Annotated in this window: 58 protein-coding genes, 1 tRNA gene and 2 pseudogenes (1 of these 61 cut by a window edge); 32 read left to right on the top strand and 29 right to left on the bottom strand. The window is 63.1% G+C overall.

Annotated features, from left to right (window positions below):
- Positions 1-239 precede the first annotated feature (239 nt).
- The 3 genes from NKI10_RS22955 (at position 240) to NKI10_RS22945 (ending at position 2,527) form a co-directional block, all read left to right on the top strand.
- A complete protein-coding gene (locus NKI10_RS22955; protein WP_352862073.1) occupies positions 240-818 on the top strand; it encodes a cytochrome b in 579 nt (192 codons plus the stop codon).
- A 68-nt stretch (positions 819-886) separates the two neighbouring features.
- Positions 887-1,462 (top strand): YceI family protein, encoded by a 576-nt coding sequence (locus NKI10_RS22950; protein ID WP_352625077.1) that lies wholly within the window; start codon positions 887-889, stop codon positions 1,460-1,462.
- Positions 1,463-1,540: 78 nt separating this feature from the next.
- Positions 1,541-2,527 (top strand): Gfo/Idh/MocA family protein, encoded by a 987-nt coding sequence (locus NKI10_RS22945; protein ID WP_023681380.1) that lies wholly within the window; start codon positions 1,541-1,543, stop codon positions 2,525-2,527.
- A gap of 85 nt (positions 2,528-2,612) precedes the next feature.
- On the opposite strand, the gene NKI10_RS22940 is transcribed toward NKI10_RS22945, so the two are convergent.
- Together NKI10_RS22940 and NKI10_RS22935 are read right to left on the bottom strand one after the other, a co-directional pair.
- Positions 2,613-3,461 (bottom strand): alpha/beta hydrolase, encoded by an 849-nt coding sequence (locus NKI10_RS22940; protein ID WP_245261692.1) that lies wholly within the window; start codon positions 3,459-3,461, stop codon positions 2,613-2,615.
- 53 nt (positions 3,462-3,514) lie between these two features.
- Entirely contained in the window at positions 3,515-3,880 is a 366-nt protein-coding gene (locus tag NKI10_RS22935) for a VOC family protein (RefSeq protein WP_023672270.1), read from the bottom strand.
- A gap of 147 nt (positions 3,881-4,027) precedes the next feature.
- Between NKI10_RS22935 and NKI10_RS22930 the strand changes: the two genes are divergently transcribed.
- Entirely contained in the window at positions 4,028-4,336 is a 309-nt protein-coding gene (locus NKI10_RS22930; protein WP_023681378.1) for a hypothetical protein, read from the top strand.
- Between the two features lie 32 nt (positions 4,337-4,368).
- On the top strand, positions 4,369-5,259 hold the full coding sequence (locus NKI10_RS22925; protein WP_023672268.1) for a sigma-70 family RNA polymerase sigma factor: 891 nt from the start codon (positions 4,369-4,371) through the stop codon (positions 5,257-5,259).
- Positions 5,260-5,289: 30 nt separating this feature from the next.
- Here the strand turns inward: NKI10_RS22925 and NKI10_RS22920 are convergent, their stop codons facing one another.
- Complete coding sequence (locus NKI10_RS22920) at positions 5,290-6,018, bottom strand: GntR family transcriptional regulator (protein ID WP_023672267.1); 729 nt, start codon at positions 6,016-6,018, stop codon at positions 5,290-5,292.
- Between the two features lie 160 nt (positions 6,019-6,178).
- On the opposite strand from NKI10_RS22920, the gene NKI10_RS22915 reads away from it, so the two are divergent.
- On the top strand, positions 6,179-6,721 hold the full coding sequence (locus tag NKI10_RS22915; RefSeq protein ID WP_023672266.1) for an autotransporter: 543 nt from the start codon (positions 6,179-6,181) through the stop codon (positions 6,719-6,721).
- 100 nt (positions 6,722-6,821) lie between these two features.
- Here the strand turns inward: NKI10_RS22915 and NKI10_RS22910 are convergent.
- The 3 genes and pseudogenes from NKI10_RS22910 to NKI10_RS22900 all read right to left on the bottom strand — a co-directional run.
- Positions 6,822-6,986 (bottom strand): annotated as a pseudogene (locus NKI10_RS22910) (LysR family transcriptional regulator); the annotation flags it as partial.
- A 32-nt stretch (positions 6,987-7,018) separates the two neighbouring features.
- Positions 7,019-7,095 (bottom strand) — tRNA-Arg (locus NKI10_RS22905).
- 195 nt (positions 7,096-7,290) lie between these two features.
- Positions 7,291-8,823, bottom strand: a complete 1,533-nt coding sequence (locus tag NKI10_RS22900) for an ATP-binding protein (RefSeq protein WP_023672265.1) — start codon at positions 8,821-8,823, stop codon at positions 7,291-7,293.
- A gap of 301 nt (positions 8,824-9,124) precedes the next feature.
- Here NKI10_RS22900 and rpmH point away from each other — a divergent pair, with 301 nt between their 5' ends.
- The 6 genes from rpmH to yihA all read left to right on the top strand — a co-directional run bounded on the left by rpmH (position 9,125) and on the right by yihA (position 13,979).
- Positions 9,125-9,259 carry a 50S ribosomal protein L34 gene (gene rpmH, locus NKI10_RS22895; protein WP_008833937.1) on the top strand — a complete coding sequence of 45 codons (135 nt, stop codon included), beginning with the start codon at positions 9,125-9,127 and terminating at the stop codon, positions 9,257-9,259.
- A 16-nt stretch (positions 9,260-9,275) separates the two neighbouring features.
- Positions 9,276-9,629 (top strand): ribonuclease P protein component, encoded by a 354-nt coding sequence (gene rnpA, locus NKI10_RS22890; RefSeq protein ID WP_023672264.1) that lies wholly within the window; start codon positions 9,276-9,278, stop codon positions 9,627-9,629.
- A gap of 14 nt (positions 9,630-9,643) precedes the next feature.
- Complete coding sequence (gene yidC / locus NKI10_RS22885) at positions 9,644-11,458, top strand: membrane protein insertase YidC (RefSeq protein ID WP_352862071.1); 1,815 nt, start codon at positions 9,644-9,646, stop codon at positions 11,456-11,458.
- 340 nt (positions 11,459-11,798) lie between these two features.
- Positions 11,799-12,365, top strand: coding sequence for a fasciclin domain-containing protein (locus tag NKI10_RS22880; protein WP_023696020.1), 567 nt, complete (start codon positions 11,799-11,801; stop codon positions 12,363-12,365).
- A 319-nt stretch (positions 12,366-12,684) separates the two neighbouring features.
- Positions 12,685-13,323, top strand: a complete 639-nt coding sequence (locus tag NKI10_RS22875; protein ID WP_023673243.1) for a CatB-related O-acetyltransferase — start codon at positions 12,685-12,687, stop codon at positions 13,321-13,323.
- Complete coding sequence (gene yihA, locus NKI10_RS22870) at positions 13,320-13,979, top strand: ribosome biogenesis GTP-binding protein YihA/YsxC (protein WP_023673242.1); 660 nt, start codon at positions 13,320-13,322, stop codon at positions 13,977-13,979. The genes NKI10_RS22875 and yihA overlap by 4 nt, the downstream gene beginning before the upstream one ends.
- 66 nt (positions 13,980-14,045) lie before the next feature.
- Here yihA and NKI10_RS22865 read toward each other — a convergent pair whose 3' ends face one another.
- Positions 14,046-14,789 carry a TetR/AcrR family transcriptional regulator gene (locus NKI10_RS22865; RefSeq protein WP_352862069.1) on the bottom strand — a complete coding sequence of 248 codons (744 nt, stop codon included), beginning with the start codon at positions 14,787-14,789 and terminating at the stop codon, positions 14,046-14,048.
- Between the two features lie 146 nt (positions 14,790-14,935).
- Between NKI10_RS22865 and NKI10_RS22860 the strand changes: the two genes are divergently transcribed.
- On the top strand, positions 14,936-16,117 hold the full coding sequence (locus NKI10_RS22860) for an HlyD family secretion protein (protein WP_352862067.1): 1,182 nt from the start codon (positions 14,936-14,938) through the stop codon (positions 16,115-16,117).
- A gap of 21 nt (positions 16,118-16,138) precedes the next feature.
- Positions 16,139-17,740: a DHA2 family efflux MFS transporter permease subunit gene (locus NKI10_RS22855; protein ID WP_023755369.1), complete on the top strand. Its 1,602-nt coding sequence runs from the start codon at positions 16,139-16,141 to the stop codon at positions 17,738-17,740.
- Between the two features lie 117 nt (positions 17,741-17,857).
- On the opposite strand, the gene NKI10_RS22850 is transcribed toward NKI10_RS22855, so the two are convergent.
- The 5 genes from NKI10_RS22850 to NKI10_RS22830 form a co-directional block, all read right to left on the bottom strand.
- Positions 17,858-19,405 (bottom strand): FAD-dependent monooxygenase, encoded by a 1,548-nt coding sequence (locus NKI10_RS22850; protein ID WP_352862065.1) that lies wholly within the window; start codon positions 19,403-19,405, stop codon positions 17,858-17,860.
- A 153-nt stretch (positions 19,406-19,558) separates the two neighbouring features.
- A complete protein-coding gene (gene msrB, locus NKI10_RS22845) occupies positions 19,559-20,053 on the bottom strand; it encodes a peptide-methionine (R)-S-oxide reductase MsrB (RefSeq protein ID WP_023739777.1) in 495 nt (164 codons plus the stop codon).
- A gap of 210 nt (positions 20,054-20,263) precedes the next feature.
- A complete protein-coding gene (locus tag NKI10_RS22840) occupies positions 20,264-20,821 on the bottom strand; it encodes a fasciclin domain-containing protein (protein ID WP_023739778.1) in 558 nt (185 codons plus the stop codon).
- Between the two features lie 224 nt (positions 20,822-21,045).
- A complete protein-coding gene (locus tag NKI10_RS22835) occupies positions 21,046-21,768 on the bottom strand; it encodes an anti-sigma factor (RefSeq protein WP_023732751.1) in 723 nt (240 codons plus the stop codon).
- The gene (locus NKI10_RS22830) at positions 21,765-22,304 is read right to left on the bottom strand and encodes a sigma-70 family RNA polymerase sigma factor (RefSeq protein ID WP_023673234.1); all 540 of its coding nucleotides are present in this window, start codon (positions 22,302-22,304) and stop codon (positions 21,765-21,767) included. Before NKI10_RS22830 ends, NKI10_RS22835 begins: the two co-directional genes overlap by 4 nt.
- A gap of 148 nt (positions 22,305-22,452) precedes the next feature.
- On the opposite strand from NKI10_RS22830, the gene NKI10_RS22825 reads away from it, so the two are divergent.
- Both NKI10_RS22825 and argB read left to right on the top strand, forming a co-directional pair.
- Positions 22,453-22,896, top strand: a complete 444-nt coding sequence (locus NKI10_RS22825; protein WP_352862062.1) for a hypothetical protein — start codon at positions 22,453-22,455, stop codon at positions 22,894-22,896.
- A 77-nt stretch (positions 22,897-22,973) separates the two neighbouring features.
- Entirely contained in the window at positions 22,974-23,867 is an 894-nt protein-coding gene (argB, locus tag NKI10_RS22820) for an acetylglutamate kinase (RefSeq protein WP_013528489.1), read from the top strand.
- A gap of 42 nt (positions 23,868-23,909) precedes the next feature.
- Here argB and NKI10_RS22815 read toward each other — a convergent pair whose 3' ends face one another.
- The 3 genes and pseudogenes from NKI10_RS22815 to NKI10_RS22805 all read right to left on the bottom strand — a co-directional run bounded on the left by NKI10_RS22815 (position 23,910) and on the right by NKI10_RS22805 (position 26,551).
- Positions 23,910-24,308 (bottom strand): RidA family protein, encoded by a 399-nt coding sequence (locus NKI10_RS22815; protein ID WP_023687463.1) that lies wholly within the window; start codon positions 24,306-24,308, stop codon positions 23,910-23,912.
- Between the two features lie 108 nt (positions 24,309-24,416).
- Positions 24,417-25,963 (bottom strand): annotated as a pseudogene (bchE, locus tag NKI10_RS22810) (magnesium-protoporphyrin IX monomethyl ester anaerobic oxidative cyclase).
- A 111-nt stretch (positions 25,964-26,074) separates the two neighbouring features.
- Positions 26,075-26,551: an Lrp/AsnC family transcriptional regulator gene (locus tag NKI10_RS22805; protein WP_352862060.1), complete on the bottom strand. Its 477-nt coding sequence runs from the start codon at positions 26,549-26,551 to the stop codon at positions 26,075-26,077.
- Between the two features lie 139 nt (positions 26,552-26,690).
- Between NKI10_RS22805 and phhA the strand changes: the two genes are divergently transcribed.
- A complete protein-coding gene (gene phhA / locus NKI10_RS22800; RefSeq protein ID WP_352655428.1) occupies positions 26,691-27,527 on the top strand; it encodes a phenylalanine 4-monooxygenase in 837 nt (278 codons plus the stop codon).
- A gap of 196 nt (positions 27,528-27,723) precedes the next feature.
- On the opposite strand, the gene NKI10_RS22795 is transcribed toward phhA, so the two are convergent.
- From NKI10_RS22795 to NKI10_RS22785, 3 genes are all read right to left on the bottom strand, one after another.
- Positions 27,724-29,163, bottom strand: coding sequence for a GMC oxidoreductase (locus tag NKI10_RS22795; protein ID WP_023819247.1), 1,440 nt, complete (start codon positions 29,161-29,163; stop codon positions 27,724-27,726).
- A complete protein-coding gene (locus NKI10_RS22790) occupies positions 29,160-29,330 on the bottom strand; it encodes a hypothetical protein (RefSeq protein WP_023819248.1) in 171 nt (56 codons plus the stop codon). Before NKI10_RS22790 ends, NKI10_RS22795 begins: the two co-directional genes overlap by 4 nt.
- Positions 29,331-29,508: 178 nt before the next feature.
- A complete protein-coding gene (locus tag NKI10_RS22785; RefSeq protein ID WP_023681345.1) occupies positions 29,509-30,270 on the bottom strand; it encodes a GGDEF domain-containing protein in 762 nt (253 codons plus the stop codon).
- Between the two features lie 175 nt (positions 30,271-30,445).
- Between NKI10_RS22785 and NKI10_RS22780 the strand changes: the two genes are divergently transcribed.
- Positions 30,446-31,165 carry a pyrimidine 5'-nucleotidase gene (locus NKI10_RS22780; protein ID WP_023687469.1) on the top strand — a complete coding sequence of 240 codons (720 nt, stop codon included), beginning with the start codon at positions 30,446-30,448 and terminating at the stop codon, positions 31,163-31,165.
- Between the two features lie 80 nt (positions 31,166-31,245).
- On the opposite strand, the gene NKI10_RS22775 is transcribed toward NKI10_RS22780, so the two are convergent.
- Positions 31,246-32,091 (bottom strand): LOG family protein, encoded by an 846-nt coding sequence (locus tag NKI10_RS22775; RefSeq protein WP_023681343.1) that lies wholly within the window; start codon positions 32,089-32,091, stop codon positions 31,246-31,248.
- Positions 32,092-32,239: 148 nt separating this feature from the next.
- Between NKI10_RS22775 and dapD the strand changes: the two genes are divergently transcribed.
- Genes dapD through NKI10_RS22760 form a run of 3 tightly spaced genes read left to right on the top strand, consistent with a single transcriptional unit; the run spans position 32,240 to position 34,287 of the window.
- Positions 32,240-33,094, top strand: a complete 855-nt coding sequence (gene dapD / locus NKI10_RS22770) for a 2,3,4,5-tetrahydropyridine-2,6-dicarboxylate N-succinyltransferase (RefSeq protein WP_023673222.1) — start codon at positions 32,240-32,242, stop codon at positions 33,092-33,094.
- Positions 33,091-33,495, top strand: coding sequence for a DUF805 domain-containing protein (locus NKI10_RS22765; protein ID WP_081725464.1), 405 nt, complete (start codon positions 33,091-33,093; stop codon positions 33,493-33,495). The genes dapD and NKI10_RS22765 overlap by 4 nt, the downstream gene beginning before the upstream one ends.
- 21 nt (positions 33,496-33,516) lie before the next feature.
- Positions 33,517-34,287 carry a hypothetical protein gene (locus NKI10_RS22760; RefSeq protein WP_023732758.1) on the top strand — a complete coding sequence of 257 codons (771 nt, stop codon included), beginning with the start codon at positions 33,517-33,519 and terminating at the stop codon, positions 34,285-34,287.
- 58 nt (positions 34,288-34,345) lie between these two features.
- Here NKI10_RS22760 and NKI10_RS22755 read toward each other — a convergent pair whose 3' ends face one another.
- The gene (locus NKI10_RS22755) at positions 34,346-35,359 is read right to left on the bottom strand and encodes a 2-dehydropantoate 2-reductase (protein ID WP_023693000.1); all 1,014 of its coding nucleotides are present in this window, start codon (positions 35,357-35,359) and stop codon (positions 34,346-34,348) included.
- Between the two features lie 115 nt (positions 35,360-35,474).
- On the opposite strand from NKI10_RS22755, the gene dapE reads away from it, so the two are divergent.
- On the top strand, positions 35,475-36,665 hold the full coding sequence (gene dapE / locus NKI10_RS22750; protein WP_352862057.1) for a succinyl-diaminopimelate desuccinylase: 1,191 nt from the start codon (positions 35,475-35,477) through the stop codon (positions 36,663-36,665).
- Between the two features lie 2 nt (positions 36,666-36,667).
- On the top strand, positions 36,668-37,273 hold the full coding sequence (locus NKI10_RS22745; RefSeq protein WP_023687473.1) for a hypothetical protein: 606 nt from the start codon (positions 36,668-36,670) through the stop codon (positions 37,271-37,273).
- On the opposite strand, the gene truA is transcribed toward NKI10_RS22745, so the two are convergent.
- Genes truA through def form a run of 4 tightly spaced genes read right to left on the bottom strand, consistent with a single transcriptional unit; the run spans position 37,270 to position 40,026 of the window.
- The gene (truA, locus tag NKI10_RS22740; RefSeq protein ID WP_023681338.1) at positions 37,270-38,025 is read right to left on the bottom strand and encodes a tRNA pseudouridine(38-40) synthase TruA; all 756 of its coding nucleotides are present in this window, start codon (positions 38,023-38,025) and stop codon (positions 37,270-37,272) included. The two genes, NKI10_RS22745 and truA, sit on opposite strands and share 4 nt — an antisense overlap.
- An 11-nt stretch (positions 38,026-38,036) precedes the next feature.
- Entirely contained in the window at positions 38,037-38,543 is a 507-nt protein-coding gene (locus NKI10_RS22735; protein ID WP_023673215.1) for a GNAT family N-acetyltransferase, read from the bottom strand.
- The gene (gene fmt / locus NKI10_RS22730) at positions 38,540-39,490 is read right to left on the bottom strand and encodes a methionyl-tRNA formyltransferase (RefSeq protein ID WP_352862054.1); all 951 of its coding nucleotides are present in this window, start codon (positions 39,488-39,490) and stop codon (positions 38,540-38,542) included. The genes NKI10_RS22735 and fmt overlap by 4 nt, the downstream gene beginning before the upstream one ends.
- Positions 39,491-39,495: 5 nt before the next feature.
- Positions 39,496-40,026 carry a peptide deformylase gene (def, locus tag NKI10_RS22725; RefSeq protein ID WP_023673213.1) on the bottom strand — a complete coding sequence of 177 codons (531 nt, stop codon included), beginning with the start codon at positions 40,024-40,026 and terminating at the stop codon, positions 39,496-39,498.
- Positions 40,027-40,129: 103 nt separating this feature from the next.
- On the opposite strand from def, the gene NKI10_RS22720 reads away from it, so the two are divergent.
- A complete protein-coding gene (locus tag NKI10_RS22720; protein ID WP_023673212.1) occupies positions 40,130-41,383 on the top strand; it encodes a DNA recombination protein RmuC in 1,254 nt (417 codons plus the stop codon).
- 101 nt (positions 41,384-41,484) lie between these two features.
- On the opposite strand, the gene NKI10_RS22715 is transcribed toward NKI10_RS22720, so the two are convergent.
- The 4 genes from NKI10_RS22715 to NKI10_RS22700 all read right to left on the bottom strand — a co-directional run bounded on the left by NKI10_RS22715 (position 41,485) and on the right by NKI10_RS22700 (position 44,732).
- The gene (locus tag NKI10_RS22715) at positions 41,485-42,291 is read right to left on the bottom strand and encodes a class I SAM-dependent methyltransferase (RefSeq protein WP_023703801.1); all 807 of its coding nucleotides are present in this window, start codon (positions 42,289-42,291) and stop codon (positions 41,485-41,487) included.
- Positions 42,292-42,371: 80 nt separating this feature from the next.
- Positions 42,372-42,776 carry a GFA family protein gene (locus NKI10_RS22710; RefSeq protein ID WP_023703802.1) on the bottom strand — a complete coding sequence of 135 codons (405 nt, stop codon included), beginning with the start codon at positions 42,774-42,776 and terminating at the stop codon, positions 42,372-42,374.
- Positions 42,777-42,853: 77 nt separating this feature from the next.
- Positions 42,854-43,807, bottom strand: coding sequence for a cation diffusion facilitator family transporter (locus tag NKI10_RS22705; RefSeq protein WP_023703803.1), 954 nt, complete (start codon positions 43,805-43,807; stop codon positions 42,854-42,856).
- A 115-nt stretch (positions 43,808-43,922) separates the two neighbouring features.
- Complete coding sequence (locus NKI10_RS22700) at positions 43,923-44,732, bottom strand: transglutaminase-like domain-containing protein (RefSeq protein WP_027049053.1); 810 nt, start codon at positions 44,730-44,732, stop codon at positions 43,923-43,925.
- A 214-nt stretch (positions 44,733-44,946) separates the two neighbouring features.
- On the opposite strand from NKI10_RS22700, the gene NKI10_RS22695 reads away from it, so the two are divergent.
- Both NKI10_RS22695 and sugE read left to right on the top strand, forming a co-directional pair.
- A complete protein-coding gene (locus NKI10_RS22695) occupies positions 44,947-45,072 on the top strand; it encodes a hypothetical protein (RefSeq protein WP_006200611.1) in 126 nt (41 codons plus the stop codon).
- A gap of 213 nt (positions 45,073-45,285) precedes the next feature.
- Complete coding sequence (sugE, locus tag NKI10_RS22690) at positions 45,286-45,600, top strand: quaternary ammonium compound efflux SMR transporter SugE (RefSeq protein ID WP_023681326.1); 315 nt, start codon at positions 45,286-45,288, stop codon at positions 45,598-45,600.
- Positions 45,601-45,685: 85 nt separating this feature from the next.
- Here the strand turns inward: sugE and NKI10_RS22685 are convergent, their stop codons facing one another.
- Complete coding sequence (locus NKI10_RS22685; RefSeq protein WP_023673205.1) at positions 45,686-46,114, bottom strand: DUF6481 family protein; 429 nt, start codon at positions 46,112-46,114, stop codon at positions 45,686-45,688.
- A 234-nt stretch (positions 46,115-46,348) separates the two neighbouring features.
- On the opposite strand from NKI10_RS22685, the gene NKI10_RS22680 reads away from it, so the two are divergent.
- From NKI10_RS22680 to dnaJ, 6 genes are all read left to right on the top strand, one after another.
- Positions 46,349-47,410, top strand: a complete 1,062-nt coding sequence (locus tag NKI10_RS22680) for an LLM class flavin-dependent oxidoreductase (protein WP_352862052.1) — start codon at positions 46,349-46,351, stop codon at positions 47,408-47,410.
- A gap of 110 nt (positions 47,411-47,520) precedes the next feature.
- Complete coding sequence (locus tag NKI10_RS22675) at positions 47,521-48,690, top strand: AI-2E family transporter (protein WP_352862050.1); 1,170 nt, start codon at positions 47,521-47,523, stop codon at positions 48,688-48,690.
- An 82-nt stretch (positions 48,691-48,772) separates the two neighbouring features.
- A complete protein-coding gene (locus NKI10_RS22670) occupies positions 48,773-48,976 on the top strand; it encodes an arylamine N-acetyltransferase (protein WP_023714466.1) in 204 nt (67 codons plus the stop codon).
- 22 nt (positions 48,977-48,998) lie between these two features.
- A complete protein-coding gene (locus NKI10_RS22665) occupies positions 48,999-49,997 on the top strand; it encodes an LLM class flavin-dependent oxidoreductase (RefSeq protein WP_023673201.1) in 999 nt (332 codons plus the stop codon).
- A gap of 371 nt (positions 49,998-50,368) precedes the next feature.
- On the top strand, positions 50,369-52,285 hold the full coding sequence (gene dnaK, locus NKI10_RS22660; RefSeq protein WP_023673200.1) for a molecular chaperone DnaK: 1,917 nt from the start codon (positions 50,369-50,371) through the stop codon (positions 52,283-52,285).
- Between the two features lie 219 nt (positions 52,286-52,504).
- Positions 52,505-52,604: the 5' portion of a molecular chaperone DnaJ gene (dnaJ, locus tag NKI10_RS22655; protein WP_023681322.1), read on the top strand. The gene runs 1,031 nt beyond the window's last position; only the first 100 of its 1,131 coding nucleotides appear in the window; its start codon is at positions 52,505-52,507; the stop codon falls past the right edge of the window.

The following is a 52,604-nucleotide window of genomic DNA, read 5'->3' as shown; positions in this document are numbered from 1 at the left end:
AACCATCGCCGGTCCTCCGGCGGACAAGAAAACTGTCACCCATGCTATCGGTCCATTCTGTTACCTATCTATCCGGTTCGGACAGTTAGCCACCCTCCCCCTTGTGGGGAGGGCCGATCCGCGTAGCGGATCGGGGTGGGGGTCTTCGTAGGGCGACACCCCCACCCCGTCGCTTCGCGCCGACCCTCCCCACAAGGGGGAGGGTGGAAGAAAGCCCATCTGCCATTCGTTCACCAACCATGCCGGCATCCATCACCAACAACTCAACCCGCTACGGCTGGGCGGCGATCGTCCTCCACTGGCTGATCGGCATCCTGTTCATCGGCCAGTTCATGCTCGGCTTCATCATGGTGCGGTTGACCAGCCAGCGCACCGCCTTCGAGCTGATCCAGCTGCACAAATCCTTCGGCTTCCTGCTGCTCGGCCTCCTTATCCTGCGCATTGCCTGGCGGCTCGGCAATGCGGCCCCGGCCTTGCCGGCCTCGGTCGGAGGCCTGGAGCGTCGGACGGCGCCGCTGGCGCATCTGGCGCTTTATGGCTTCCAGCTCGCGCTGCCGCTGTCCGGCTGGGCACTGGTTTCGGTGTCGATGCTGGAGATCCCCAGCATGCCGTTCAACCTTTTCGTGATGCCGAACCTGCCGCTCGGCGTGTCCGACGAGGCGGAAAACTTCTGGGCGGTAGCACACTGGTATCTCGCCTATGCCGGCATTGCCTTGGTTGCGCTGCATGCGCTGGCGGCGCTGCGGCATCATTTCTGGCTGCGCGACAGCGTGCTCACGCGCATGATCACGCCTTCGTCAGATCAGGACATGGAATAGCGCGCGCCGCGCATTCGTTCATTGGAGTGAGGGCGCAACACTTCGCCTGCCCCAGAAGGACAAAACCCATGTATGCGCGCATCTTCGGATTGGCGGCTGTTGCCGCTTGCCTTGCCATGCCTGTCTCCGCCGCTGTGGACCTCGGCGACGCCGCCGGCAGCTACACGGTCAACCGGGCCAGCTCCAGCATTCGCTTCTCCATCGGCAAGGTCGGTGGCGGCGGCCTCGACGGCGCCTTTGGCCGCTTCAAGGGCTCCATCCGCATCGACAACAGCGATGTCGGCCGTTCCGCGGTCAACTTCACCATCTATCCCGAAAGCGTCGGCACCGGCCAGGGCCGCATCGACGCCTTCCTGCGCTCCGATGCGGTGTTCGACGTCGCCAACAGCCCCGAAATCCAGTTCCGCTCGACCAGCGTAACCCGAACCAGCGACACCACGGCGCTGGTCAGCGGCCGGCTGACGGCGCGCGGCAAGACGTTTGCGGAAAAGTTCACTGCCGAGCTCGGCGGGCTGAAGGGCGGCGTCATTAAATTCCACGTCACCGGCAAGGTGCTGCGCTCCCGGTACGGCATGGATGTCGGCACGCCGATCTATTCGAATATCGTCAATTTCGACATGACGCTAACGGGCAAGCGAGGCTAGCAGGACCAGCGATCCGCATTGGCTTTTCCTGCAATTTCGGGCAAACCTCCTCGCCTGTAAATCGATAGGAGAAGCCTGATGTTCCGATGGGGTGTTTTGTCGACGGCCAAGATCGGCCGCGAGCAATTGTTGCCGGCAATCGTCGAGGCCGAGAATGGCGTTTTGTCCGCGATCGCCAGCCGCGACCTGTCGAAGGCCGAGGCCCTGGGCGAGCGGTTCGGCGCCAGGCATGCCTTTGGTTCGTATGAGGAGCTGCTCGCTTCGAAAGACGTCGACGGCGTCTACATCCCGCTGCCGACCTCGCAGCATGTCGAGTGGACGGCCAAGGCCATCGAAGCGGGCAAGCATGTGCTGGTGGAAAAGCCGCTGGCGCTCGACGCCAAGAATATCGCACCGCTGATCAAGCTGCGCGACCAGAAGAAGGTGCTGGTCTGCGAGGCCTTCATGGTCATCTACCACCCGCAATGGATCAAGGTGCGCGATCTCATCGCCGATGGCGCCATCGGCCGGCTGCGCCATGTGCAGGGCGCCTTCTCCTATTACAATGTCGATCCCACCAACATGCGCAACCAGCTCGATCTCGGCGGCGGCGCGCTGCCTGATATCGGCGTCTATCCGACGGTGTCGACGCGGTTTTCGAGCGGCAAGGAGCCACTGCGCGTGCAGGCGACGATCGAGCGCGACAAGAAATTCGGCACCGACATCTATTCCTCGATCCGCGCCGATTTCGGCGATTTCGAACTGTCCTTCTATCTGTCGACGCAGATGGCGGCGCGGCAGGTGATGGTGTTCCACGGCGAGAAGGGTTTCATCGAGGTGTTCTCGCCGTTCAATGCCGGGCTCTACGACCATCACCGCATCGAATTGCACAACCAGAACCATACGGAGGCGCAGGTGTTCCGCTTTCCCGGCACGCAGCAATACCGGCGCGAGGTCGAGACGTTTGCCAGGGCGGCACAGGGTGGCAAGGAGCGTGTCTTCACGCTGGAGGAGTCCGTGCTCAACCAGAAGGTCATCGACGCCATCTTCCGCGCCGGCGGCAAGGAAGGCTGGGAGGCCGTCTGATACAGCAATCTTAGCGGGTAATTTCATGGGAGAAGGGCGTCCGCATTGTGCATGCGGACGCTCCTTTCCTGTTGAACTGACGATCTCACGCGCCTCTGAGCGTCAGGTGCAAGGTCTCGGCGAAGCGGTCGGGATAGGGCGCAAAGCCCATGTGGTCGCCGGGGAAGGCGGCGCGCTTGCTGCCGAGCCCGTCGGCCAGCGCCTTGCCCATGCCGTCGATCGGCTGGCCGATGGACTCTTCGCCGATGCCGACCACGACCGGGCGGCCGCGCAGCGCCTCGATATCAGGACGGTAGAGCGACAGCGGCATGACGCCATGCGCCAGCCAGTATTCGAAATTGCCGCTGACCCTGGCAAAGGTCTCGGCCTCCTCGGGCGACGGTTCGAACGAAGGCGGTCCGTCCTGCGGCCCGGCTTCATCCTGACCCGGCCCTTCCGACAGGCTGTTCTCGCTGAAGAATTTCTGCATCGCCGCCTCGACACCCTGGCTGCGATAGGTGTCGTGCAGGTCGCGCATGCCGGCCAGTGACGGCGACGGGTCGTCGAGCAGCATCATGCTGGGCGGCTCATGCGCCACCAGTGCACGAACCCGGCCGGGATGGCGGGCGGCGAGGTTGAGCCCGATCTGGGCGCCGCCGCTGGTGCCGAACACATAGGCCGGTCCGGCGCCAAGCGCCTCGATCAATCGCGCGGCATCGTCGCCATGGACATCGAGGTCCTGCTCTTGCGGCTCTCCGTCGAAGGTGCTGCGCGAATTGCCGCGCGGATCATAGGCGACCACCGTGTAGCGGTCGGCGAGGTGGCCCGCGACATCGGCGAAGACGCCGGCGTCCTGCGGTCCGCCGGGGATTATCAACAGTACGGGGCCGGAACCGCGCATCTCATAATAGAGGCTGGCGCCCGGTACTTTCAGCGTCGACGTTTGGGGGGTCATGTCCATCTCTCCTGTTGTTCTCATGTCAAAGTTCGGCTTTGCGCCGGGTCCGATCATTTGCTGGCGACAACCATGCGGTTGCCCTCGCTGTCGCGGAATTCGGCGACTGTGCGGCCCGGCTGCCAAGGCGCTTCCTGCGGCTCGGTGATGATTTCGACGCCGCGCGCCTTCAGGCCCGCGACCGTTGCCTCGACATCGCCATCAACGAGCACCAGCACGGGCTCAGTGCCCGGCGTGTCATCGGGGCGTTTGACGAAATGCAAATTGGTGACGGCGCCGGGAAATGTCAGCTCGATCCAGCGCCAGCCGCTGTCGCCCATCAGCTGGTCCTCCGCCACTTGGCAAGCAAGATGTCCGGTGTAGAAGGCCTTGGCGCGGTCCTGGTCGAACACCGGCAATTCGGCAAACTGGATGTGCATGATGGGTCTCTCCTGCTCCTGGACGGCTGCCGCGCAGCCGTCGACGGGAAAGACGATCCGGACGATCGAAAAGATTCGCCGGGCGACGAATCTTTTCGAGGCCGCGAAACGTCTTCTCTGTGCAGAGTTGAAAAACAGGAGACGACAATGGGCTACAATCTCATCCGCTACGGCGTGAAGGACGAAAGCATCGCCGAGAACCGTATGCTGGTTGCACAGGTGTTCGAGGCACTCGACGACACGAAGCCGCAATCCGTGCGCTACCTCGTCCTGGAACTGGAGAATGGCGAGTTCATCCATCTTGTCAGCCAGGATGGCGACGGCCTGACGGGGCTCGCAGCCTTCAAGGCCTTCAGCGCCGATCATGCCGGGCGCCGCTCGACGCCGCTTGCCAGATCGCCGGCAAAGATCGTCGGCAATTATCGTATGCTGGCCGGCGAGGTCGTGCCGGCTTGAATGCAAAGACCGGCATTTTGGGAACGGACAGGATGAACACAGCAAAACTCGACCGCGTTGCCCTGGAGGCGATGCTCGGCGCCTTGCGACCGAAGCTGCACCGCTACTGCGCCCGCATGGCCGGCTCGGTGATCGATGGCGAGGACATCGTCCAGGAGACACTGATCAAGGCACTGCAGGCCATCGACGGCGACGCCACCGTTGGGCGTCCGGAGCAATGGCTGTTCCGCATAGCCCACAATGCCGCGCAGGATCATCTGCGCCGGCGCCAGCGGGAGCAGGCGCGCATGAGCGAGACCGACATGACGACGATCGAAGACCCCTCCGCAAGCGCCGATGCGAGGCTCGCCACCGCCGCCAGCCTGCGAAGCTTCATGCAGCTGGCAACAGTGCAGCGCAGCGCCGTGATCCTTGTCGACGTGCTTGGCCTCAGCCTGCACGAAACCTGCGAAGTGTCCGGCGCGACGCTGGCCGCGACCAAGGCAGCGCTGCATCGCGGGCGGTCGCAGCTGCGCCTGCTGGCGTCACAGGACGAGCAGGCGCCTGCCCCAAAGCTCGACGCCGACGACGAGCGGCGCCTGCGCCGCTATGTCGACCTGTTCAACGCGCGCGACTTCGACGCCGTGCGCGCGTTGATCGCCGAGGATATCCAGCTTGAAGTCGTCAACCGCACCCGCATGCGCGGCAAGGCGCAGGTTTCCAACTATTTCGGCAATTACGACCGTGTCCAGGACTGGGCGCTGTCGCTCGGCTTCGTCGACCGCAGGCCGGCCATCCTGATCCGCAACCCGCAAACGGGAGATGACGCCGTGCGCGGCTTCATGCTGGTCGACTGGCAGGATGGAAAGGTCAGCCATATTCGCGATTTCCGCTACGCGCCCTATTGCCTTGCCGATGCGGACATCCGCTTCATCGACGAGTAAGCATCGGCCAGAGAGCGCGGACTTCGCGCCTCAGGCGAAGCTTTGCAAATTGGCGTCCTGCAGCTTGGAGCCGGCGAGCAAGGCCTCGAGCACCTGCTTCTTGAGCGACAGGCACTGCGAGCGGGCAAGCTTTGCGATGGCCGAGACTTCGGCCAGCTCGCAGGCAAGCACCAACTCCTTCTGCTGGCCGATGATCGCTTGCGTGAAGTCGCGCGATTTGAAGCCGAGATGGAGGACACGCTCCGACTGGTCGAGCGTTTGGTCGAGCAGGCGAACCAGCCGCAGATTGCCGGAGAGTTCAGCCAGGGCCAGGCGAAAGGCGCGGTCGGCCGCCAGAAAGGCGACATGGCTGCGCAGCGTCTCCGGCTTCAGCACCTTCTGCGCCGCCAGCCTGATGTCGTCGAGCCCGCGTTCGGTGAGGTTTGCCGCGGCCACCCGGAACACTTCCGGTTCGATCAGGCTGCGGAGGTCGAAGATCTCGTTGACATCGCGCAGGCTAAGCGGTGCGATGACATAACCGCGGCGCGGCTCGCTCTTGATCAGCCCTTCCTGCGTCAGGCGGGCCAAAGCCGAGCGGATCGTCGCCTTCCTGATCTGGTAGCGGTCGCCGATCTGCTTTTCGGTCAGGCTTTCGCCGGGTTGCAGGACGCAGGCGACGATGTCGCTCTTCAGCTGCTCATAAGCTTCCTCGCTGCGCAATATGTCGGCGGTCGACGGCGCCTTGACGGCGGACGGTGACACTGATTTCGGAAGAGCCATATCTGCCTGCCCGTGTGGTCTGCCCGCGTGGTCTGCCCGCGTAGTCTGCCCGCGTAGTCTGCTTGCCCGTTTCGACCATCCGGTTGACGGGTCTGTCGGCATTCGCTAGCCTGAGCATCTCAGCTGTATTGGTTGAGCTTCCCAATGGAGATGACGACAAATGTCTCTTGCCGCCAACTCGCCTCTCTACGCCGTAACCGCCGGTATCGTCAACGCAGCCAAAGGTGCTCATGCCATCGAACGGGTCAAGGCGGTGCTGCGCGAACACACCGACCGCTTCCATGCATCAGGCGTGCTCGCGCATGAGGAAGACGACGATGAGGTGCTGCTGCATGCCAGCCCTGACTTGACCATCTACCACATCACGCTGTCGCCCGGCCTGCGGTACCCGCCGCACAACCATCTGATGGATGCGCTGATCGGCATCTACAAGGGCAGCGAGACCAACTTCATCTATCCCGTCGACGGCAGCGAGATCGATGCGCCGGAACGCCACGACATCGCGGCGCCCGCGGTGGTGCACATGACCCCTGATACCGTGCACGCGGTGGCCAACACCGGCATCGCCCGCTCAGGCGCGCTGCATGTCTATCTCGGCAATCTGACCGAGACCCACCGCCACATGTGGAGCCCGGGCAGCACCCACGCCGAGCCGTTTGACAATGAGCGGTATCTGGCTGGAGCGAGGCCTATTGGGCCCTGATCCGGGAAAGGCGGAAGAAAAGTGAGCGTGCTGCGCGGCGGCGTGAATGAGCATTCAGCGTCGCTGCGCCCAGATAACGGTCGCCGCGTACTCTCCCGTTTCAAGAACATCGCAGCGCGTTTATAGCGCAGTCAGGCTGACGACTGGGGTAATAAATGAAGAAGCCCGGAATAGGCGGCGTCCAGTTCTCCAGCACTCGGATGAGGCGGTGCTCGGCAACGTGTTCCGCGACCTGCTCTTCATATGCGAGCCCAAGACCGGCTAGCGGATCGCAGGAAATCGCAGATTCGGCGGAAATGGCGCGCCCGAAGAGATTCGAACTCCTGACCCCCAGATTCGTAGTCTGGTGCTCTATCCAGCTGAGCTACGGGCGCGCAACAGGCCATGCTTTACATAGCCCCGCTAACCGATCCTGACGACCGGCCGCGACAAGACGTGTTCCCTAGCGACTGAATTTCCGAAAAGCAAGCCAATCCGGCAAAAGTTTTGTCGCAGCTGCTTTCGACGGTGCCGATCAAAGGGGTGCTGAGATTCAGCTCAGTCCGGCTTCGGCTGAATATCAATACAGCTCAGGCAGGGCGGCGCAGGCCGTTGCGGGCCTGGTCGAGGCGGACCGGCTGGTCGGGGATGGTGACGGCGAAGGTGGTGCGTCCGCCGATCGATTCGACCAGCTCCACCGTGCCGCCATGGGCGCGGATCAGTTCGTGCGCGATGGCCAGGCCAAGGCCGGTGCCGCCGCTGCGGGCCGAGCCGCGAAACGCCGCGAACAGGTTTTCTCGCGCCTTCGCCGGCAGGCCGGGACCGGTGTCGGTGACAATGATGCGGCTTACGCTGCCTATGCGCTCGGCCGATACGGCGAGCCGGCGCACCAGCGCGCTCTCGGCGTCGGCCGCCATCGCCTGGACCGCGTTGCGACAGAGATTGGTGAGCACGCGAAACAGCTGGTCGGAATCGGCATCGACCTCGAAGGCGAGCTCGACGGCATTGACGAATTCGATGCCGTCCTCGATGTCGAGCAGGCCGTGGACGTCGTCGACCAGCTGGCGCAGCCGCAAGCGGCGGCGTGAGGGCGCCGGCTCCTGCGTGCGGCCATAGTGGAGCACGCCTTCGGAATAGGAGACGGCGCGGTCGAGCGCGCGCAACAGCTTTGGCGCGAAGGCCTGCACCGTCGGGTCCTTGACCAGGCGCAGGCGGTCCGACATCAGTTGCGCCGAGGCCAGGATGTTGCGCATATCATGGTTGATCTTGGAGACGGCGAGGCCAAGATCGGCAAGATGCTTCTGCTCCGACAGCATCTTTTGCAGCCGTTCCTGCATCTGCGACAGTTCGCGCTCGGCAACGCCGATCTCGTCGGCACGGGCGGCCGGGTGGATGATGCGCCCTGGATCGTCGGGCGCCTCGGAAAAGGACAGCATCGAGCGCGTCATGGTGCGGATCGGGCCGATCATGATCAGGTCGATCGCGGCATAGACCAGCATTGCGGTGAACAGCGAGATCAGCAGCGAGACGAAGGCGACGTTGCGCGAATAGCGCAGCATGGCGTTGCGCAGGGAATAGTCGGGCATGATCAGCTCGAATTCCTTGTCGCTGTCGCCGACCGGGCCGAACACCCGCAGCATGCGCTTGCCGCCGAAGAACAGCGTATCCAGCGCCCCGGTCATGCCCTTGATCATGCCGACATTGGCGATGTCGATATGCTCGTCGACCTGCGGCGGCATCTCGGCCACCACCAGCAGGCGCGATACGCCGCCGTCGCGCACCGCGATCGCCTTGGCGCCGATTGCCATCAGCACGTCGTTCTGGGCGGCGCGGGAGAGCGAATTGGGCTCGCCCTGCACCAGCACGATCGACACCGCGGCAGCGGTGCTTAGCCGCTCCTTCAGCCAGGCCAGGCGGTAGCTGGCGATCCAGGGCAGGAAAATGAGGACTTCGGCCAGGAGCACGAAGACAATGGTGAGCAAGAGCAGCTTGGTCGACAGGCCGCGCGCCAAGGGCACTGAACGATTGGGCACCGAACGGCTCGCAACCGGGCGAACGGTCGCCGGGCTGGCATCGGCTGTCGCCGGGCCGCTCCCTTCATCCGCTGATGCAACTTCGCTCATTAAGGCCTGTCTTCACAAACGCTTGATCGGTTGAGATTAGGCGATTGCGGCTTTTTTGCCAATTTCATCCTTCGTTGGACGATGGTGCCAGCAATAAAAGACCGCCTCGAACTGGGTGTTCGCGCTGCGACGAACTCATAGTTCGCGCTGGATTGACTCCCAAAACCCTTCTTTCTATAAGCCGCTCACGCTCGGGCCATTCGTCCCGGCGCGGTTTCGATCGCGCCAATGCCGGCCCGGCAAAGCTCCTGTTACACAGTGACAGAATCAAGAAGGGCCGCACCCCGCGGTATTAAAACAAATGAAGCGTACCTACCAACCGTCCAAACTCGTCCGCAAGCGCCGGCACGGTTTCCGTGCTCGCATGGCCACCAAGGGTGGTCGCGGCGTCGTCGCAGCTCGCCGCAACCGCGGCCGCAAGCGGCTCAGCGCCTGAACGGAAGACGAGATCGTTGCCCGCAACCGGCAAGCCAGTGGGACCAAACCCCAAGCGGCTTCTGAAACGTGCGGAATTCCTGGCCGTCCGCCGCGGTGAAAAGCGGCGCGGGCGGCTTTTTCTCGTCGAAGTTCTCGACCGCAATGACGGCCTGCCGCCGCGCGTCGGCTTCACCGTCACCAAGAAGGTCGGCAATGCGGTTGTCCGCAACCGCGTCAGGCGGCGGCTGAAAGAAGCCGTGCGCACCCATGCCGCAAGTGACATGGCGCCCGGCAATGACTATGTCATCGTCGGGCGTGAAGACGTGCTCACCATTCCGTTCGGCCAGTTGAAGGCCGAACTCTCCCGCCGTCTCAGCGGAACACGATAGGCCAAGGGCTTTCGATGGAAAACAACCGGAACTTCTACATCACCATCGTCTTGTCGGTGCTGATCCTCGGGCTGTGGCAATATTTCTATGTGCTGCCGCGCAGCGAACAGCAGCGCGAGGCGGCCCGCATCGAAGAGCAGCGGGCGGCGGAGCAGAAGAAGGCGGCCGAGGCCGCCAACCCCGGCGGCACGCCGGCGCCCGCAGCGCCCGGCGCCATTCCAAACGCGCCCGGCACCTATGTCACGACGCCGGAAGGCCGCGCGCAGGAAGTGGCCAAGACGGCCCGCGTCAACATCGACACGCCGAGCCTGTCGGGCTCGATCAACCTCACCGGCGCCCGCCTCGACGACCTAAAGCTCAAGCACTACACCGAGACGGTCGACAAGACATCGCCGCAGATCCAGCTGCTCAATCCGCAGGCGCTGCCCACCGGCTATTATGCCGAGATCGGCTTTGTCGGCAGTGACACGACCGGCACGGTGCCAGGCCCGGAAACGGTCTGGAGCGTCGACGGCAATGCGACTCTGACGCCGGCGACGCCAGTGACGCTGACCTTCACCAACGACAAGGGCCTGACCTTCAAGCGCACGATCTCCGTCGACGGCGACTACATGTTCACCGTTTCCGATGCGGTGCAGAATTCAGGCTCGGCCCCGGTCACGCTGTCCAATTACGGCCGGGTCATCCGTTTCGACAAGCCGGCCGTCGCCAGCTCCTATGTGCTGCATGAAGGGCTGATCGGCGTCACCGGCACGGAAGGCCTGCAGGAGCACAAATACGCCGACATCGAGAAGAACAAGCTCTATACGCCGAGCAAATCGACCGATGGCTGGCTTGGCATCACCGACAAATATTGGGCGGTTACCCTGGTGCCGACCGAGAAGCAGCCGTTCCAGCCGCACTATGCCTATTACGACAATGGCCGCGCGCGCTACCAGTCGGACTTCCTCACCGACCCGATCACCATTGCCGCCGGGCAGTCGGCGACGGTCGAGACCGAGATCTTCGCCGGCGCCAAGGAAGTCAACAAGATCAACGCCTACGCCCAGGACCGCCAGATCAGGCTGTTCGACCGGCTGATCGATTGGGGATGGTTCATCTGGATCACCAAGCCGATGTTCTACCTGATCGACACGCTGTACAAATTCTTCGGCAATTTCGGTCTGGCCATCCTTGCCACCACCGTCGTCGTCAAAACCCTCTTCTTCCCGCTCGCCAACAAATCCTATGCGTCGATGGCGAACATGAAGAAGGTGCAGCCCAAGATGCTCGAGATCCGCGAGAAATACGCGGACGACAAGATGAAGCAGCAACAGGCGATGATGGAGCTGTACAAGACCGAGAAGATCAATCCGCTCGCCGGCTGCTGGCCGGTGGCGCTGCAGATCCCGGTGTTCTTCTCGCTCTACAAGGTGCTCTACATCACCATCGAGATGCGGCACGCGCCGTTCTTCGGCTGGGTCCAGGATCTGGCCGCGCCCGATCCGACCTCGGTCTTCAACCTGTTCGGCCTGCTGCCCTTCGCGCCGCCGGCATTCCTGCCGCATATGGGCGCCTGGGCGGTGGTCATGGGCATCACCATGTTCCTGCAGATGCGCATGAACCCGACGCCGCCGGATCCGACGCAGGCGCAGATCTTCACCTGGATGCCGGTGATCTTCACCTTCATGATGGGCAGCTTCCCGGCCGGTCTCGTCATCTACTGGGCCTGGAACAACACGCTGTCGATCCTGCAGCAGGGCGTGATCATGAAGCGCCAGGGCGCCAAGATCGAATTGTGGGACAATCTGACGGCATTGTTCCGAAAGAAACCCTCGCCGGCTGAATAAACGGCGTGGCAATCAAAGCCCCGGCTCGTCCGGTGTTTTTTGTGGACGAGGCGCTCATCACGTTCCCGTGAGGCGCGAAACTTGCGGCGTGCAACCGGCGTGGCTGCTGCTTGTACCGCCAAGGCCGATCAACACCGATCAGCCCTAATCCGAAGACCGTTGTTTTTGATCCGTGACCCCGTCATGTCCATCGCGGGGATGCGGCGCGTGGAATGGGCATTCGCCTTTAAGTATTTGTTATCATTATCATTTTTTACGCTGCACCGAAACTTTCCCGCAATCGCCGCGTAACTCTTCCCGACAATCGAATCAACAATTGTCGCACCAGAAGGGTTCTCCAATGGCAAAGTCCATCCTCAAGGCATTATGCTTTTCCGCCGGCCTGGCTCTATCGGGCCTCGCAGCGACGACGGCCTATACGCTCGCCAATCCCGCCGTTGGCGGCGCTGCGATGCTGACCTCCAAGAACATCGTCGAGAACGCCCTCAACTCGCCGATCCACAAGACGCTGGTTGCCGCCGTCAAGGCCGCCGGCCTGGTCGACACGCTGGAAAGCGCGGGACCCTTCACGGTGTTTGCGCCGACCGATTCCGCCTTCAAGAAACTTCCGGCCGGCACCGTCGCCACGCTGGTGAAGCCCGAAAACAAGGACAAGCTGACCAAGATCCTGACCGCCCATGTCGTGGCCGGAAAGATCTCGGCCAAGGAGATGATGACCAAGGCCAAGGCGATGGGCGGCAAGTATGAGATGAAGACCGTTAGCGGCGACACGCTGATCGCCGAGGTCAAGGGCGGCTCGCTCTACATCGTCGACGAGTCCGGCGGCGCCGCCAAGGTGACGGTCGCCGACGTCAACCAGTCGAACGGCGTCATCCACGTCGTCAACAAGGTGCTGTTGCCGAAGTAACGGCTTTACGCAACGGGGAATGACGGCGGGCTGCGACGGGCTTTCTCGGTCTGCCTTCCCCACCTCACGAGGAGGTGCCATTCTTTTGAAGCCGTCTTCGACACCACCGGGGTCCTGCTTGTCCTTCGCAGGGCCCCGTTTTTTTGGGTTTCAGGGCGCCTTAGCCGACGGCGGCGGTCGACCTGATCGTGATCTGCCGCGGCACGAACTGAACATCGAAGCCCAGCAGGGCTCGCTCATCGGGCGATTGGTGCTATAGGGCGGATCACGCCATCTAGAATGGCGGCTTTAATTTGCGCCACTCTCGACGGATCTCGCCATGGACGGACCCAACCCAGACATCAAACACCCCATCCCGATGCACACCCGCGTCGGCTTCCTCAAGCCCCTGGTCACCGCGCCGAATATCGAGATCGGCGAGTTCACCTACTATGACGATCCTGACGGACCGGACAAATTCGCCGAGCGATGCGTGCTGCATCATTATCCCTTCATCGGCGACAAGCTGATCATCGGCAAGTTCTGCGCCATCGCGGAGGGCGCGCGCTTCATCATGAACGGCGCCAACCATGCCATGTCCGGCTTTTCCACCTATCCGTTCAACATTTTCGGTCATGGCTGGGAGCAAGGCTTCGACCCGAAGACGTGGTCACAGGAAGTGCGCGGCGACACGGTGGTCGGCAATGATGTATGGATCGGCATGGATGCGGTGATCATGCCCGGCGTGTCGGTCGGCAATGGCGCCATCGTGGCGGCGAAATCGGTGGTGACGCATGACGTGCCGGCCTATGCGATCGTCGCCGGCAATGCGGCAAAGGTGGTGAAGATGCGTTTCGACGACAGGACGGTGCGGCGGTTGCTGGCTGTGGCGTGGTGGAATTGGCCGGTGGACAAGATCGGCCGCAACCTCAACGCCATCCGGGGCGCCGATATTTCGAGGCTGGAGGCAGCAATTTGAACGCGCTGGGCAACACCGTCATCGGCACCGACCTGTTCACCAAGGGGTGGATCTTCATCCGCGGCGTGCCGGCGATGAAGTTCCTGCCGCCGGAGGGGCCGCCTGAGATCGCCTTTGCCGGCCGCTCCAATGTCGGCAAGTCGTCGCTGATCAATGCGCTCGTCGGCCATAACGGGCTGGCGCGCACCTCCAACACGCCGGGCCGCACGCAGGAGCTCAACTATTTCGTGCCGGGCGGGTTTTCCGGCGAAGGCACCGACCTGCCGCCAATGGCGCTGGTCGACATGCCGGGCTACGGCTATGCCAGCGCGCCGAAGGAAAAGGTGGACGACTGGACCAAGCTGGTCTTCGACTATCTCAAGGGCCGCGTGACGCTGAAGCGGGTCTATGTGCTGATCGATTCCCGCCATGGCATCAAAGCCAAGGACGACGAAGTGCTGTCGCTGCTCGACAAGGCGGCGGTGTCCTACCAGATCGTGCTGACCAAGACCGACAAGATCAAGGCCGCCGGCGTGCCGCAGCTGATCGAAGAGACATTACTGAAGATCAAGAAGCGGCCGGCGGCGTTTCCGTTCGTGCTCGCCACGTCGTCGGAAAAGGGCGAGGGTCTGGACGAACTGCGCGCGGCGATCGTGCTGGCGGCCAATGGCGGTTAAAAGCAACTCCGGGAAAAGTGTGAAGCGGTTTTCCGTCCGGAGTTGCGAAAAAAGACCTTTGGCTAACTAGGCCTTTGCCTTGGACTTCGCCTCGAGCGCGATCATCTGGTGGCTTTCTTCCTCGGCAAGCTTTTCAGTGCCGTAGGACTTCAGGAACAGGCTGACGCCCGACCGCACGATGTGGTCGATTTCATCCTGGCCCGGCGCCTTGGTGCGGTAGGCGAAGATGCACTGGCGAAACAGGCCGGCGAGGCACAGTTCGGTGAATTGATAGGCGGCAAGATCGACATCATCGATCTTGAGCAGGCCGCGTTCTATGGCTGCATTGAGGAACTTGACCACTTTGTCGTGGCCGCGTTTGGGGCCGCGTTCGTAAAACCGCGCGCCCATGTCCGGTATCCTGTCGGAGGCGCCGATCACGGTGCGTTGCGCCTGGATGACCTTGGCCGAGGTGATCTTCATCGACAGCACCTTGCCGAACTTCACCAGCGTCTGGCGCAGATCGTCGGCGCGGTCGAGCATGTCGTACATGTTCTTGAAGATGGTGCCGCGCTCTTCCTCGATCAGCGCCTCGAACAGCTCTTCCTTGTTGGCGAAGTAGACATAGATCGTGCCCTTGGAGACGCCGGCCTCGCGGGTAATGTCGTTCATCGACGCCGCTTCGAAGCCCTTGTCGATGAACACGCGCCGCGCGCCCTCGATAATCTGGCTGCGCTTGACCGGATCCTGGCCCGCCGCCGGGCGGCCGCGACGCGCACTATCCAGCACATCGCACGGATCATTTTCGACGTCGGGTAACGTGTCGGCCATTAAAGTCACACCTCGCGAAATAATTCGAACCGAGCGGTTCGATTGCTCTTGATATGGGCCTGCTTTAGCGCTATGTCAACGTTCGCATCGAACCGAACGGTTCAGTATAACACATTTTCCTTATGTAGCTACGGTAGCGAGATATCATGTCCTCGAACACGCCAACCACCGCCGAAGTCCGCCCCTTTCCCAACGCCAAGGTCTCGCCGGTTATCGAAGCGCCGGACGCGCCCATCAAGCCTGCCGCCGAAGTTTTGGCCGAGGTGCCGGCCAAGAAAAAGCGGTCGGCTCGCTCGTTCATGCTGCCGATCATCGGCCTCGCTCTGCTCAGCGCCGGCGCCTGGTATGGCTATGATTACTGGACCGACGGCCGGTTCCTGATCTCGACCGACGATGCCTATGTCCAGGCCGACATGTCGTTCGTCTCGCCGAAGATTTCCGGCTATGTCGATCAAGTCAAGGTCTCGGAGAACCAGCAGGTCAAGGCCGGCGATCCGCTGCTGACGATCGACGACGGCGACTACAGAATAGCCGTTGCCCAGGCGGAGGCGCAGATCGCCACGCTGGCCAAGACGCTCGACCGTATCGACGCGCAGACCAAGGCGGCGCAAGCTTCGCTGCAACAGGCGCAGGCGCAGAAGGTCGCCGACCAGGCGGCAGCCGACAACGCCGCTCGCGCCCAGCAGCGCGCCGCGCAACTGGTCAAGACGCATGTCGGCACGCAGGCGCAACTGGACGATGCCCAGACCGCTCTCGACCAGGCCAATGCGGCCCTTGTCGGCGCCGACGCGCAGATTGCAGCCGCACAGGCCAATATCGGCGTGTTCGAAGCGCAGCGCGCCGAATCGGCCAGCACGCTGGCTTCGCTGCGGCTGAACCGCGACAAGGCCGCGCGCGATCTTTCCTTCACCGTGCTCAAGGCGCCTTATGACGGCGTGGTCGGCAACCGCTCGGTCGAGCAGGGCGACCTCGTCAGCCCCGGCCAGAAGCTCGCCGTCGTGGTGCCGCTGGACAAGCTCTACATCGTTGCCAACTTCAAGGAGACGCAGCTGGCCAAGCTGGTGCCCGGCGAGAAGGTGCGGGTCTCGGTCGACGCCACGGACGGCCATGATTTCGAAGGCACGGTGTCGTCGCTGGCGCCGGCTTCGGGTGCGGTGTTCTCGCTGCTGCCGCCGGAAAATGCCACCGGCAACTTCACCAAGGTGGTGCAGCGCATCCCGGTTCGCATCGACGTGCCGGCCGATGTGCTGAAGGCAGGCAGGCTGCGCGCCGGCCTGAGCGTCGTCGTCGCCGTCGACAGCCGCACGGCTCCGGCCGCGGCGAACTGAGCGAAAGCCGGGAGCAACGCCATGGCAACCGCAACCATAACTGCAGGAGCGGCGCCGGCGCCTGCCATGCCGGCGGTACCGACGACCATCTCGACGCGCCGCCTCATCGCCTTCCTGGCGATGGTGTTCGGCATGTTCATGGCGATCCTCGACATCCAGATCGTCTCAGCCTCGCTGGCCGAGATCCAGGCCGGCCTCAGCGCCAGTTCCGATGAAATCCCATGGGTGCAGACCGCCTATCTGATCGCCGAAGTGGTGATGATCCCGCTGTCGGGCTTCCTCAGCCGGATGCTGTCGACGCGCGTGCTGTTTGCAGGCGCCGCGGCCGGCTTCACGGCGGCCAGCGCGCTGGCCGCGACCGCCACCAACATCGACCAGATGATCGTCTACCGCGCCATCCAGGGCTTTATCGGCGGCGGCATGATCCCGAGCGTTTTCGCCGCCGCCTTCACCATCTTCCCGCCGTCGCGCCGCGCCATGGTGTCGCCGATGATCGGCCTGGTGGCGACGCTGGCGCCGACCATCGGCCCGACCGTCGGCGGCTATATCAGCCATGCCATGTCGTGGCACTGGCTGTTCCTCATCAATGTCATTCCAGGCATTCTGGTGACGGTTACGACCTGGACCCTGATCGATTTTGACAAGCCCAATCTCGGCCTGTTCAGCAAGTTCGACTGGTGGGGCCTTGCCGGTATGGCGGCGTTTCTCGGCTGCATGGAATATGTGCTCGAGGAAGGTCCGAACCATGACTGGCTGCAGGAACAGGCCGTGTTCATCTGCGCCATCATCATGGTTGTCGGTGCGGCGCTGTTCTTCTGGCGTGCCTTCACCGCCGAGGAGCCTATCGTCGATCTCAGGGCCTTCACCAACGTCAATTTCGCCTTCGGTTCGCTGTTCTCCTTCGTCATCGGAATCGGCCTGTACGGTCTGACCTATCTCTATCCAGTGTTCCTCGGACGCATCCGCGGCTACGATTCCTTGATGATCGGCGAAGCCCTGTTCGTCAGCGGCCTGGCGATGTTCGTCACTGCGCCGATTTCCGGCATCCTGTCGAGCAAGATGGATTTGCGCATCATGATGATGATCGGGCTGTTCGGTTTCGCTGCCGGCACATGGTGGATGACGCATCTGACCGCCGACTGGGATTTCTGGGAATTGCTGATCCCGCAGATCCTGCGCGGCAGCTCGATGATGCTGTGCATGGTGCCGATCAACAACATTGCGCTCGGCACCTTGCCGCCGGACCGGCTGAAGAACGCGTCGGGCCTGTTCAACCTGACCCGCAACCTCGGCGGTGCGGTCGGCCTTGCCGTCATCAACACCGTGCTGATCGATCGCAGCGCCTTCCACTACGCCAGGCTGGCCGAGCATGTGGAATGGGGCAGTGCGGCGGCGCAGACCAAGCTGCAGAACATGACGCTCGACTTCCAGCAGACGCCTGGTCTCGACGCCACCAAGGCGGCGATCTCCAAACTGTCGGGCATGGTCCAGCAGCAGGCGTCGCTGCTGTCGTTCATGGATGTGTTCACCATGCTGACCGTGCTGTTCGCGACCATGGCGGTTTTCACCCTGGTCATCGCCAAGCCGGCGCCGCCCGCGGGCAGCGGTGGCGGAGGCCATTGAGCGCGCCGGACCCCCCGCCTGGCGCCCTCATGTGTGACCCCGGAAATCACCCCCGATTTCCGGGGTCACGCTTAAGCATCGATCGTTATCAAGCTCCTTGGTCGAACACCCGGCGCGCTATGCTGCGGCAGGCGGCCCAAACCATTTGGTCAGCGAGTCGGTTAGCCCGGCTGCTTCAGGGCCGCCGACCCAGGCCACATAACCGTCAGGCCGGACCAGCACTGCGCGTGGGGCTTCGACTGCCCCCAGCACCGGAAGCTCCCATGCGCCATCGTAGCTGGCGTCGACCAGCTGAATCCGCTCCACCCACTGGCCGATACCAAAAGCGCCGGGCTCACCAAGATTAAGCAGCAGCGGCCGAGCGTCATGCAGCAGGGCGAAAACCGGCAGCGGACCGGCAGAGGTGACGAGGTCGAGATCCGGCATGCGACGCCCCAGCAGCGGATGCCCCTCGCCAAGATCGTAGTGGATGTCCAGGCCGGACAACATGCCGGCAAAACGCTTGCGCGGTTCTTCCATGCCGAGAAGTTCCGACACTGTATCGCGCAGCGCCTTGGTGCGCTCGTCTTCGCGACGGAGCACGACCGACGCCATGGTGTTTTTCATCACACGCGCGGCAATCGGGTGGCGCTCTGCCTGGTAGCTGTCGAGCAGGCTTTCGGGCGCAGTTTTCCTGACCACCTGGGCAAGTTTCCAGCCCAGATTGACCGCGTCCTGCACGCCGGTCTGCAGCCCCTGTCCACCGTCCGGTGGATGCACGTGCGCGGCGTCGCCTGCCAGCAGCACCCGCCCCTTGCGGTATGAGGCTGCCTGCCGGGTCATGTCGGTGAAGCGGGCCAGCGATGTTGGATTGTGGACGCCGTAATCGGTGCCGTAGACGGCAATGAGCGCCTCGCTGAGCTCATGCAATGTGGGCACGCCGCCGGCCCCGACCTCGCGTTCGGTCACCAGCACCCGCACCGTACCGTCTTCCAGTCTGCTGAGGCCGTGAATTCCGATGGCATCGCGGTGGATACCCCATTGCGGCTCTTCCGTTACCTCGATCTCGGCGATCAAATTGCTGGTTGTCGGCTCGGAACCGGGGAACTCTATGCCAACCGCCTTGCGCACGAGACTTCTGCCGCCGTCACAGCCGACGAGATAATCGGCACGAAGCGACCCGCCATCGCTCAGCGCGACATCGACGCCGCCGCCATCCTGCACCAAGCCTGTCACCTCGCGGCCACGGTAGAACGTGACGCCAAGCTCCTCGACCCAGTCAGCAAGGATGCGCTCTATGTGCTTTTGCCACAGCGCCAGCCCGTAATTGTGGCGGGTGGGGAAGTCGCTGATGTCAAGGGAAGCGCCGGCGAAGCCCGCGACCTGGGCGGTCTGGCCTTGCGACAGGAACCGATCGGCAATGCCGCGCTGGTCGAAGATCTCGATGGTGCGCGAATGCAGCCCGCCCGAGCGCGCGCCCGCGAGATCCTGGTTCTCGCGCCGCTCGACGATGGCGACATCGATGCCGGCCAGGGAAAGCTCGCCGGCCAGCATCAACCCGGTCGGGCCGCCGCCGGCGATCACCACGGAATGGGATATTCGCGGCCGGTCCGCATCAACACCGTCGGTCGATTTGGCGCTCGATTTGGGCTCGCCGTCGCGAGCCCGTGCTTCAGTTCGTTGCATAGGTTCTGGCCCTCTCGTTAAGGGCTGCGGAATCTACGCATAAAAAGCCGTCTGCCAATTCTTGAAGTTGACTGTTTTCGCCCCATTTCAACAGATAGGAGGCGGTCGTCACGCCGGCGCCAAATCCCCACCCCGCTAAAAGACGCCGAACGGTCAGGCAGTGGCCGGCTTGAAGCTGAGCGCAACGCCGTTGATGCAATGGCGCAGGCCGGTCGGCGCCGGGCCATCGTCGAAGACATGGCCGAGATGGCCGCCACAGCGGCGGCAGTGGACCTCGGTACGGGTCATGCCGAGCGAACGGTCCTCGGTCTTGCCGACGGCGTTGGCAATCTCTTGCCAGAAGCTCGGCCAGCCGGTGCCGGAATCGAACTTGGTCTCCGAGGAATAGACCGGCAGGTCGCAGCCGGCGCAGGCGAAAATGCCCTTGCGGTGCTCGTTGAGCAGCGGGCTGGTGCCGGGATACTCGGTGCCTTCCTTGCGCAGCACGTTGAAGGCTTCGTCGGACAGGATGGCGTGCCACTCGGCGTCGGTCTTGGTGACCTCGAAGGTTTCGGCAGCCTTAGCGGGCCCGCCCATGCGCAACGTTGCCGCCGCGCCGGCCACGGCAGCGATGGCGGCGCCGCTCAAAAGCAAATCTCGACGGTTCATGACAGAAATCCTCCTGCGGGTTGTTTTGCCAAATTTGGCCGCCACTGGAAAATCAAAAGCCGGTGACGGTTGTCCTGCAAACGAACGCTCCACACCGGCTCGCGCTTGTTGCGGACGGGATGGAGCGCTCGGTCGTTTGCTCGGCCCACGGGGGCGGGGCCGCGCAATCTGCAGGAGCTTACCGCCTGTTCGTCGGCGGCAGGGGCTTTGTTACATCTTCGGCAGCAGGACCTTGTCGATGACGTGGATGACGCCGTTCGACTGCTCGACGTCGGCGATCGTGACATTGGCGACATTGCCGTTCTCGTCGGCTACGGTGACCTTGCCGCCATCGGCCTTGAGCGACAGCTCGCAGCCGCCAACCGTCTTGACCTTATGGGTTCCGCCATCGGCCTTGGCCATCGAGGCGACATCGGCGCCCATCGCCTTGGCGCCGATGACATGGCAGGTCAGAATCTTGGTGAGCTTGTCCTTGTTCTCGGGCTTGAGCAGCGTCTCGACCGTGCCAGCCGGAAGCGCGGCGAAGGCCTCATTGGTCGGCGCGAAGACGGTGAACGGGCCGGCGCCCTGCAGTGTCTCGACCAGGCCGGCAGCTTTGACGGCGGCGACCAGTGTCGTGTGATCCTTCGAATTGACGGCGTTCTCAACGATGTTCTTGTTGGCGTACATGGCGGCGCCGCCAACCATCGGATTCTCGGCATAGGCGATTGTGGCGAGGGCGGAGACGGCAATAGTACCGGCGAGCAAAAGGGTGGCGATTCTACGCATAGTGTTCGAACTCCTCAGGGTTATTGTTTCCTCTTTCGGGAACATGAGGAGATACGGAATAGAACTGCCTGAGTTTCCGCGCGCCGGGAAAAATTTATCCTTTATTTTGTCGCCGAATTATCTCCGGAGATCGAATCCGTAATCTCCAGCAGCGTATCCAAAACGAAAACAGCGGAAGATGTACTTCCGCTGCCTTCATTGTCACGTCATGATCTTACGATTAATCAGATGCCCTTCAGGTCGCCCGCGGCAACGACCGGTCCGGTCGGCTGTCCGGTCGTCGAACCGCCCGTCGGCTCGACGCTGACGGCAAGCACGGCGCCTTGCGCCAGCTTCTGCTGCACTGCCGGGGTAACCGGAATGTGCGTGACCTGGCCGGCGGGAATGACACCCATCGAGACCGGCGCATTCTTGCCTTCGATCATCCACAGTTCGAAGTCCTTGCCGGCGGCGCGTTCGCCCGAAACCAGCGACAGGCCGACATCGCGGCGGGATGCGTCGTAGACGACGAGGTATTTGACATCGCTGCCTTCGGCGGCCAGCGAGGCGACGAGGCGCTCCTGTGGCACGACGACCGGCGACCTGACGTAGGGCACGGCGACATAGAGTACCAGGGCCGCGAGAGCCGCTGCGGTGAGGCCGCGCCAGAAGGCAAGGCTGGACCAGAGACTGCCGCTCGGCGCCGTCATCGACGCCGCGGTGGAGGAGAACAGCCGGCGATCGATAGCCGGCTTGACCGTGGCCGGCGGCTCTACCTCAGCATAAGCGGCAGCGATCGGCGAGAGGTTCACTTCCCAGGAATCGACGAGACGGGCAAAGCCGGTCTCCGCGTCGATGCGTCCGGAGGCTATCTGGCGCTCATCCGCCGGCAGCACGCCGAGAACGTATTCGGCTGCGAGCAGGTCGTCGCCTCCACGTTCCGGTCCATTTTCTTCTGCCAGGGTCATCTTTCCAGACATTCTCTAAGTTTCAACAGGCTGCGGCGCAGCCATGTCCGCATCGTGTTGAGCGGAACCTTGTGACGTTCCGCGAGCTCGGCGTAACTTTCGCCGTTCAAATACGCACCCCGAACGGCTTGCGCCCGGTCTTGTTCCAACTCTTCAAGGCACTGATAGATGCGCTCGGATTCACCGCCCGCAACAACCATAGCCTCTGGCCCGGGACCGGGGTCAGCCACGTCGAGCGCGGCATCGATATCGGCAGCAGGCTTGCGTCGCGACCGGATGCGATCAATCGCATGATTGCGTGCTATGGCCACCAGCCAGGAGATTGGGCTGAGATCAGAAACAGCGAAACGATCCGCCTTCGTCCACACTTTGACGAAGACCTCTTGCAGCGCTTCTTCCGCATCTCCGCGATCCTTCAATACACGAAGGCACACGCCGAAAAGTTTCGCACTGGTTTGCCGGTAAAGCAGATCGAACGCAGTCCGATCCTTCATCGAGGTCCGGACAATCAGGGTGGAGATATCCTGCGGCGTCATACGGACAAGCTAAGCGATCACAATTTATTTGCAAAGGCAGAAATCTTGTTGTCCACGCAATCGATGTCCGCGCCCAATCGCCAGTAATCGCCGGTCGGTTGCCAAGGAAATCGGCTGTCGTTAGCCTCCCGCAGATAGGGGAACAGCAATGTCGGCCGAACGGATGCTGTGGGAGAACGATGCGACCGGCTTGGCAGAGCTGTTGCACAGAGGCGAGATCTCGCCGCCGGACCTTGTCGATGCTGCGATCGCGCGCGCCGAGGCAACCCGATCATTGCGCATCCGCCGCTTGCCTGCGGCGCCATGGACCCGAAGGGGGCCGACGAGCTCATCGAACCTGCTCGACAAATTGCATCTGACCCGTGCCTTGGAGATCAGATCCCTGTTTGGGCGATTGATGGACAAGAGCCTGTGGTTACCACTGGCCGGCAATCCAGAATGGCCTGCCGCTCGACATCCAGGGCGTCGGCCGCCCCGGCGACGAGCAGACGGTTTTGTCGCTCGCCGCGCAGATGGAGAAGATTTCCGGCTGGCTGACGCGGCGGGCGCCGCTCAAGGTGCCGGCCTGATCCGGCAGATTTCATCATCGTGATAGCAAAGCTGTTTGCGGCCTGGGCCAATTCCCGCTAAGACGCCGCCGTCCTTACCCGCATCCAGGGAACCATGCCGATGACGGAGATCACCGCCACCGCCGAAATGCAGGCCGCCCTGCTCTCGCGGGCCCTGCCCTATATGCAGCGCTACGAGCACAAGACGGTGGTGGTGAAATATGGCGGTCATGCCATGGGCGATATCGAGCTCGGCAAGGCTTTCGCCCGTGACATCGCGCTGCTGAAGCAGTCCGGCGTCAACCCGATCGTCGTCCATGGCGGCGGGCCGCAGATCGGCGCCATGCTGGCCAAGATGGGCATCGAATCCAAGTTCGAAGGCGGACTGCGCGTCACGGATCAGAAGACGGTCGAAATCGTCGAGATGGTGCTGGCCGGTTCGATCAACAAGGAGATCGTCGCGCTGATCAACGCCGAGGGCGAATGGGCGATCGGCCTGTGCGGCAAGGACGGCAACATGGTGTTCGCCGAAAAGGCTCGCAAGACCATGATCGACCCGGATTCCAACATCGAGCGTGTGCTCGATCTCGGTTTCGTGGGCGAACCGGTCGAAGTCGACCGCACCCTGCTCGACCTGCTGGCGCGCTCCGAAATGATCCCGGTGCTGGCGCCGGTGGCGCCCGGCCGCGATGGCCATACCTACAACATCAATGCCGACACCTTCGCCGGCGCCATCGCCGGCGCCTGCCAGGCGACGCGCCTTTTGTTCCTAACCGACGTGCCCGGCGTGCTCGACAAGAACAAGAAGCTGATCGACGAGCTGACGGTGGCCGAAGCCAAGGCGCTGATCAAGGACGGCACGGTGTCGGGCGGCATGATCCCCAAAGTCGAGACCTGCATCGAGGCGATCGAGCGCGGCGTCGAAGGCGTCGTCATCCTCAACGGCAAGACGCCGCATGCGGTGCTGCTGGAGTTGTTCACCGAACACGGCGCCGGCACGCTAATCGTGCCCTGATCGGCAACTGGCTTGGCGGCCAGTTGGTCGGCTGGCCAGCCCTTAGGCAGGCTGGGGCAGGCGCGCGATGACCTTTATCTCGAAGTCGAAGCCGGCTAACCAGTTGACGCCGACCGCCGTCCAATTGGTGTAGGGCGGTTCACCGAACACCTTCAGCCGAACGGCATCGATCACGGGCCATTGCGTTGCCGGATCGGTGTGGAAGGTGGTCACGTCGACTATATCGTCGAACGTGGCGCCCGCTGCTTTCAGCACTGCCGCGAGATTATCGAAGGCAAGCTGGACCTGCTTTTCGAAGACAGGTTCGGGCGACCCGTCCTCGCGGCTGCCGACCTGGCCCGAGACAAACAAAAGATCGCCTGATCGGATTGCAGCAGAATAGCGATTTATCTCGTAGAGAGCCTGCCGGCCGGCAGGAAAGATCGCGTCACGTTTGGTCATTTTCACTCCATTGTCCGGGGCACTCACATACGTCCCGTATGCATGAGGTGGGTACATACGCTGCGTATGTCAATACGCATACGGTAGGTATGAAGGGCAGCGAGCCCGTCAGGCGCCGGCCGAGATCGCGACAGCCGCTTCGGCCGGCTTGAGCGGCGGGCGCATGACGACCATGGATTCCTCATCGGCATCCTGCGGCGCGCCCCAGAACTCAGCCAGCGTCGGACCATCCTTGAGGCGGCGGTCGCGGGCCAGAAAACCCCAGACCTCGCGGAACCAGACGCGGCGGCCCATTTGCGTGTACCAGCGCATCGAATGGCTCTGTTCGGGATCGGGGTGGAAGAGAATGCGCGTCAGCGCCTTCGGCCGCGACTGCACCGCGACCTCGATCAGCTTGATCGAGAAGAACAGCATCCACGGTTTCAGCCGGGTCATCTGCAGCACCTGGTGCTTGTAGTCCCACAGCCGGGCATCCGTCTGAATCACCTTGCGGTTCTTGGCGATGCGGAAGAACGGCGTCCAGCGGTGCGGCGTGACATAGAGCGCCTGGATCTGGTCGGGGTCATAGGCAAGCAGCTGGCGAAAGCCGCGCCACAGATCGCGAAAGGTCTCATCCTCGAACCCGGCCACCCAGGTCGCCATGGACAGTATGCCATGCTGGCGGAGCAGCCGGATTGCCTCGCGGTCGGATGAGGTGCTGCCGCCCTTGCGGATCAATTGAAGCGTCTGTTCGTCGGTGTTTTCCATGCCGAGCAGCCAGCGGATGACGCCGGCCTTGCGATAGAGGTGCAGGATGTCGGCATCGCGCACGATGTCATCGGCCCGGGTCGAGCCGACGATCAGCACCGGCACGTTCTCGGCGATCAGCGCATCGAGAAAGGCGCGCCAAACCTTCTTCGACACGGTCGGGTTTTCGTCGGCGAGGTGATCAGTTCGACGCCGTGCTGGCGGTGCAGCCAGGCAATCTCCTGCGCAAATTTCTTGGGGTCGCGATGCCGCCAGCGGGTCCAGAAACCGCGTTGGCCACAATAGTTGCACAGATGCGGGCAGCCCCGCGAAAACTGCATGACCACGGCGCGCTTGCCGCCCCAATAGCTGTAGCGGCGGTGATCGATCAGCTCCCAGCCGACGCGGTACTCGTCCAGATTGGCAGTGGTCCCGGCCGGCCGCGTCGCGAAGGGGCGGCCGAGATCGTCGCGATAGGCGATACCCGCGACATCGCCCAGCGGCCGGCGATTGTCCAGTGCCACGACCAGGGCAAGGATGGTTGCCTCGCCCTCGCCGCGCACGATGAAGTCGAAGACATCGCTCGCCGCCAATATGTCGCGCCAGTGATAGGTCGGGAACACGCCGCCATAGATCACCAGCGTCGCCGGCTCGAGCGCCTTGACCATGCGGGCGATCGCGAGCGCGGTGGGATGCGCCGAGGTCGAGCCGGAGTGGCCGATCAGGATGCAATCGGGCTGGCCGCTGAGCGCATCGCGCACCAGCGTTTCCAACGGCATCGGCCCGAATTCGGCATCGACCAGCCGGACTTTATGGCCGGCTTCGATAAGCGGGCCGCCCAGTGCCAGCAGGCCGAGCGGTGGCAGATGGTCATCGGGCACGCGGCTGCCGATGGCGGTGTGCGGCGGATTGATCAGCACGATGTTCATGACGGACCTTTGAGCGACGGTCCGCATGGCGTAGCCGGCGTTTCAGTTTCGCATTTGGGCTCCGTTCAGCAGTTTGCGTGCAGCTTTTCCGCAGAAATGGCGATGCGTGTCCTACCGCCTGAGATGGGCGAGCGGCACGTGGCCCGGGCCCTTGATGTTCTGCAGCACCAGCTGGGTGTGAACGTCGCGCACGCCGGCAAGGCGCATCAGGCGGTGCATGACGAAGGCGTTGAGTTCGTCGACCGACGGCACCATGACGTGCAGCAGGAAATCGTGGTGGCCGGTCATCGTCCAGCATGCCGACACTTCGTCCATGCGTTGCACGGCGGCGATGAAGCTTTCGGGCGAACCGTCGCTGTGGCTGGTGAGGCGCACCTGGATGAACACCTCGACCATCAGGCCGACGGCGCGGCGGTTGAGCACGGCGGCAAAGCCCTTGATGATGCCGGCCTCCTGCAGCGCCTCGAAGCGGCGGGCGCAAGGCGTCGTCGACAGGCCGATCTCCTGCGCCAGTTCGGACACGGGCTTGCGTCCATCGCGCTGAAGAACATCCAGCATCTTGATCTCGAAATCGTCGAGCTGAGGCATTTTCACTCTCTTTCAGCTTCTGCTTGGTGATTTTTACCTCAAATCATGGACCCAAGCCATCATCAAAGCTGAATTGCCTCGCCGGCCGCCGCTAGACTCTGCGGACAGATTCAAGTGTCACGATCAGGGGAGAAGAACCATGACGACGATGAGCGTTGCCGAATATGCCCGTGATTGCGCGGCGCAAGGCCTGCGTGGCGACTATTCAGTGTGCCGTTCCGATTTCACCGTGGCGCAGGGCTATGATTACAGCGCCGAAGAACAGGCGGTGTGGCGCACGTTGTGCGACCGGCAGACCAAGCTGACGCAGAAGCTGGCGCACCATTCCTATCTCGATGGCGTCGCCGCACTCGGCCTGCTCGACAAGATCCCGGATTTCGGCGCGGTCTCAGACAAGCTGCGCAAGCTGACCGGCTGGGAAATCGTCGCCGTGCCTGGCCTCATCCCGGCCGCGCCCTTCTTCGACCATCTCGCCAACCGGCGCTTTCCGGTGACCAACTGGCTGCGCACCAAGGACGAGCTCGACTACATCGTCGAACCCGACATGTTCCACGACTTCTTCGGCCATGTGCCCATCCTGACACAGCCGGTGTTTGCCGACTTCATGCAGATGTATGGCGAAAAGGCCGAGAGCGTGATTGCGCTGGGCGGTGACGAGATGATCACCCGGCTCTACTGGTACACCGCCGAATACGGGCTGATACAGGAGGAGGGCCAGAAGCTGAAAGCTTTCGGCGCCGGGCTGATGTCGTCGTTCACCGAATTGCAGTTCGCCGTCGCGAGCCCGGACGCGCACCGCGTGCCCTTCGACCTCGAAACGGTGATGCGCACCGGCTACGAGATCGACAAGTTCCAGCGCGCCTATTTCGTGCTGCCGTCCTTCGACGTGTTGCGCGATGCGTTCCGGACCGCCGATTTCAAGGCGATCGTCGCCCGCCGCAAGGGGCAGCCGGCGCTGGATCCAGCGACGGTTTAGCAAATCATGAAGGGTTTGCGCGGCACCTACCCCCACCCTTAATCCCTCCCCACAAAGGAGGACGGAGATCTCGTTGGCGCTGATTTCCGAGGGTTTCGACACCAAGGCATGGGTAGCGCCGGCAGCAATCCTGTCGCGCCGTTCGCTTTCTTGACAATCAGACGGTAATGACTTCGTCACACCGTGGATGACTTCGTCACACCGTGATTACTTTGGTCAGATGGTCGCCTAGCCGGCAGGCAAGTGCGGTGATTGTCGTCGTCGGGTTGCATTCGCCCGACGTGCAGAACACCGACGAGCCGCCGACATAGAGATTGTCCATGCCGTGCACCTTGCAGTTGGCGTCGACCACGCTCTTGGTGATATCGGTGCCCATGCGCGTGCCGCCCATGTGGTGGTGGCCGGCCAGTTCCTCATCCGTCGGGTAGTCCTCGCCATTGGTCAGCCAGTCCATGATGCGGACGCGGCCGAGGTCCTTCTCGATCAGCGTCGTTCCGAACAGCTTGAGCCCCTCGAGGATGGTGCGGCGCTCCAACGGCGACTTCTTCCAGTGCAGCTCGATGCGCGGCACGCCGGCACGGTCGACATCGGTCTTCGACAATTCGATATGGTTCGAGGCCAGCGGCGCCTGTTCCCAGGCGACGTAGAGCTGGGCGGCGCAGCGCAGGTTCTGGCTGAGCTGGTAGGCGACCCATTCGGCGGCCTCGGGCGCGGTGCAGGCGAGGTCGGCAATCAGGCTCTTGACGCCGGCATAGGGCGTCTCGATCAGGCGTATGCCGAAATTCATGATCTGCAGCCGCTCCATGGCGGCGAGCGTCGGCGAGAAGAACGCCTCGTTGACGGCATCAACCTCGAACTCCCTGTAATCGGCCAGGATGGCATTGCCGCCCTCGAAGGTCGGGTGCTCCATCCAGTAGCGGCCAAGTGCCGTGGCGTTCGGCACCACGCCGCCATTCGAGCGCTGGTTCGACCATAGAAGCAGCCGCGAATTCTCCAGCCCGCCGGCGCAGACGATGAAACAATCGGCGCTGAAGGCGCCGGCATCCTTGCCGTTCGACCACAGCCTGGCGCCGGTCACTCGCTTGCCGTCCCCGGCAAGTTCGGTGGCATAGGTGTTGAGCACGAGCGCTATGTTCTTGCTCTTGTCGAGCTCGTCGGAGAATTTCTCGCCAAAGCGCACGGCCGGGCTCTTGATCAGCTGCACCCAGCGTATGTCGTCTGAAATCGGCACATCGGGCTTGAAGTCGGGAAGCTCGAGTATGTCGTGCACCTCGGACAGATAGGGCTCGATGTCGGTCCGGGCGATTGGCCAGCCGGTGTCCGGCGCCCATGCCTTGGGCTCAAAGTCCTGCTTGTCGAGCACGCGGCACCAGCCGGCCCAGTGGTTCGACGACCCGCCCATGAAGCGCAGCCGGGTGATGTCGAGATCGAAATATTGATCGCCGACCGTGAAGCCGCGGTAGAAATCCTGCGACTCGTCGCTGAATTCGCGTGCGCCGGCCTCCAGCACCACGACCGGAATGCCGGCGGCGCCGAGCTTTCTGGCAATGGTGGTGCCGGCCGGCCCGGAGCCGAGAATGCAGACCTTGGGCTTGAAATCCGAGGCTCGAAACGCCTCATAGCAGTCGAAGATCATGCCAGGTCGCTCCGCTTCAGGATCCAGCCATTGACCACGACGATCTCGTCGGGATCGGCCGGGGGGCGGTCGCTGTCAGGCAGCTTGCGAAAAAGCTGTAGCGCCGGCATCGCAATCAGCGCCTGCACGATGGTGCGGCGCGACATTTTCCTGATGAACAAACTCATGACACGTCTCTGGATGGGGGCTTCGATCCACGCATGGCGTTCCCTGAACGGCACACGTACCGGCCAGACATGCCATTCCCGTGCCAAGCCTTGCCTGTAAACGAGTTACAACCCGGTAAACGGCGCAGTTGCGTGGAAACAATGTTGGCGAACCGTTAACAGCCCCACCACCAACACCTCACGCAGCTTCGGAAATGTCCCGGTCGAGGATCGACAAATTGCGGCCGCGGTGCTTGGCCTCGTAGAGCCGGCGGTCGGCGGCGCGCATCAGGTCCGAGACATCGGCATCTTGCGCACAGGTGATGCCGCCGATCGAGACGGTCAGCGGCACCGTGCGCTCGTCGACCGGACGAAAGCGGACCAGCTCGACTTCACGGCGGATGCGCTCGGCCACGCGCCGGGCTTCGGCTTCCGTAGCGCCGACCAGGAAGGCGCCGAACTCCTCACCGCCAATGCGGCCGAGCACGTCGCCGCTGCGGACGCCGCGCTCGATGGCGCTGGCGATCAACACCAGTGCGTCATCGCCGGTCAGATGGCCGAAACTGTCGTTGATCGCCTTGAAATGGTCGGCGTCGATGATCAGCAGCGCGCCGCGATCGGATTTGCGCCGCGAGCCGTCCAACGCGGCAAAGAAGCTCTCGCGGTTGAGCATGCCGGTCATGTCGTCGCGGCTCGCCTTCGCCGACAGGCGCCGATGCGCGGCGGCGAGCTGGGCATGCGCGCGGGCGAGATCGCGATGCGCGTTTTTCAGTCGGTCGCTCTGCCAGAAGGTGCTGGCGCAGGCGATCCAGGCGAGCGCCAGCGGGCACACCGTCGATGTCAGCCAGACAGTGCGGTCGACCGGAAAACCCATGGCGGGAACGATGATCAGCGTCAGCAAAAGCGAGATGGCTACCGAGCCGAATGCGACCGCGGCGGACTTTAAGACTATGCGACTCATCGCTGGCTCCCACTGAACCGTCTCTGTGCCAGCAAGCCCTGAAGGCCACCTTTCCGTGATGGCTAAAATTTGAATGGTGAGCCCATTTTTACAACTCTAGATGCACATAGGTTGTGGATAAGCTCTACATCAGAAAGGGGTTCGAACGGCAGATATTTCATGCCATAAGGACGCCATGACCACGCTGCCCGATCCCGCCCGCTTCGCCCATGTCACCGACTGGGTGTTCGACCTCGACAACACGCTTTATCCGCACCATTCGAATCTGTTTTCGCAGATCGACGTCAAGATGACGGCCTATGTCGGAGAACTGCTCACGCTGCCGCGCGAGGAAGCGCGCAAGCTGCAGAAGGAACTCTATCTCGAATATGGCACGACGCTGAACGGGCTGATGACGCGTCACGGCATCGACCCCGACGATTTTCTCGAAAAGGTGCATGATATCGACTATTCGTGGCTGGTGCCGGATCCGGTGCTGGGCACCGCTATCCGCCAGCTGCCCGGCCGCAAGTTCATCTTCACCAATGGCGACCGCAGGCACGCCGAGCGCACCGCGCGCCAGCTCGGCATACTCGACCATTTCGACGACATTTTCGATATCGTCGCCGCCGGGCTGACGCCGAAGCCGTCGCGGCAGACCTATGAGAAGTTTGCCGAACTGCACGCCGTCACCGGACACAATGCGGTGATGTTCGAGGATCTCGCCCGCAACCTCGAGGTGCCGAAATCACTGGGCATGACCACGGTGCTGGTGGTGCCGCGCAATTTCGAGCCGACCTTTGCCGAGATCTGGGAACGCGATCCGGCCAATGAGGACGACGTCGATTTCGTCACCGACGATCTGGCGACGTTTCTGACGGGGATAGTGGAGGGGGTGGAGGAATTGAGGAGCTGAAGAATTGAAGAACTGGTGAAAGGAAGACCGATCCGGACCTCCTTTTCCTCAATTCTTCAGTTCCTCAATTCCCGGTTCCCCTACTCCCCCAACTTGTAGAAGCGGCTGATGATCCCCCAGGCCTCGTCGGCGGTGTCGACAAAGTCGATGATATCCTGGTCGCCGGGCGTGATGGTGCCTTGTTCGGCCAGGAAATCGAGGTCGATCGCGCGCTGCCAGAACGCCTTGCCGAACAGGATCACCGGCACGCGTTCCATGCGGCCGGTCTGGATCAGCGTCAGCGTCTCGAAGAACTCGTCCATGGTGCCGAAGCCGCCCGGAAACACCGCGACGGCCTTGGCGCGCATCACGAAATGCATTTTGCGGATGGCGAAATAGTGGAAGTTGAAGCACAGCTCCGGGGTCACATAGGCGTTCGGCGCCTGCTCGTGCGGCAGGACGATGTTGAGGCCGATCGACGGCGCGCCGACATCGTCGGCGCCGCGATTTCCCGCCTCCATCACGCCTGGGCCGCCACCGGTGACGACGACGAATTCGCGGTAGTAGGACGTGGCCGATTGCTGTGAGCAGAGGCGGGCGAATTTGCGCGCCTCCTCGTAGTATTTGCTGTTTTCCTCGAGGTTTTTCTTCTGCGTCTCGTTCTTGGCGGCCCAGGCCTCGCCGCCGGGCTCGGGAATACGCGCGCCGCCGAACAGGATGACCGTCGAGCGGATGCCGCGCTCGGCCAGGATCATTTCGGGCTTCAAGAGCTCAAGCTGCAAGCGCACAGCGCGCAATTCCCGGCGCGTCATGAAGTCGGGATCGTTCCAGGCCAGCCGGTAGGTTTCGGCGCGCGTCTGCGGCGTGTCGGGAACGCTTTTCGAGCGCTCCAGATCCTCGTCCGAATGCGGCAGCGGCGTCCATCCCGCCTTTTCCATAGGAGTCATATGCTTTCTACCCGTCCCAACAGTTCACTTGCGCCGTCCCATGGCGCACGCGCGATTGACCCCCAATACGCCTTAACATAGGGTCCGCGCGACTTTCAAAACAAGGTTAAGGCCGACGGCCTTAACAGCGTGGTAACGGAGCGAATTCATGTCGAAGCCTGATCTGGCCAGCCTCGAAAAGACGATCGAGAAGGCCTTCGAGGAGCGCGACACGATTTCGACCGCGACTCGGGGCGAAACGCGCGACGCCATCCAGTCCTCACTCGACCTGCTCGACCGTGGCACCGTGCGCGTTGCCGAGCGCCAGGCCGATGGCAAATGGCATGTCAACCAATGGCTGAAGAAGGCGGTGCTGCTCTCGTTCCGGCTCTATCCGATGGAGATCATCAAGGGCGGCCCCGGCCAGGCGGTCTGGTGGGACAAGGTGGCGTCGAAGTTCGACGGCTGGAGCGCGGTCGATTTCGAGAAGGCAGGCTTCCGCGCCGTGCCGTCTTCGATCGTGCGCCGCTCGGCCTATGTCGCGCCGGGCGCGGTGCTGATGCCGTCCTTCGTCAATGTCGGCGCCTATGTCGATAGCGGCACCATGGTCGACACCTGGGCCTCGGTCGGCTCCTGCGCCCAGATCGGCAAGAATGTGCACCTCTCGGGCGGCGTAGGCATCGGCGGGGTGCTGGAGCCGATGCAGGCCGGCCCGACCATCATCGAGGACAATTGCTTCATCGGCGCGCGCTCCGAAGTGGTCGAGGGCTGCATCGTGCGCGAAGGCTCGGTGCTCGGAATGGGTGTGTTCATCGGCCAGTCGACCAAGATCGTCGACCGCGCCACCGGCGAAGTGTTTTATGGCGAGGTGCCGCCGAATTCGGTCGTCGTCGCCGGCTCGATGCCGGGCAAGGCCTTTCCGAACAACGAGCCGGGCCCTGGCCTCTACTGCGCCGTCATCGTCAAGCGCGTCGATGCCAAGACCCGGTCGAAAACCTCGATCAACGAACTGCTGCGTGATTGATCCTGTCCGAGCAACCAGAGCGCTCCAGATTGCCCAACACACCACCACTTCCCTGGCTTTTCTTCAGCCTCTCAGGGCGCGTCAGCCCAAGTGCCTACGTGCTCGCCGGGCTGCTGCTGGTGCTTGCACAGTTTTTCCCGCTCTACCAGTTGTCGAGACTGGAACCCGGCACCGCAACCAGCCAGAACTGGGCACTTGTGTTCTGGGTCGTTTTGCTGATCTCGACATGGTCGAGCTTTGCGGTAACCGCAAAGCGGTTTCATGATTTCGGCAAGCCGACTTATTACGCGTTGATCTCTCTTATCATCGGCCCCATTCTTCTCATCGTTCTAGCGTGTTTCCGGGGTGACCCCGGTCCGAACCGCTACGGCAAGCGCAGCAACGCGCCGGCTGAACCATGAGCGCCGACCGGATATCTCGCCATGCGCTACCGCACGCTTGATCCGAAACTGATCATCGACACCGCCGAGCGGCTGGAAGAGCGCGTCGCCGAGCGTTTTCCCGATGCCGGCCTGCGCGGCGTCGCCGCCGAACTGGTGTCGCTGTCGCGCGACCTGGCCAAGGCGGCGCAGGCGCTGGAAGCGCCGATCTGGTGGCTGCGCGGCGCCATCGTCGCCGCAGTTGCCGCCGGCGCGCTGATCTTCCTGTTCGTCGGCACCATCCTGCCGCTCATCCATATCTCGCAGGCCGACGATGCGGTGCAGTCGGTGCAAGGCATCGAAGCCACGATCAACATGATGATCCTTGCCGTGCTCGGCCTGCTGGCGCTGATCCGCACCGAGGAGCGCATCAAGCGCAAGCGGGTGTTTCGCCAGCTGCATGGGTTGAGATCGCTGATCCATGTCATCGACATGCACCAGCTGACCAAGGATCCGGCAGCATTGTCCGCCAATTTCAGGCCGACCGCGCATTCGCCGGCGCGCATCACCAATGCCGCCGACCTGGCGCGCTACCTCGACTATTGCTCGGAGATGCTGTCGATCACCGGCAAGATCGCGGCGCTGTTTGCGCAGTCGGTCAATGACGATGTGGTCATCGACGGCGTCAACGACGTCGAGAACCTGGCGTCCAACCTGTCGCGCAAGATCTGGCAGAAGATCACGCTGATCGAGAACCACCCGGCTGCGCAGCCCCTGCCGGCGCCAGGCTCGGCGAGCAAAGCGCCGGCTCCGAGGCGCGCACCAAAGCTGTGACGCGGCGGGCCTACGCGCCTATTTTGCGGGCCAAGGCCCGAGGCTCGCGGCAAGTAGACTATCCAGTGACGGTTTCCGGCGTCAGCCCGGGTGAGCCGCGCTTTTCCCGCTCGGCCTGCCGCACCAGCACGGTGACCCGCTTCAGCAGAGGCGCCGGCGTGCCGGCCTTTTCGGCGAGGCTCAGGACCGCCCCCTGCAGGTCACCGATCTCGGTCGGCCGACCACGCTGGAGGTCGTCCCACATCGACGAACGCGCCTGCGGGTCGATGGCGAGCATGCGGCGGGCGACCAGCCGGAACAGCCAGTCCGGCAGCCGGAGCAGTTTCGGCAGCAGGACGGGATGCAAGCCGCCGATTCGTGCCGGCGCGATATGTAACGCCTTCATCGCCGCCAGGGCCTCGTCGATCTGACCGGCCAGGATCCGCCGCCAGCGGCGGTCGGCAAGTTCGCTCGCCAGCGGCAGGCCGGACAAGGCGACAAGCGCGTTGTTGAGGTTGATCAGCAGCTTGCCCCACTGCACGGCTTTCATGTCGGGATGGGTTTCCACGCCAAGCCCTTCGACATCGAGAAGGCCGGCAAGGCCGGTCACGCCATCTTCGATCATGACCTTGCCGTTGCTGGCGCGATGCACGTGAAGCGGCAAATTGCCTATGGCCGACTGGACGACATTGAACGGCACCATGCCGGCGAGCACAGTCCGTCCACCGAGCCCGGCGCGTAACCGGTCGGCATTGCCGACGCCGTTCTGGAGGCTGACCACCACGACTTCGCCGCGCGCATGTCCGGCAACAAGCGACGCCATCTCCTCGGTAGCGCCGTTCTTGACCGTCACCAGCACCACGTCGGCACTGGCCAGGGCAGCGGCGGGATCAGTGGTGACGGACTCCGGCCGGATGGATCGGTCGCGATTATCGAGATCGGTGATGCGCAGGCCGCCGTCCAGCAAGACCGTCGCGATGCTTGGCCGCGCCAAAAACACCACCTTGCGTCCGGCCAGCGCCAGGCAGCCGCCGACATAGCAGCCTATGCTGCCGGCGCCGGCAATGACGATGGTCTTTTCGGCGTTGGCCATGCGATTATCTCGTGTTGGCCTGCACTATACGACAGGAAAACCATAATGTCGGCGGCAGGACCGGTCATCATCTCTGGCCGTGACAGGCCTTTCGCTTTCGACTATCGCTTTGCCCATGAAACTGCCGACCGATCCCGCCGCCAACCTCGCGACCCTCATACGCTGCGCCTCCGTAACGCCCGCCGAGGGCGGCGCGCTGGCTGCCCTGGAAGGCATGCTGAAGCCGCTCGGCTTTTCCGTCGAACGCCCGGTGTTTTCCGAAGACGGCACCCCCGACATCGAGAACCTCTACGCGCGTCGCTCCGGCAATGGGCCGCATCTGATGTTTGCCGGCCATACCGACGTGGTGCCGGCGGGCGACGAGGCGTCGTGGACGCATCCGCCCTTCGCCGCCGAGATCGCCAAGGGCGAGATGTATGGCCGCGGCGCCGTCGACATGAAGGGCGGCATCGCCTGTTTCATCGCCGCCGTGGCGCGCCATGTCGAGAAAAAGGGTGGTCCGAAAGGCTCGGTCTCGCTGCTGATTACCGGCGACGAGGAGGGGCCGGCGATCAACGGGACGACAAAACTGCTCGACTGGGCGGCGGCCAGGGGCGAGAGATGGGACGCCGCGATCGTTGGCGAGCCGACCAATCCGGACACGCTCGGCGACATGATCAAGATCGGCCGGCGTGGCTCGATGTCGGGCAGTGTCACGGTCAACGGCCGCCAGGGCCATGTCGCCTATCCATTGCTCGCCGACAATCCGGTGCGCGGCCTGATCAGCCTGGTCGACGCCTTGCTGTCGCCCGTCTTCGACAAGGGCACGAAGGATTTTCAGCCGACCAATCTGGAAGTGACCTCGATCGATGTCGGCAACCCCGCGACCAATGTTATTCCGGCCAAGGCGACAGCCACCTTCAACATCCGCTTCAACGACACATGGACTGCCGAGACGGTGCAGGCCGAGATCCATAACCGCCTCGACCAGGCGGCGAAGCGCAAGAAATACCGGACCGGCAAGACGCCGGTCGACTACGAGTTGATCTGGCGCGACCGGCCGAGCCATGTCTTCCTGACGCGCGACGACAAGCTGATCGGGACGCTGCGCGGCTCGATCAAGGCGACGGTCGGCAAGGAGCCGGCGCTGTCCACCTCGGGCGGAACCTCGGATGCGCGTTTCATCAAGGACTATTGCCCGGTGGTCGAGTTCGGCCTGGTCGGCAAGACCATGCACATGGTCGACGAGCGCGTCGCACTGGCCGACCTCGAGACGCTGACCCAAATCTACCAGCGCTTCATCGATGACTGGTTCGAGCAGGGCTGATCATGCTTTCGGTTGACGAGACCTCTTCATCGCTTAACGGCGCCTGGCGGCTGATGCTCGGAAAGGCCGACGGCTTGCGGCTGCTCGACCTTTCGGCGGACGGCTTCTGGAATTCCTTCTTCGCCATCGTCGTCGCCGCGCCGGCGATGATCGTCGGGTGGGTCGGCACGGCCAACGAGATCGGCGATCCCGATGCGTTCGCCGGTCGGCTGGGCATGTTGGTTCGCCTGGCGACCGTCGACCTCGGCTCGTGGCTGCTGCCCCTGTTTGTGCTTGCCCTGGTCGCATCGCGCGCCGGCATTGGCGACCGCTTCGTCCACTATGTCGTCGCCAGCAACTGGGCGTCGGCGATCACCGCCTGGATGCTGCTGCCTTCAGCGCTGATCAGGCTTTTCCTGCCGTCCGGCAACCCGGTTGCCGAATTGGTGTGGCTGGTTCTGGTGGTGCTTTCGCTGGTACTCTCCTGGCGGATGACCAACGCCGCGATCGGCAAGGGCGCGGCTGTCGGCAGCGCCGTGTTCGCAGGCATGTTGGTGGTGTCTCTGGCCGTGTTGTTCGGCCTGGTGGCGCTGCTCGGCATCACTGTGCCGACCGCCGCTCCGGCCTAGAACTTTTCCGGATAGTCTACACCGACGAGAAAAAGCCCGTCGGGCGGCGCCACCTGGCCGCAGGCGGCGCGGTCTTGTGCAGCGAGCGCGGCCTTGAGGTCGGCGGCGGTCCAGCCGCCGTCGCCGACGCGTTTCAGCGAACCGACCATGGAGCGCACCTGGTTGTGCAGGAAAGAGCGCGCCGAGGCCCTGACTTCGATCAGGTCGCCCTGGCGGCTTACATCGAGCCGCTCCAGCGTCCGCACCGGACTATTGGCCTGGCATTGCGTCGAGCGGAAGGTGGTAAAGTCATGTCGGCCGAGCAGGACTTTCGCCGCTTCGTGCATGGCGTCCGCATCGAGCCGCTTCGGCACCCACCAGACCTTGCCCTTTTCCATCGCTGCAGGCGCGCGCCGGTTGAGGATGCGGTAGAGATAGTGCCGTCCGGTGGCCGAGAAACGGGCGTCGAACTCATTGGGGACAACCGTGGCCTGCAGGATGGCGATGCGCGCACCTGCCGCCTGCAGGTGCGCGTTGACGGCGTCGCGCACCTTGTCGTTTGGCCATGCCTTGGCGAGGTCGACATGCGCCACCTGGGCGGTCGCATGCACGCCGGCGTCGGTGCGGCCGGCGGCGCGTATCCGCACCGCCTCACCGCAAAATTTCTCGATCGCCTGCTCTATCGCCTGCTGCACCGAAGGCTGATCCGCCTGGTGTTGCCAGCCGGCGAAGAGGCTGCCGTCATATTCGATATCGAGACGAAAACGCGGCATACACCCTTCGTTCAGGCGGCGAGTGCGGTAAAGGCCTGGGCGTAGACCAGTTTGCCTTTTTCGGGTGCGTCACCCCAGGCCAGCGCCTGCAGCGCTTCGCCCTGATATTCGCTCTCGAACTTTTCGGCGCGCGCATGGCTGTAGCCGAAGCGGCCGTAATAGGCCGGATCGCCCAACACAACGGCGAGCGTCTCGCCGCCATCCCTGAGGCGGATATGCGCCTCGCGGATCAGCGCACCGCCAATGCCCGAGCCGTGGAACGAAGGTTCCACCGCCAACGGCGCCAGCGCCACGGCTGCAAACTGCTTGCCGCCGTTCTGGACGAACAGCCTGGAAAACAGGATGTGGCCGACCACCTGGCCGTCTTCTTCCGCCACCAGTTCGACAACGGCGTCGCCGCCGGTGACCAGAGCGTCGACCAGCCCGGCCTCCGCCTGCTGGCCGAATGCGTGTTCCTCGACCAGGCGTATGGCCTCGCGGTCCCGCGGCGTCGCGCCGCGTATCGACATCATGCTCATGAGAACTTCATTCCTTTTTCGATCTTGGCCCCGCGCAGAAACTCCTGCGCGGCAGCGGGCTTTCCGCCCGCCCGTTGAACTTCGACCAGCCTGACCGCGCCCGACCCGCAGGCGACCGTCAGCCGGTCATCGAGAATTCCTCCCGACTCGCCCATGCTTTCAGAAAGCGTGCCTTCCAAAAGCGTCGAGCGAAGCAGTTTCAGCCGTTCCGTGCGGCCGCCGATGTCGGCCTCGCACCAGGCGCCGGGAAATGGCGACAGGCCGCGAATGTGATTGTGGACCTCCGCAGCCGGGCGCGTCCAGTCCAGACGTGTCTCCGACTTATCGATTTTCCTGGCGTAGGTCACCCCGTCAGCCGCCTGCAAAGTCGATGCCAGGGTATTTGTCTCCAATCGGGACAGCGCTTCCACCATCAGCGTGGCAGCAATATTCATCAAGCGGTCGTGCAGATCGCCGGCCGTCATGTCGGGCTCTATGGCGCATTTTTCAACCAGTGCCACCGGACCGGTGTCCAGGCCCTCTTCCATGCGCATCACCATCATGCCGGTTTCGACGTCGCCGGCCATAATGGCTCGCTGGATGGGAGCTGCACCACGCCAACGCGGCAAAAGCGAGGCGTGGCCATTGAGGCAGCCGAGGCGCGGAGCCTCCAGAATAGCCTTCGGCAACAGCAAACCATACGCGACGACGACTGCGACATCGGCACGCAACGCATGGAAAGCAGCTTGCTCGCCCTCGCCCTTCAGCGACAGCGGCGTGCGCACTTCGATGCCCAGCCGCTCAGCCTCGCGCTGCACCGGCGACGGTGTGAGCTCCAGACCGCGGCGGCCGGCGGCGCGCGGCGGCTGGGTGTAGACGGCTGCTATCTCGTGCTCGGCCTCGGCAATCGCGCGCAGCACCGGCACCGAAAACTCTGGCGTGCCCATGAAGATGACGCGAAGCGGCATCTTCCCTATCCCACCAGCTTGCCCGGCGCCTTGTCCTTGGCGAGCTTCTTGAACTTCTTGACCACCATGTCGCGCTTCAGCTTCGAGATGTGGTCGATGAACAGCACACCGTTGAGATGGTCGATCTCGTGCTGCAGGCAGGTCGCCATCAGGCCTTCGGCCTCGATCTCCTGCAGCTTGCCGTCGCGGTCGAGATATTTCACGCGCACCGAGGCGGGACGCTCGACCTCGGCGTAATAGTCCGGGATCGACAGGCAGCCTTCCTCGTAGACCGAGCGAGCGTCGGCGCTTTCGAGGATTTCGGGATTGATGAAGACATGCGGCGCCGGCGGCTCGTCTTCCTTGGCGAGGTCGATGACCAGCATGCGCAGCGGCTCGCCGATCTGGATTGCGGCCAAGCCGATGCCCGGCGCATCATACATCGTCGCCAGCATGTCGTCAGCCAGTTTGCGCAAAGGCGCGTCGACGCGTTCGACCGGTTTGGAAACCTGGCGCAGGATAGGATCGGGAAGGATGATGAGCGGCTTGATCGACATGGCGCCTCACCTAAAACGTCGCAGGAGAAGCGTCAACCGGTGCGAATCGGTCTCGTTCACGTTTTGATCTGTGCCAGGTCTGCGAATCGGCTATGCTGGCGGGATGAACGACCTGAGCACCATCCTTTCCGAACCCGTTGCCCGGCTTGGCGCTACGACGATCACGCTCGGCCATGCACTGGCCATCGGCGCGCTGGTGTTTCTCGGCCTGTTCCTGGCGCTTGTCGTGGCGCTGTGGCGATCGGCCAAGGCGCGCACCATCGCCGCGGCGGAAGCTGCCGACCACGCCCGCGACGCCGAGGCGCGGATGGCCGGCATTTTGCAAAGCCAGGCCGAGATGCAGGGCCGCATGGGCGCCATCGCCGACGTGTTCGGCGCAAGGCAGGCCGAACTCAACCAGTCGATCGGCCAGCGCCTCGACGCCATGACCGGCAGGCTCGGTCAAACCATGACCGAACAGACCAAATCGACGCATGAGAGCCTCGCCAAACTGCAGGAACGGCTGGCGGTCATCGACACCGCGCAAGGCAACATTCAGTCGCTGGCCGGCCAGGTCGTGCAATTGCAGGCGATCCTGTCCAACAAGCAGACGCGCGGCGCCTTCGGCCAGTCGCGCATGGAGGCGATCGTCGCCGACGGCCTTCCGATGGGCGCCTACGAGTTCCAGGCAACGCTGTCAAACGGCAGCCGTCCCGACTGCCTGGTCAGGATGCCGAACGGTGCGCCGCAGCTTGCCATCGACGCCAAGTTTCCGCTGGAAGCCTGGAACGCCATCCGCGCCGCCGATGGCGCCGAACAACAGAAGATCGCGGCCCAGGCTTTCCGCCGCGACATCGAAATTCACGTCCGCGATATCTCGGAAAAATACCTGATCCAGGGCGAGACGCAGGACACCGCCTTCATGTTCGTGCCGTCGGAATCGGTGTTCGCCGAAATCCACGAGAATTTTGACGCCGTGGTCCAGAAGGCGCACCGGGCGCGTGTCATCATCGTCTCGCCGTCGCTTTTGATGCTGTCGATCCAGGTCATCCAGGCCATCCTCAAGGACGCCCGCATGCGCGAACAGGCGCATCTGATCCAGGGCGAGGTGATCCGGCTGATGGAAGACGTCGCGCGCGTCGACGAACGCGTGCGCCGGTTGCAGACGCATTTTGGCCAGTCGGCCAAGGATATCGACGAGATACTGGTGTCGACGTCGAAGGTGACCAAGCGCGGCCAAAAGATCGAAGCGCTGGAGTTTGGCGAAAGCGAAGCCGAAGTGCGCGGTGGCGGACCCGCCAAGGCCGAAGCCGGGGTGCGGGTGGCGGATTCCAAGACGGGGCAGCTCAGGCTGCGTGTCGTCGAAGGCGACGATTAAAGCGCGTCGCGCTGAACGGATTCATACGACGCGCTTTAAAAGTCTTTGTTTTAATGCATGTCGTTGTCCCAGAACCGCGGCACACTTCTGGGCGCCATGCATTAGACCGTAGCCACGATCACGTGCGCCTGGATCTTGGCCGCAACCTCGCCGCTGCCGTGTCTGGCTGCAATCACGGACGCGGCGTGATCGGTTGCGGCTTCCAGTTTTCCTCTAGCCTCGATTTCGTTGCGAAGCGGAGTTCCCTGGCAATAGGCAACCGCCGGAAGGCGCGGCGAGGAGGCACGGCTTTGTTCGGCCCTCGTGTCGATCACCACACGGGAGAAACCTGCGGCTTCCAACTCGCCGCGGATCAATGCAATGTCATTGTAGCCGTGCGGCGTGCGGGCGAGAAAGCGGGGCGGATCGTTGGGAAAAATCTCCGCAAGAGCATTCGTCACATCATTGGCGAATACATTCTCTTCGATGCGATCCCACACGTTGAACAGGAAATGGCCGCCGGTCTTCAGGACCCGCTTTGCTTCGCGATAGCCGGCGGCTCGGTCGGGAAAGAACATCGCGCCGAACTGACAGCAAACGAGATCGAAAGCCGCATCTTCGAACGGCAGCGCCAGAGCATCCGCCTGACGCCATTGTATACGACTGTCGGGAGCTTGTCGCGAGGCCGCGTAGTCGAGCATAGGCTGGTTGAGGTCGGTCACGACATAGCTTGCGCCGGGAGACAGTTTTGGAGCCAATGCGCGGGTGACAACGCCGGTGCCGGCGGCGACTTCCAGGACGGCGCCGGGCGACAAGGACGCTGCCCGTCGTGCCAAATCCGCGGCGAACGGCTCGAAGATCAGCGGCACCATGTAGCGGTCGTAGTTTTCCGGAATCGAGCCGGCAAACACTTTGTCCGTTTCCGACATTGCTATCCCCCGCCATCCGTTGGTGGCTAGCCTAGCACATTATTGGCTGGTTTGGGCCGCGTTTAACCGGGAGGCAGGTGCTACTGCGCCTCTACGATGCTTACGCCCTCGAATTCCGGAAGCCAGTGCAGGGCCGATCGGTGCCATTTCTGTTGGGTCGGAACGAGATCCTCGCGTTGCCGCGCGGTCCCCGCCCTGATCCCATAGACCTTCGGCCCGTCGCCAACCGACGTTGCGTAAAGATGCGAACCGCAGTCGCCGCAGAACGCCTGGGCACGCTTGGCGCCGCTCGATCCCGTCTTGATATAAACCTTCGGTGTTCCCTTGGTGATCCTATAATGATCCTCAGGCGCGGGAACAGTGACACGAAAGGCGGTGCCGGTCAGTTGCTGGCAGTCGGTGCAATGACAGATAGAGGTCTTTTCCGGGTCGACCTCTGCTTCATAAGCTATGGCGCCGCAATGACACCCACCATCGATTTTCATGGTTGATTCTCCGAATTCCGCCGAGTGATCTTAGCGGGACCAGGCGATGGGGCCAACGGTGGACTGCTGGTCCAGAACTAGTCCGACGCCGCCTCGACCTGCTTGCGCCGGTGCTCCCAGGTTCCGGTCGTCTGCGGCTTGACGAACAGCCTGGTGATCTCCGGCATTTCTTTTTTCAAGAGCGCCTCGATGCGCTCGACACAGGCTTCGATCTCAGGCGCCGTCAGATGGTCCTCGAATTCGATGCTCAGCCCAGCGACGATCTGTCGAGGGCCGAGATGGACGGTGAGAACGCCGTTGGCCCGCTGCACTGCCGGATCCTGCTGGGCGATGGTCAGAACCTTGGCCTGCACTTCCGGCGAGGCCGGCTCACCGATGAGCAATCCCTTGCTTTCGCGCGCCAGAAAGATGGCGGTGGCGCCGAGGATCATCGCGATGCCGATCGAGGCGACGCCGTCGAGTTCGGGCATGTCGAGGAGTTCGGCCGCCAATATGCCGGCGAAGGCGACGAACAGACCGAGCAGGGCGGCGCTGTCCTCGAACAGGATCGTGTAGACGCTCGGATCCTTGCTCGATTGCACGGCCTGCAGCCAGCCTTGCTTGCCCTTCTGCTGGCGGAACTCCTTCAGCGCCACGTACCAGGAGCTGCCCTCGAACAGCATTGAGAGGCCCAGCACGATGTAGTTGATTTTGGGATTGGCGACCGGCTCAGGCGCCATGATGTGGACGACGCCTTCATAGAAGGACACGCCGGCGCCGAGCGCGAATACGAGCAGGGCGACAATGAAGCTCCAGAAATACAGCTCGCGGCCATGGCCGAGCGGATGCGTGCGGTCCGGCGGGCGGGCGGCGCGGTGCATGCCGTAGAGCAGCAGCCCGCCATTGCCGGTATCCACCAGCGAGTGCACGCCTTCCGACAGCATCGCCGAGCTGCCGGTGAAGAAGGCGGCGACGAATTTGGTCACAGCAATAGCGAGATTACCGGCGAGCGCCGCGTAGATGACCGTCTTCGACCCGCCATGTGCTGCCATGCTGTCCCTCCAAGGAACCTGATGTAACGCCCCTGCCGCCGAGCTCCACAGGCATCACAACGCACGAATCGCCCGGTCGTTCAGGGTCTTGTAGGCAGCTTGCGGAAAGACGCCCCTATTCGATGATCTCGTCCGTCCACACCTTGAAACCAGCCAGCGTGCCCGGTCCGAAGATGTGGGTCAGCGGCACGTCGGCGGCGTCGCGACCCGACGCGATCAGGATGCGGCCGATGCGTGGCGAATTGTTGCGCGGGTCAAAGACATGCCAGCGGCCACCGAGATAGACCTCCATCCAGGCTGCGAAATCCATGCTCGCCCAAGGTTTGGGCAGGCCGATGTCGCTGATGTAACCGGTGCAGTAGCGGGTCGGGATGTTTAGCGCACGGCAGAAGGTGACGGCGAGGTGGGCAAAGTCACGGCAGACGCCGCTTTGCTCGCGATAGGCTTCCGCCGCGGTGCGGGTCGGCCGCGCATTGCCGTAGCTGAAGACGATATGGTTGTGGACGAAGTCGCAGACCGCCTGGACGCGCGCAATGCCAAGCGGCGTATGCCCGAACAGCCGCCAGGCTTCGCTGGCCAGCAGATCGCTCTCGCAAAAGCGGCTCGGCAACAGGAAGAGCAATGTGTCCGACGGCAGATCGCGCACCTCGTGCTGCCAGGCCATCAGGTCGCCCATCTCGAACGTGCCGGGGTCGCGGACTACCGAATCGGTGCCGAAGGTGAAGCGACCGGGCGGGGCGACGAAACGGTTGCACCAATTGCCGAAACTGTCGCGGTAGCTCTGGATCGGCACCGGCGGGTTGGAGGTCAGGAAATCCGGGCGCTCGAGATCGGAGGCCCTGGAGTAGTGGACGTTGAGCATCGCGATCAGCGGCGTTTCCTGCGGAAAATCGAAACTCATCTCGCTGCCGATGCGGATTCGCATTGTCGTCCTGACCGCACTTCCTGATCATCGCCGGGCGAAGGCATGGCCGATGCTGCAGTGCGAAGGCAACCATGGCACGGACCGGAATGGTTTACGAGCAAATTAGAAAACCGGTTGAAAGCGGCCCGCCGGCGCCGGCGACGGACGCCCGCCCCCTTGCAGTCCGGCGTTTCTCTTGTTTCACTTGGCCTCCCAGCAACTGGAGGAACGAATCATGGCTAAAGGTGCGATGAAGGCGGGCAAGGAAGCTCGCAAGCCGAAAAAAGACGCCAAGAAGCCCGCCGCGGCTCCGGCGCTGAAGGCGCCGCCCGTGAAGGCGATGAGGCTCAAGGAAAAGTAAGCCCGCCTTAGGTCGTCAATATCTTGGGACGGTTGAGATCCGGGCAAACCGTTTCGGCGCAGATTTTGACGCCGGCGGCATGAACGATGCTGCCGGCGTTTTGTTGATCGGACCGGCGCAGCCGCTTATACCGAAGCGGCGAGGACGACCTCGCGCCTTTCTCAAAAGTCCGGCCGGGACGCCCCGCCATCCTCATGGAAGGAGTGCATCCCGATGTCGTGGATTTTTCTGTTCTTCGCTGGTCTGTTCGAAATCGGCTGGGCGATCGGCCTCAAATACACCGACGGCTTCTCGAAGCCGCTGCCGACGGTGCTCACTGTCGCCTCGATGATCATCAGCCTGGGGTTGCTCGGCCTGGCGCTCAAGACGCTGCCTGTCGGGACGGCCTATGCGGTGTGGACCGGCATCGGCACGGTCGGCACGGCGCTGCTTGGCATCTGGCTGCTGGGCGAGCCGGCGACGGCCATCCGGCTCGCCTGCATTGCGCTCATCGTCTGCGGCATTATGGGGCTGAAGCTCGCCGCCTGAGCAAAGCAACCAAGGAAATCGACGCACAAACACATTCAGGGCCGCTGGAAGGCGACCCTGATGTCCGATCGTTTCGATCGAAGCGTTAGCGGGCGGAGAAGCCCGGAGGCGTCCTGCCGGTACGCTGCTTGCGGGCCGCATAGCGTGCGTCGCGCTTGGCCTTGCGTTCGGCTTCGTCGGCCAGCAAACGGGCAATGCGCTCGTTTTCTTCGGCTTCCTTGATCTTCGCTTCAGCCTGCGCTGCCTCTTCGGCCGCAATACGCGCCGCTTCGGCTGCTGCCTCGCGCTCGGCCTTCTCGACCGCCTCGCGTGCCAGCTTTTCCTGCTTCAGCCTGGCCTTTTCGGCCTCGCGTATCTCGCGAGCCTCAAGAATCGCCTTGCGTTCGGCCTGTTTGGCCAGAACCGCAGGATCATCAGCCGCCGGCTTTGACTTGAAGCGCTCCAGAAGCGCCTTCTTTGCCTCGTTCGCGGCATTGCGCCGCTCGAAAATGTCTTTTTCCCTGTAGATAGCCAAGTCCACTTCCCTGAAGTCAATTCGCGACGCTTACATACGCGCGAAAACCGAGAGTTCAAGCGCCAAAACGGTATGCCAGCCATGAAAGTTTATGCTGTTGCAGCCGGGAGACGCGTTTTCCCTGAAACAAAGCCGGCCGAAACCGACATGCACTGTTCACTATCCGCCCCTCTGGCGGCCGGGGCGGCTCGCCGCTACCTCTAGCGGCAAATCAGAACATTTGGATGACATGCCATGGAACTCGGTCTCTACACTTTCGCCGACGTCAGCCCGGAGCCCGGCCCCGGCGCGATCGGCCCGCATCAGCGGCTGCGCAATCTGATCGAGGAGGTCGAGCTGGCTGACCAGGTTGGCCTCGACGTCTTTGGTCTGGGCGAACATCACCGCCCCGACTATGCCGCGTCCGCGCCGGTGGTGGCGCTGGCCGCTGCCGCCGAACGCACCAAGCGCATCAAGCTGACCAGCGCGGTCACCGTGCTGTCCTCCGACGATCCGGTTCGCGTCTTCCAGCAGTTCGCAACGCTCGACCTTTTGTCGGGCGGCCGGGCCGAGATCATGGCCGGGCGCGGTTCGTTCATCGAATCCTTCCCGCTGTTCGGCTACAATCTCGAGGACTATGACGAGCTGTTCGCCGAAAAGCTCGATTTGCTGCTGGCCATACGCGACAGCGTCAAAGTCACCTGGTCCGGCAATCTGCGCGCGTCGATCAATGACCGCGGCGTCTATCCGCGGCCGCTGCAGGACAAATTGCCGATCTGGATCGCAATAGGTGGAACGCCGCAATCTGCGGCGCGCGCGGGCGTGCTCGGTTTGCCGCTGGCACTGGCCATCATCGGCGGCGAGCCGGCGCGGTTTGCACCGCTGTTCGACATTTATCGCGATGCCGCCAGGCGGGCTGGTACCGAGCCCTCGGGCCTTGCCACCAGCATCAATGTGCACGGCTTCATCGCCGGCACCACTGAACAGGCGGCCGACGATTTCTATGGCCCGCAGGCCGAAGTGATGAACCGCATCGGCCGCGAGCGCGGCTGGGGCCCGACCTCGCGGGCGCATTTCGATCAGTCGCGTGGTCCGAACGGCGCGCTGTTCGTCGGCGATCCGGAGCAGGTGGCGGAAAAGATCGTCGCCCAGCACAAGATCTTCAACAATGACCGCTTCCTGCTGCAGATGGCGATCGGCGCCATGCCGCACGCCAAGATCATGAAGGCGATCGAACTGTACGGCACCAAGGTGGCGCCGATCGTGCGCAAGGAGACCGCCAAGCCCGGCGTCGCCGTCGCAGCGCCAGCCGCCTGAGCGACGGGCGGCCCGGATTGAGGGCCTTGCCGGCTAACGGAACCTTGGGCTTGCAGAGGCGTTTCCGTCAGGGGAAAGCACCAATTGCGGTGCGCCGCTGAGGGAAAATCATGAAAGCCGAACCCGCCGCTTTGGGTGCTGGCCTTGCCGAGACCGAAGAGGCGAGAGTTGTGGCGCGTGCCGACACGCATCTGATGCGTTCGCTGCTCATCGGGATCTTCCTGTTCATGGCCATCTACGCGCTGTATTTCGCGCGTGCTTTCTTCATGCCGGTCATCCTCGCCTTCCTGCTGACGCTGACGCTGACACCAATCGTGCGCTTCCTGCGCAAGCGCGGCATTCCGGAAGTGGTTTCGGCGACAATGTTGGTCGTGCTGTCGATCTGCGTCTTCGGCGTTGCCGGCTATCTGCTCAGCGGCCCGGTCATCGATCTTCTCAACAACACCTCGTCGATCGGCCAACAACTCACCGATCGGCTGGCGCAATTGCGGCGTCCGCTCGAGAGGATCATGCAGATCTCGCATCAGATCGAACAGATGACGGAGACCTCGCAGGAGCCGGGCATCCAGAAGGTGGCGATGGCGCAGTCCGGCGTCCTGTCGGCCGCCGCCAGCAACGTCCTGTCGGCGGGGACAAGCCTGACCATCATCTTCGTGCTGTCGCTGTTTCTGCTGGCGTCGGGCACGATGTTCTATGAGAAGATCATCCAGTCCTTCGCCAGCCTCAGCGAGAAGAAGCGGGCCTTGCGCGTCGTCTATGACGTCGAGCGCGAAATCTCGCATTATCTGCTCACCGTCACCGTCATCAATGCCGGTCTCGGCGCGGTTATCGGCCTTGGCCTGTGGGCGCTCGGCATGCCCAACCCGCTGGTCTGGGGAACGATGGCGGCGCTGCTCAACTTCCTGCCCTATGTTGGCGCGCTGATCACCATCGTGCTGGTCAGCGTCATTGCGATGATCAGCTTCGACTCGATCTCCTACGCCCTTTTGGCGCCGGGCTTCGTGCTTTTGTGCGACATCGTCGAAGGCCAGTTCGTTACGCCGATGGTTGTCGGCCGACGCCTCGAGATCAACGCCGTGGCGATCTTCATCGCCATCGCTTTCTGGTCCTGGCTTTGGGGCTTTGTCGGCGCGCTGATGGCGGTGCCGCTGCTGGTCGTCGTCAAAGTGTTCTGCGATCATTTCGATGGCCTCAGCCATGTCGGCAATTTTCTCGCCGCACAGCAGACGGCCGTGGTGGAGGAGGAAGCGGCCGAAGAGAACGGAAAGGCCGCGCCATAAGCTTGCCGCGCCTGTCCGTCATCTCGCATTTGTTGTCTTCAGGCGGAGTGCCTATATCGAGCCGGTCAAGCCGGACCCTCCGATGAACGATACCTCCTTCGACCTCGACGCCTATTTCGACCGCATCGGCTATCGCGGCCCGATCGATGCTCCGCTCGGCACGCTGAGCGCGTCGCATCGCCAGCATCCGCAGGCGATCCCGTTCGAGAATATGGACCCGTTGCTTGGCACCAGCTCGACATCCTCATTCCCGACCGCGCCTTCGAAACAAGGGGCAGGCAGTTGAACATCGTAGAGGCTTGAGGCCCATGACCGCACTTTCCGTTCTCGACCTGTCGCCGATCGTCGAAGGCAGCGACGCCTCGCAATCGCTGGCAAATTCGCTCGACCTGGCCCGCCATGCCGAGCGGCTCGGCTACAGGCGCTACTGGCTGGCCGAGCACCACAACATGCCGGGCATCGCCAGCGCGGCGACCGCCGTGGTCATCGCCCATGTCGCCGGCGGCACCAAGACCATCCGCGTCGGCGCCGGTGGCATCATGCTGCCCAACCATGCGCCGCTGGTGATTGCCGAGCAGTTCGGCACGCTGGCGGCACTGCACCCCGGCCGCATCGACCTCGGCCTCGGCCGGGCGCCCGGCACCGATATGGGAACAGCGCGCGCGCTGCGCCGCAATCTCGAGGCGTCAGACAATTTCCCCCAGGATGTCGTCGAGCTGATGGGCTATTTCCAGCCGGCCGCGGAAGGCCAGCGTATCCACGCCGTGCCCGGCGAAGGCCAGAAGGTGCCGGTCTGGATCCTCGGTTCCAGCCTCTATGGCGCGCAGCTCGCCGCCATGCTCGGCCTGCCCTATGCGTTTGCCTCGCATTTCGCGCCGGCCGAACTCGACCATGCGCTGGAGATCTACCGTTCGCGCTTCCAGCCTTCGGAACAGCTGGACAAGCCCTATGTCATGCTCGGCCTCAACGTTTTCGCCGCACCGACCGATGGAGAGGCCAAACTGCTGTTCACCTCGTTGCAGCAGGCCTTCGTCAATCTGCGCACGGGGCGGGCCGGCCGCCTGCCGCCGCCGGTCGAGGGCTATGACCAGACGCTCGAGCCGATGGCAAAAACCATGATTTCGCAGGCGCTGTCCTGCGCCGTCGTCGGCTCTCCCGAAACCGTCCGGCAAGGCATAGACGCGTTCGTGCGCCGCACCGGCGCAGACGAGCTGATGGTGACCGCGCAGATCTTCGACCATGCGGCACGCGTGCGCTCGTTCGAAATCCTGGCCGAGGCGCATAAATCGCTGTCGCAGGCCGCGTGACGCTTTTGCCTGTGTCTGCTGTGGGCAGGCGCCTTCCTCAGCCAGGAGCCGCCTCTCTCACGCATAGGTGACGTTTTCTTGTGGTTTCGAAGCCCTGACTGGGCGCTTCGCCGGGGGATCGCGCAGATCCTGGGGCTTTGAGCGCGGTTTGAGCACATCCGGGCCGCCGGGCGGCTGTTCAAGGGCGCCAAGCGCGGCGCGGTGGATGCCATGCGCAGAATGCTTGCGCCCGATGCCGCCTGTTCTTATATACGCGCCAAGCCGCCCAGTGCCGGAATGCCGGTTGCCGGAGCGGAATTTCTTGTGAACAGGGGCTTTCGTCGGAACGCCTTACGGGTCCTGAGAGCCTGCTTAGCGGAGAGACTAGAAAAATGGCAAAAGTAATCGGTATCGATCTCGGCACCACCAACTCCTGCATCGCCATCATGGATGGCAAGGAGCCCAAGGTCATTGAAAATGCGGAAGGCGCGCGCACGACGCCTTCCATCGTCGCCATCTCGGGCGACGGCGAACGTCTCGTCGGCCAGCCGGCCAAGCGCCAGGCGGTCACCAATCCTGAAAACACCATCTTCGCGGTCAAGCGCCTGATCGGCCGCCGCTATGACGACCCGGTGACGGAGAAGGACAAGAAGCTTGTCCCCTACAAGATCGTCAAGGGCGACAATGGCGATGCCTGGGTCGAGGCCGGCGGCAAGAAGCAGTCGCCCAGCCAGATCTCGGCCATGATCCTGCAGAAGATGAAGGAAACGGCGGAGGCCTATCTCGGCGAGAAGGTCGAGAAGGCGGTCATCACCGTTCCGGCCTATTTCAATGACGCCCAGCGCCAGGCCACCAAGGACGCCGGCAAGATCGCCGGCCTTGAGGTGCTGCGCATCATCAACGAGCCGACGGCTGCAGCACTTGCCTACGGCCTCGACAAGAAGGATGGCAAGACCATTGCCGTCTATGACCTTGGCGGCGGCACGTTCGACATTTCGGTGCTCGAAATCGGCGACGGCGTGTTCGAAGTGAAGTCGACCAATGGCGACACCTTCCTCGGCGGCGAGGATTTCGACATGCGTCTCGTCGAATACCTGGCGGCCGAGTTCAAGAAGGAACAGGGCATCGACCTGAAGAACGACAAGCTTGCGCTGCAGCGCCTCAAGGAGGCGGCTGAAAAGGCCAAGATCGAGCTGTCGTCGACGACGCAGACCGAAATCAACCTGCCCTTCATCACCGCCGACGCGACCGGCCCCAAGCACCTGACGCTGAAGCTGACCCGCGCCAAGTTCGAGCAGCTGGTCGACGATCTCGTCCAGCGCACCATCGAGCCCTGCAAGGCGGCGCTCAAGGATGCCGGGCTGAAGGCTGGCGAGATCGACGAAGTGGTCCTGGTCGGCGGCATGACCCGCATGCCCAAGATCCAGGAGATCGTGAAGCAGTTCTTCGGCAAGGAGCCGCACAAGGGCGTCAACCCGGATGAAGTCGTCGCTTTGGGCGCCGCCATCCAGGCCGGCGTGCTGCAGGGCGACGTGAAGGACGTGCTGCTGCTCGACGTGACGCCGCTGTCGCTCGGCATCGAGACGCTGGGTGGCGTGTTTACCCGCCTGATCGAACGCAACACGACGATCCCGACCAAGAAGAGCCAGGTGTTCTCGACCGCTGAAGACAGTCAGTCGGCCGTGACCATCCGCGTCTTCCAGGGCGAGCGTGAAATGGCCGCCGACAACAAGGCGCTCGGCCAGTTCGACTTGGTCGGCATTCCGCCGGCGCCGCGCGGCGTGCCGCAGATCGAGGTCACTTTCGACATCGACGCCAACGGCATCGTCAACGTTTCGGCCAAGGACAAGGGCACCGGCAAGGAGCACCAGATCCGCATCCAGGCCTCTGGTGGCCTTTCGGACGCCGACATCGAGAAGATGGTCAAGGACGCCGAAGCCAATGCCGAGACCGACAAGCAGCGGCGTGCTTTGGTCGAGGCCCGCAACCAGGCCGAGGCGCTGGTGCACTCCTCCGAGAAGTCGCTGAAGGAATATGGCGACAAGGTTTCGGAAACCGAGCGCACGGCGATATCGGAGGCTATCACGGCGCTGAAGGCTGCTGCCGAAGGCGACGATGCCGCCGACATCGAGGCCAAGTCGCAGACGCTTGCCGAAGCATCCATGAAGCTCGGCCAGGCCATGTACGAAGCTTCGCAGAAGGAAGCGGCGGAAGCCGACGCCAAGGCGGACGCGGCCAAGGATAGCGATGTGGTCGACGCCGATTTCGAGGAAATCGACGAAAACGACGAGAAGAAGAAGTCGGCCTGACCGGTTGACGGCAAATAAAGCGGAAAGCCCGGCGCAAAGCCGGGCTTTTTTGCAACCATCGCTGAAAAAGTGCGGGCCTTGCCGAAAAAGTCACTGAAAAACACAGGCACAAGCGCGCCGGCCCTAGCATCCGGGCAGCACCGCTCCTAAATCGAGACAACGTGCCGGCAAACGACGCAACATGCATCAAGACGTTGAGCATCCGGACTGCGGGAAAAGATGAAAGCTGATTTCTACGAGACGCTGGGCGTGCAAAAGGGCGCCGACGAGAAGGAGCTCAAGAGCGCTTTCCGCAAGCTGGCCATGCAGTTCCATCCCG

Origin of the sequence: Mesorhizobium sp. M0802 (genome assembly GCF_040320115.1) — a bacterium.
Lineage (GTDB): Bacteria > Pseudomonadota > Alphaproteobacteria > Rhizobiales > Rhizobiaceae > Mesorhizobium.
The sequence above is the reverse complement of the archived record's forward strand: the minus strand, read 5'-3'. Positions and strand labels throughout refer to the sequence as shown.

Excerpts from the sequence above, each read along its gene's own strand:
- NKI10_RS22705 (WP_023703803.1), bottom strand. The coding sequence starts at position 43,807 with ATGGCAGCACATGGCGGGTCGAAGACGGTCATCTACGCGGCGCTCGCC.
- NKI10_RS22940 (WP_245261692.1), bottom strand. The coding sequence starts at position 3,461 with ATGACCCCCCAAACGTCGACGCTGAAAGTACCGGGCGCCAGCCTCTAT.
- NKI10_RS22720 (WP_023673212.1), top strand. The coding sequence starts at position 40,130 with ATGAACGACCTGAGCACCATCCTTTCCGAACCCGTTGCCCGGCTTGGC.
- NKI10_RS22785 (WP_023681345.1), bottom strand. The coding sequence starts at position 30,270 with ATGAGTCGCATAGTCTTAAAGTCCGCCGCGGTCGCATTCGGCTCGGTA.
- fmt (WP_352862054.1), bottom strand. The coding sequence starts at position 39,490 with ATGCCGCTTCGCGTCATCTTCATGGGCACGCCAGAGTTTTCGGTGCCG.
- dnaK (WP_023673200.1), top strand. The coding sequence starts at position 50,369 with ATGGCAAAAGTAATCGGTATCGATCTCGGCACCACCAACTCCTGCATC.
- truA (WP_023681338.1), bottom strand. The coding sequence starts at position 38,025 with ATGCCGCGTTTTCGTCTCGATATCGAATATGACGGCAGCCTCTTCGCC.
- NKI10_RS22875 (WP_023673243.1), top strand. The coding sequence starts at position 12,685 with ATGGACGGACCCAACCCAGACATCAAACACCCCATCCCGATGCACACC.
- sugE (WP_023681326.1), top strand. The coding sequence starts at position 45,286 with ATGTCGTGGATTTTTCTGTTCTTCGCTGGTCTGTTCGAAATCGGCTGG.
- NKI10_RS22865 (WP_352862069.1), bottom strand. The coding sequence starts at position 14,789 with ATGGCCGACACGTTACCCGACGTCGAAAATGATCCGTGCGATGTGCTG.
- NKI10_RS22755 (WP_023693000.1), bottom strand. The coding sequence starts at position 35,359 with ATGGCCAACGCCGAAAAGACCATCGTCATTGCCGGCGCCGGCAGCATA.
- NKI10_RS22835 (WP_023732751.1), bottom strand. The coding sequence starts at position 21,768 with ATGACCCTGGCAGAAGAAAATGGACCGGAACGTGGAGGCGACGACCTG.
- NKI10_RS22780 (WP_023687469.1), top strand. The coding sequence starts at position 30,446 with ATGACCACGCTGCCCGATCCCGCCCGCTTCGCCCATGTCACCGACTGG.
- NKI10_RS22950 (WP_352625077.1), top strand. The coding sequence starts at position 887 with ATGTATGCGCGCATCTTCGGATTGGCGGCTGTTGCCGCTTGCCTTGCC.
- dapD (WP_023673222.1), top strand. The coding sequence starts at position 32,240 with ATGTCGAAGCCTGATCTGGCCAGCCTCGAAAAGACGATCGAGAAGGCC.
- rpmH (WP_008833937.1), top strand. The coding sequence starts at position 9,125 with ATGAAGCGTACCTACCAACCGTCCAAACTCGTCCGCAAGCGCCGGCAC.
- NKI10_RS22695 (WP_006200611.1), top strand. The coding sequence starts at position 44,947 with ATGGCTAAAGGTGCGATGAAGGCGGGCAAGGAAGCTCGCAAGCCGAAA.
- NKI10_RS22920 (WP_023672267.1), bottom strand. The coding sequence starts at position 6,018 with ATGGCTCTTCCGAAATCAGTGTCACCGTCCGCCGTCAAGGCGCCGTCG.
- NKI10_RS22830 (WP_023673234.1), bottom strand. The coding sequence starts at position 22,304 with ATGACGCCGCAGGATATCTCCACCCTGATTGTCCGGACCTCGATGAAG.
- NKI10_RS22850 (WP_352862065.1), bottom strand. The coding sequence starts at position 19,405 with ATGCAACGAACTGAAGCACGGGCTCGCGACGGCGAGCCCAAATCGAGC.
- NKI10_RS22710 (WP_023703802.1), bottom strand. The coding sequence starts at position 42,776 with ATGAAAATCGATGGTGGGTGTCATTGCGGCGCCATAGCTTATGAAGCA.
- NKI10_RS22955 (WP_352862073.1), top strand. The coding sequence starts at position 240 with ATGCCGGCATCCATCACCAACAACTCAACCCGCTACGGCTGGGCGGCG.
- NKI10_RS22675 (WP_352862050.1), top strand. The coding sequence starts at position 47,521 with ATGAAAGCCGAACCCGCCGCTTTGGGTGCTGGCCTTGCCGAGACCGAA.
- NKI10_RS22915 (WP_023672266.1), top strand. The coding sequence starts at position 6,179 with ATGTCTCTTGCCGCCAACTCGCCTCTCTACGCCGTAACCGCCGGTATC.
- NKI10_RS22935 (WP_023672270.1), bottom strand. The coding sequence starts at position 3,880 with ATGCACATCCAGTTTGCCGAATTGCCGGTGTTCGACCAGGACCGCGCC.
- phhA (WP_352655428.1), top strand. The coding sequence starts at position 26,691 with ATGACGACGATGAGCGTTGCCGAATATGCCCGTGATTGCGCGGCGCAA.
- NKI10_RS22735 (WP_023673215.1), bottom strand. The coding sequence starts at position 38,543 with ATGAGCATGATGTCGATACGCGGCGCGACGCCGCGGGACCGCGAGGCC.
- NKI10_RS22840 (WP_023739778.1), bottom strand. The coding sequence starts at position 20,821 with ATGCGTAGAATCGCCACCCTTTTGCTCGCCGGTACTATTGCCGTCTCC.
- NKI10_RS22900 (WP_023672265.1), bottom strand. The coding sequence starts at position 8,823 with ATGAGCGAAGTTGCATCAGCGGATGAAGGGAGCGGCCCGGCGACAGCC.
- NKI10_RS22880 (WP_023696020.1), top strand. The coding sequence starts at position 11,799 with ATGGCAAAGTCCATCCTCAAGGCATTATGCTTTTCCGCCGGCCTGGCT.
- NKI10_RS22665 (WP_023673201.1), top strand. The coding sequence starts at position 48,999 with ATGACCGCACTTTCCGTTCTCGACCTGTCGCCGATCGTCGAAGGCAGC.
- argB (WP_013528489.1), top strand. The coding sequence starts at position 22,974 with ATGACGGAGATCACCGCCACCGCCGAAATGCAGGCCGCCCTGCTCTCG.
- NKI10_RS22795 (WP_023819247.1), bottom strand. The coding sequence starts at position 29,163 with ATGATCTTCGACTGCTATGAGGCGTTTCGAGCCTCGGATTTCAAGCCC.
- NKI10_RS22670 (WP_023714466.1), top strand. The coding sequence starts at position 48,773 with ATGAACGATACCTCCTTCGACCTCGACGCCTATTTCGACCGCATCGGC.
- NKI10_RS22745 (WP_023687473.1), top strand. The coding sequence starts at position 36,668 with ATGCTTTCGGTTGACGAGACCTCTTCATCGCTTAACGGCGCCTGGCGG.
- NKI10_RS22815 (WP_023687463.1), bottom strand. The coding sequence starts at position 24,308 with ATGACCAAACGTGACGCGATCTTTCCTGCCGGCCGGCAGGCTCTCTAC.
- NKI10_RS22700 (WP_027049053.1), bottom strand. The coding sequence starts at position 44,732 with ATGCGAATCCGCATCGGCAGCGAGATGAGTTTCGATTTTCCGCAGGAA.
- NKI10_RS22715 (WP_023703801.1), bottom strand. The coding sequence starts at position 42,291 with ATGTCGGAAACGGACAAAGTGTTTGCCGGCTCGATTCCGGAAAACTAC.
- NKI10_RS22790 (WP_023819248.1), bottom strand. The coding sequence starts at position 29,330 with ATGAGTTTGTTCATCAGGAAAATGTCGCGCCGCACCATCGTGCAGGCG.
- NKI10_RS22855 (WP_023755369.1), top strand. The coding sequence starts at position 16,139 with ATGGCAACCGCAACCATAACTGCAGGAGCGGCGCCGGCGCCTGCCATG.
- yidC (WP_352862071.1), top strand. The coding sequence starts at position 9,644 with ATGGAAAACAACCGGAACTTCTACATCACCATCGTCTTGTCGGTGCTG.
- NKI10_RS22760 (WP_023732758.1), top strand. The coding sequence starts at position 33,517 with ATGCGCTACCGCACGCTTGATCCGAAACTGATCATCGACACCGCCGAG.
- NKI10_RS22930 (WP_023681378.1), top strand. The coding sequence starts at position 4,028 with ATGGGCTACAATCTCATCCGCTACGGCGTGAAGGACGAAAGCATCGCC.
- def (WP_023673213.1), bottom strand. The coding sequence starts at position 40,026 with ATGTCGATCAAGCCGCTCATCATCCTTCCCGATCCTATCCTGCGCCAG.
- msrB (WP_023739777.1), bottom strand. The coding sequence starts at position 20,053 with ATGAACCGTCGAGATTTGCTTTTGAGCGGCGCCGCCATCGCTGCCGTG.
- NKI10_RS22945 (WP_023681380.1), top strand. The coding sequence starts at position 1,541 with ATGTTCCGATGGGGTGTTTTGTCGACGGCCAAGATCGGCCGCGAGCAA.
- NKI10_RS22680 (WP_352862052.1), top strand. The coding sequence starts at position 46,349 with ATGGAACTCGGTCTCTACACTTTCGCCGACGTCAGCCCGGAGCCCGGC.
- NKI10_RS22825 (WP_352862062.1), top strand. The coding sequence starts at position 22,453 with ATGTCGGCCGAACGGATGCTGTGGGAGAACGATGCGACCGGCTTGGCA.
- NKI10_RS22925 (WP_023672268.1), top strand. The coding sequence starts at position 4,369 with ATGAACACAGCAAAACTCGACCGCGTTGCCCTGGAGGCGATGCTCGGC.
- NKI10_RS22775 (WP_023681343.1), bottom strand. The coding sequence starts at position 32,091 with ATGACTCCTATGGAAAAGGCGGGATGGACGCCGCTGCCGCATTCGGAC.
- NKI10_RS22805 (WP_352862060.1), bottom strand. The coding sequence starts at position 26,551 with ATGCCTCAGCTCGACGATTTCGAGATCAAGATGCTGGATGTTCTTCAG.
- NKI10_RS22860 (WP_352862067.1), top strand. The coding sequence starts at position 14,936 with ATGTCCTCGAACACGCCAACCACCGCCGAAGTCCGCCCCTTTCCCAAC.
- dapE (WP_352862057.1), top strand. The coding sequence starts at position 35,475 with ATGAAACTGCCGACCGATCCCGCCGCCAACCTCGCGACCCTCATACGC.